Genomic DNA, 40,598 nt, shown 5'->3' with positions numbered 1-40,598 from the left:
GGGGGGGGGGGGGGGGCGCGCCGGGGGGCCCGGGTGGGGGGGGGGGGCGGGGGCGGCCCGGGTGCCCGGGGGGGGGGGGGGGGGGGGGGGGGGGTTTCCTCGCCCCCTCCGCCCCTTCCCGTCCCGTCCCCGGGGGCTGCGCCCCCGGACCCCCCTGTCGCGCTCCGCGCTCGTCCTCAAACGCCGGACGGGCTGGATATGCCCCGGGCCCTGTCGCGCTCCGCGCTCGTCCTCAAAACGCCGGACGGGCTGATTTGGCCCCTCCCGCGTCCCGAGCTGATGGACTCCGGACGGGCTGAACGTGCTCCAGCCCGTCCCGGGCTGGTGGGCCCCGGACGGGCTGGAACTGCCGCTGTCGCCTCAGTTCGCCTTGCGGAGGTGGAAGGTCAGGGTCAGAGGGGCGTCCGTGAAGGCGGGGCCGTAGGTGTCGTCGGGCTCGCCCTGGTTGAAGTCCGTGGCGAGGACCTCGTCGGCGATGAGGCCGGAGTGCTCGGACAGGGCCGCGATCACGGCCGGGTCCGTCGCCGTCCAGCGCAGGGCGATGCGGTCGGCCACGTCGAGGCCGCTGTTCTTGCGGGCCTCCTGGATCAGGCGGATCGCGTCACGGGCCAGGCCCGCCCGGCGCAGCTCCTCGGTGATCTCCAGGTCGAGGGCGACCGTCGCGCCCGAGTCGGAGGCGACCGACCAGCCCTCGCGGGGGGTCTCCGTGATGATCACCTCGTCCGGGGCGAGGGTGACCGTCTCGCCGTCGACCTCGACGGAGGCCGTGCCCTCGCGCAGGGCGAGGGACAGGGCGGCCGCGTCGGCGTTCGCGACGGCCTTGGCGACCGCCTGGACGCCCTTGCCGAAACGCTTGCCGAGGGCGCGGAAGTTCGCCTTGGCCGTGGTGTCGACCAGGGAGCCGCCGACCTCGGAGAGCGTGGCGAGGGAGGTGACGTTCAGCTCGTCCGTGATCTGGGTGTGCAGCTCCGGGTCGAGGGACTCGAAGCCGGTCGCGGCGATCAGCGCGCGGGACAGCGGCTGGCGCGTCTTGACGCCCGACTCCGCGCGCGTGGCACGGCCCAGCTCCACCAGGCGGCGGACCAGGACCATCTGCCGGGACAGCTCCGGGTCGACGGCGGACAGGTCCGCCTCCGGCCAGGACGACAGGTGCACCGACTCCGGGGCGCCCGGGGTGACCGGGACGACCAGGTCCTGCCAGACCCGCTCGGTGATGAACGGGGTCAGCGGGGCCATCAGGCGCGTGACGGTCTCGACGACCTCGTGCAGGGTCCGCAGGGCCGCCTTGTCGCCCTGCCAGAAGCGGCGGCGCGAGCGGCGCACGTACCAGTTGGACAGGTCGTCGACGAACGCCGACAGCAGCTTTCCGGCGCGCTGGGTGTCGTACGACTCCAGGGCCTGGGTCATCTGGTCGGTGAGCGCGTGCAGTTCGGACAGCAGCCAGCGGTCCAGGACCGGGCGGTCGGCCGGTGCCGGGTCGGCCTCGCTCGGGGCCCAGCCCGAGGTGCGGGCGTACAGGGCCTGGAAGGCCACCGTGTTCCAGTAGGTGAGGAGCGTCTTGCGGACGACCTCCTGGATCGTGCCGTGGCCCACCCGGCGGGCGGCCCAGGGCGAGCCGCCCGCGGCCATGAACCAGCGGACCGCGTCGGCGCCGTGCTGGTCCATCAGCGGGATCGGCTGAAGGATGTTGCCCAGGTGCTTGGACATCTTGCGGCCGTCCTCGGCGAGGATGTGGCCGAGGCAGACGACGTTCTCGTAGCTGGACTTGTCGAAGACGAGTGTGCCGACCGCCATCAGCGTGTAGAACCAGCCGCGCGTCTGGTCGATGGCCTCGCTGATGAACTGCGCCGGGTAGCGGCTCTCGAACAGTTCCTTGTTCTTGTACGGGTAGCCCCACTGCGCGAACGGCATGGAACCCGAGTCGTACCAGGCGTCGATGACCTCCGGGACGCGGGTCGCGGTGCGCCCGCAGCCGTCCTCGGGGCACGCGAACGTGACCGCGTCGATGTACGGGCGGTGCGGGTCCAGGCCCGACTGGTCGGTGCCCGTCAGCTCGGTCAGCTCGGCGCGGGAGCCCACGCAGGTGAGGTGGCCCTCCTCGCACGTCCACAGCGGCAGCGGGGTGCCCCAGTAGCGGCTGCGGGACAGCGCCCAGTCGATGTTGTTGTTCAGCCAGTCGCCGAAGCGGCCGTGCTTGACCGAGTCGGGGAACCAGTTGGTCTTCTCGTTCTCCTGGAGGAGACGGTCCTTGATGGCCGTGGTGCGGATGTACCAGGACGGCTGCGCGTAGTACAGCAGGGCCGTGTGGCAGCGCCAGCAGTGCGGGTAGCTGTGCTCGTACGGGACGTGCTTGAAGAGCAGACCGCGGGCGAGGAGGTCCTCGGTGAGCTTCTCGTCGGCCTTCTTGAAGAAGATCCCGCCCACGAGCGGCACTTCCTCCTCGAAGGTGCCGTCCCGGCGGATCGGGTTGACGACGGGGAGCCCGTACGCCCGGCAGACCTTGAGGTCGTCCTCACCGAAGGCGGGGGACTGGTGGACCAGACCCGTACCGTCCTCGGTCGTCACGTACTCGGCGTTGACCACGTAGTGGGCCGGCTCCGGGAACTCGACGAGTTCGAACGGACGTTGATAGGTCCAGCGCTCCATCTCGGCGCCGGTGAAGGTCTGTCCCGTGGTCTCCCAGCCCTCACCGAGCGCCTTCTCGACGAGCGGCTCGGCGACGACGAGCTTCTCCTCGCCGTTCGTCGCGACGACGTACGTGACGCCGGGGTGCGCGGCGACCGCCGTGTTGGAGACCAGCGTCCAGGGGGTCGTCGTCCACACCAGGAGCGCGGCCTCGCCGGCGAGCGGACCGGAGGTGAGCGGGAAACGGACGTACACGGACGGGTCGACGATCGTCTCGTAGCCCTGCGCCAGCTCGTGGTCCGACAGACCCGTCTCGTCGCGCGGGCACCACGGGGCGACGCGGTAGTCCTGGACCAGCAGGCCCTTGTTGAAGATCTCCTTCAGCGACCACCAGACGGACTCCACGTACTCGGGGTCCATCGTGCGGTAGGCGTCGTCGAGGTCGACCCAGTAGCCCATGCGGTTCGTGAGCTCGGTGAAGGCGTCCGTGTGGCGGGTCACCGACTCGCGGCACTTGGCGTTGAACTCGGCGATGCCGTACGCCTCGATGTCCTTCTTGCCGTCGAAGCCGAGTTCCTTCTCCACCGCGATCTCGACGGGGAGGCCGTGGCAGTCCCAGCCGGCCTTGCGGGCCACGTGGTAGCCGCGCATGGTGCGGAAGCGGGGGAACACGTCCTTGAAGACGCGCGCCTCGATGTGGTGGGCGCCCGGCATGCCGTTGGCGGTGGGCGGGCCCTCGTAGAACACCCACTCGGGGCGGCCCTCGGACTGCTCCAGGCTCTTGGCGAAGATCTTCTGCTCGCGCCAGAAGTCGAGCACGGCGTGCTCGAGGGCGGGCAGGTCGACCTGGGCGGGCACCTGGCGGTACGTCGGCGCTGTCATCGGCGAGCTTCCTCCAACGGACTTTCTGCCTTCCGTCGGAGGGACGAGAGCTCTGCTGCCGTAGCAACCCACGCCGTGTGCGGCGCGCTCCCGCGGTACCACCCTCCTTGGCCCTCCGGCGCGCGGTGTGCACCGGTGAGCCCCCTCATTGGGGTCGCGATGCCGGGTCTACTGGCCCCACGCGGGGTGTTCTTCCGGCGGCTCCGGGGTGATCTTCACGTCGCGCTGGCCCCCGGGCTTCCACCGCCCCCGGGTCGCTCCTGGCCGCCTACGCCGCTACTCGTCCCCATCCACGCTTCTCGCTCCGCCCAGTGTACGGCGCCCCGGGGACCGCGGCCGACCGGTTTCCCGGGGTCCCCGGCGGGCGCCCGCCGGCACCGCGCCGGCCTGCGGGCTGACCCGAATGGCGCGGTCCCCGGGTCCGGATCGCGGGACGCCGTACTCGGCGGATTACCCGGCGGGGAGCTGGGCACAACGCTTGCAGGCTCGCCGCGCGACACGCGTGGGGCGGGCGAATCGTTGGCGTGCCCCGTTGCCGCGGGCCTGAAGTCGATTTATCGTCCCAGCACGATTCGCGAGCAAGATCACAATATGTGAAGGGGCCGCGGCCATGGTGGCGAAAAAGACCGCCGTACAGCAGTCGGCGTCCGGCAGATCCACGGGTCCGGCGGCCAAGGACATGGAGGGCGGGAAGCAGACCGGGGGGCGGGCCCGGGGGACCACGGCGTCGGCCGCGCGACCGGCTTCCGCGAAGATCTCCGCCGAGGACGCCCCCGCCGGGGAGGCGCCCGGCGCGAAGACGGCGGCCGGGAGGAAGCGGGCCGCCGGGACGGCGGGCGGGAAGACGTCGGCCGCGCGGAAGGGTGCCGGGAAGGCGTCCGCCGCGAAGACGGCCGGCGGGAAGTCCGCCGCCGGGAAGGACGCGGGCGCGGCACGGACCGCCGGGCCCGAGGCGGCTCCGGCGGAGGTGGCGGAAGGCGGCAGGACGGCGCGGGCGAAGACGCCGGCGAAGAAGGCCCCGGCCAGGAAGGCGCGGGCGGCCGGGGGCGGGAGCGGCGCGGAGCACGAGGCGGACGGGCGGGGCCCGGCGAAGGACGCCGCGACGCCGGGCGCCGGGAACAACGGCACCACCAGGAGGGCCGGCGCGAGGAGCGCGGCCGGCAGGAGCAGCACAACCGACAAGGCGGCCGCCTCCGCGGCCGAGGGCGCGGCCGAGGCCGCGAAGAAGACGGGAGCCACGACGGTGGTTGCGAAGAAGACCCCTGGCACGGCCACGGCGGCGAAGAATCCCAGCGCGGTTCCCAAGGCGCGGCTCGCGGCGGCGGAACCCGGCGAGCTCGCGGTGCGCCCGGGCGAGGACCCCTGGACTCCCGAGGAGGTCGAGGAGGCCCGCGCGGAGCTGGCGTCCGAGGCGGTCCGGCTGGGCGCCGAGATCACCGCCTCCGAGGAGGCACTGGCCGGCCTGATGCGGGACTCCGGTGACGGCGCCGGCGACGACGAGGCCGACACCGGCACCAAGAACATCACCCGCGAGCACGAGATGTCCCTCGCGGCCAACGCGCGCGAGATGCTCGACCAGACCGAGCGTGCCCTGCTCCGCCTCGAAGCGGGCACGTACGGCCTGTGCGAGAACTGCGGCGAGCCCATCGGGAAGGCCCGTATGCAGGCCTTCCCGCGCGCCACCCTGTGCGTGGAGTGCAAGCAGAAGCAGGAGCGCCGTTACTGACCGGCCGGTGACGGGTTCCCGGCGCCGCGTCCGGCGCGCGCCGCCGGGTCGCTCGGTGCCGGCCACGGACCGGGCCCCGGGCCGGTCCCGGATCGGCCGCCGCCGGGGCCTCAGGGGCCTCCTGAGCACGTGGCCGCCGGGGCCCGTGCCGTACTCTCGTCCTCAGTCAGGCACCTAGGTTGAGGGACTCACGTGGCAGAGGCGGAGCGCATCATCGGTACGCCGGAAACCCCAGACGCGTCGGGGGCCGAGCCGGACCAGCCCGACGGGGACACGGCGCCGGCCGAGCGCCCGGGCTCCGAGGGGCCGTCGGACGCGCCCGCGCGACCCAGGGGCGGGCGGCGCATCGCCGTGCTGTTCACGGTCGCCGCGCTGGCCTACGCCCTCGACCTCGTGAGCAAGATGCTCGTGGTCGCGAAGCTGGAGCACCACGCGCCGATCGAGATCGTCGGGGACTGGCTCAGGTTCGAGGCGATCCGCAACGCGGGCGCGGCCTTCGGTTTCGGTGAGGCCTTCACCATCATCTTCACCGTGATCGCGGCCGCCGTGATCGTGGTCATCGCCCGGCTCGCGCGCAAGCTCTACAGCCTGCCGTGGGCGATCGCGCTCGGCCTGCTGCTGGGCGGCGCGCTGGGCAACCTGACCGACCGGATCTTCCGGGCGCCCGGCGTCTTCGAGGGCGCGGTCGTCGACTTCATCGCCCCCAAGCACTTCGCCGTCTTCAACCTCGCGGACTCGGCGATCGTCTGCGGCGGCATCCTGATCGTGCTGCTGTCCTTCCGCGGGCTGGACCCGGACGGCACCGTCCACAAGGACTGACGGCCCCGTTCACGGGCACTGGCGTTCGGGTTCTGGTCAGGGGGTGCCGGGCCCGTCCGGCATACTCGACGGGTGAGCACGATTCCCGAGATCCGTACCCTGCCCGTGCCGGACGGCCTGGAGGGCGAGCGTGTCGACGCCGCCATCTCCCGCATGTTCGGCTTCTCCCGTACGAAGGCGGCCGAGCTGGCCGCGGCAGGCAAGGTGCTGGTCGACGGCACGGTGGTCGGCAAGTCCGAACGGGTGCACGGCGGCGCCTGGCTCGAGGTGGAGATGCCGCAGGCGCCCGCACCCGTGCAGGTCGTCGCCGAGCCCGTCGAGGGCATGGAGATCGTGCATGACGACGACGACGTGCTCGTGATCGTCAAGCCCGTCGGTGTGGCCGCCCACCCCAGCCCCGGCTGGTCCGGGCCGACCGTGATCGGCGGCCTGGCCGCCGCCGGGTACCGGATCTCGACCTCGGGCGCCGCCGAGCGCCAGGGCATCGTGCACCGGCTCGACGTGGGCACCTCGGGCCTGATGGTGGTCGCCAAGTCGGAGTACGCGTACACCTCGCTCAAGCGCCAGTTCAAGGAGCGCACGGTCGACAAGCGCTACCACACGCTGGTCCAGGGCCACCCGGACCCGACGAGCGGCACCATCGACGCCCCCATCGGACGGCACCCGAACCACGACTACAAGTGGGCGGTGACCGCCGAGGGCAAGCCCTCCGTCACGCACTACGACCTGGTGGAGGCGTTCCGCGCGGCGTCGCTCCTCGACGTCAAGCTGGAGACCGGCCGCACCCACCAGATCCGCGTCCACATGGCCGCCCACCGCCACCCCTGCGTCGGCGACCTGACCTACGGCGCGGACCCGACCCTCGCCAAGCGCCTCGGGCTCACCCGGCAGTGGCTGCACGCCGTGCGCCTCGGCTTCGAGCACCCCGGCGACGGCCAGTGGGTGGAGTTCGGGAGCGAGTACCCGCAGGACCTCCAGCAGGCGTTGGACAAGGTGCGTGAGGAAAGCAACGCATGAGCGAGGGCTACGTGCTGCGCGTCGCCGAGGACACCGCCGACCGTGAGGCGTGCTTCGCGGTCCGCAAGGAGGTCTTCGTCGTCGAGCAGGGAGTCCCCCAGGACGTGGAGTACGACGCGTACGACGCGGGCGGCGCCCTGCACGTGCTCGCGGTGCGCGACGACGGTGTGCCGCTGGGCACCGGGCGGCTCCTGTACGGCGAGGAGGCCGCGGCCAGGACCGGCGGCGACCCGGCCGTCGGATCCCTCGGCCGCCTCGCGGTGAAGCGGGAGGCGCGCGGACTCGGTGTCGGTGCCGCGCTGGTGCGCGCCATCGAGGACGCGGCACGCGGGCGTGGACTGGCCGCGGTGGACCTGCACGCGCAGACCCATGCCCTCGGGTTCTACGAGCGGCTCGGCTACGTGGCGTACGGCCCGGAGTTCCCCGACGCGGGAATTCCGCACCGGTCGATGCGGCGGTCCCTGTAGCGCGGGGCGCTCGTCCGGTCCTGCCGGTGGCGTGCGGCGCTCCCGGGGGCCCGCCGTCGCGGCGTTCGGATTCGGCGCGTGGCACGCTGGACGTCTGGCAGTTCTTGATCGTCTAGACCGTCGGAGCGCTGAGACCGTGGATCAGTTGGCCCTGCTGTTCGTGCTGCTGCTCGGGGCCGTCGTGAGTGTCCCGGTCGGTGACCGGTTCAGGCTGCCCGCCCCGGTCCTGATGACACTCCTCGGGATCGTGCTGGCCCTGCTGGACTTCGTCCCGAACGTGGACATCCCGCCGGACCTGATCCTGCCCGCCCTGCTGCCGCCCCTGCTGTACGCGGCCGTGCGGCGGACCTCGTGGAGACAGTTCGCGGCCAACAAGCGGCCGATCTTCCTGCTCGCCGTCGCGCTCGTCTTCGTCACGACGGCGGTGGTGGCGGCCGTCGCCGGCGCGATCGTGCCGGGTCTGCCGGTCGCCGCCGCCGTCGCGCTCGGCGCCCTGGTCGCGCCGCCCGACCCGGTGGCGGCGACCGCCGTCGCGGGACAGCTCGGGCTGCCCCGCCGGCTGGTGTCGATCCTGGAGGGCGAGGGCCTGTTCAACGACGTGACGGCCATCGTGCTCTACCACGTCGCCATCGCCGCCGCCGTCAGCGGGACGTTCTCCCTGCCGGGCGCCGCCCTCGACTTCCTGCTGTCCGCCGTCGTCGCCCTCGTCATCGGCGTCGCGCTGGGCTGGGGCGCCAACAAACTCATGGACCTGCTCGGCGACCCCACCCTGCAGATCGGCCTGACCCTGCTGGTGCCGTACGCCTCCTACGTCCTCGCGGAGGAACTCCACGGCTCCGGGGTGCTGGCCGTGCTGACCACGGCGCTCTTCCTGGCCGAGTACTCCACCGACGCCGACGACGTGATGACGAGGCTCGCCGGGCACACCTTCTGGGACGTGGTGGACACCCTGGTCACCGGCGTCGCCTTCGGGCTCATCGGGCTGGAGCTGCACAACGCCATCAGGACCGCCGAGGGGCACTGGGGCGAGATGCTCGGCTGGGCCGGGGCCGTCGTCCTCGTGGTCGTCCTCGTCCGGCTGGCCTGGCTGCTGCCGGCGACCTGGCTGACCCAGCGCCTGCACGCGAAGCGGGACTACGACGAGGACATCCCGACCTCCTGGCGCGAGACCGTGGTGATGTGGTGGGCGGGGATGCGGGGCGTGGCCTCGGTGGCCCTGGCGCTGGCGATCCCGCTGAAGATGGACGACGGCTCGCCGTTCCCGAACCGGGACGAGATCATCTTCATCGCCTTCGGGGTGATCATGGCGACGCTCGTCCTCCAGGGCCTCACCCTCCCGTTCCTGGTCAGGAAGCTCGGCGTGCGCCCCGACGTCGACAGTGAGAAGGAGTTCGAGAAGGGCCTGGCGATCCGCGCGGCCAAGGCCGCCAAGCGCAGGCTGAAGGAGATCGAGGAGGTGGAGGAACTGCCGGAGGAGCTGTCCGAGCAGTTGCTGCGCCGGGCCTTCGACATCGGGCTGCGGATCAGCCCCGAGCTGGGTGACGACGAGCGGCGCGAGGCGCACGAGCAGCGGGCCCGGCGGATCAGGCGGGTCCGGCGCATCCAGGCGGAGATGATGAGCGCCGCCCGGCACGAGGTGCTGTCCGCGCGCAGCGAACCGGGGGCCGACCCGGAGATCGTGGACCGGGTGCTGCGCCATCTGGACGTGCGCAGTCTGCGCTGAGGCTGTTCCGGCGCGCGGCCGGCGGCCGCGGGACCGGCGCGGGCCCCAACGGCCTTTGTACGATCGGCGCATGGCACGCAACGTGGTGATCAGCGGCGGCGGTACGGGGATCGGGCTGGCGGCGGCGCAGGCGTTCGCGGCGGACGGGGACCGGGTCCTGCTGCTCGGCCGCCGGGGCGACGTGCTGGAGCGGGCGGCCGTACCCGGGGCGCTGGCCTTCGCGGCGGACCTCAGCGACCCCGAGGACGTACGCGAGGCCGCCGCCTTCGTCGCGTCCGAACTCGGCACCGTGGACGTGCTGGTGCACAGCGCCGGCGGCAACGGCAGCCGCGAGACGGCGCCCGACGAGGACCCGCTGGAGGCGCTCGCGCGCACCTGGAGCGTCAACTTCCGGCTCAACACCCTGACCGCCGCGCTGCTGACCGAGGCGCTGCGGGACCGGCTCGCCTCGCCCGGCGGGAGGGTGCTCTTCCTGAGCTCCATCGCCGCCTACCGGGGGTCGGGCGCCGCGGCGTACGCGGCGTCCAAGGCGGCGCTGCATCCGTACGCGTTCGCCCTGGCCCGGGAGCTGGGACCGCGCGGCGTCACGGTCAACGTGGTGGCGCCCGGCTACGTGGAGGACACCGAGTTCTTCGGCACCGGTCTCGACGCGGAGCGGCGGGCGCGGCTCGTGGCGGAGACCTCGACGGGCCGCGTGGGTACGCCCGGTGACGTCGCGTCGACCCTGCACTGGCTGGCGTCGCCGGCCGCCGGGCACGTGACCGCCCAGGTGATCCAGGTCAACGGCGGGGCGGAACGCGGCCACTGAGCGGCACCCGGCGGATGTGCGGCGGGGCCCGGCGGCCACCTCACGTGGTCGCCGGGCCCCGCCGTTTCGCATTCCCGCGGGCGTCCGCCTCGCGGCGTGGGTTCAGCCGCGTCCGGTGCGCGGTGTCTCGTGGACGCGCCGGGGCGCGCCGTCGAAGGGCGAGCGGCCGTTGCGGCGGCTCGGCAGCAGCACGGCGTCGGCGGTGTTGACCCGGGGCAGCGCGTACGGGTGCTCCTGCGTCAGCCAGCGGATCATCTGCTCGCGCACCGTGACCCGTACGGTCCAGATGTCGTCCGCGTCCTTCGCGGTCGCCAGGGCGCGGACCTGCAGGGTGCTGGGCGTGGTGTCGGTCACCGCGAGGCCCCAGTCACGGCCGTCCCAGGCGGGGCACTCCCGCAGGATGTCGCGCAGCTTCTCGCGCATCAGCGGCACGGGAGCGGTGTGGTCGAGGTGGAAGAAGACGATGCCGGTCATCTGGGAGCTGCCGCGCGACCAGTTCTCGAACGGCTTCGACGTGAAGTACGACACGGGCATCGTGATCCGGCGCTCGTCCCAGGTCCGTACCGTCAGGAACGTGAGCGTGATCTCGTCGACCACGCCCCACTCGCCGTCCACCACGACCGTGTCACCGAGGCGGACCATGTCGCCGAAGGCGATCTGCAGACCGGCGAAGAGGTTGCTGAGGGTGGACTGGGCGGCGACACCGGCGACGATGCCGAGGATGCCCGCAGAGGCCAGCAGCGAGGCGCCGGCCGCCCGCATCGCCGGGAACGTGAGCAGCATCGCGCTGACCGCCATCACCCCGACGATCGCGGTGACCACCCGCTGGATCAGCGACACCTGCGTGCGCACCCGGCGGACCCGGGCGGGGTCGCGGTGGGCGTTGGCGTAGCGCGAGTACGAGGTCTGGACGATCGCCGCGGCGATGCGCACCACCAGCCAGGCGGTCGCACCGATGAGGACCAGGGTCAGGGCGCGGCCTATGCCGACGAGGTGGTCCCGGAACAGCGACACCTCGTCGTAGGCCCCTCTGAGCAGGGCGGAGCACAGGACGAGCTGGAAGGGGACACGGCCGCGGCGCAGCAGGCCCCACATCGGGGTCTCGTGGTGGCGGGCGTCGGTTCGTCGCAACAACTGGTCGACGGCCCAGCCGACGACCAGAGTGAGGACGACCGAGCCGCCGACGACGATCAGCGGGCGCAGTACGTTCTCCATGCCTGCGCGCCTAACCGGGACGGGCCCACCTCAACCTGTGATCTATGTCCGGTTCCGGGTACGGGCCGGTCCGTCACTGTGGGTGCGGGCTGGCACCATGGCCTCATGAACATCATGCTCTTTCACTCGGCCTACGGGCTGCGCCCCGCGGTGCGAGCGGCGGCGGAGCGGCTGCGCGCGGCGGGACACGAGGTGTGGACCCCCGATCTCTTCGAGGGCCGGACCTTCGAGACCGTCGAGGAGGGCATGGCCTTCAAGGACGGGATCGGCAAGGACGAGCTGCTCAAGCGCGCGATCCTGGCCGCCGCGCCCTACTCGGAGCGGGGACTGGTGTACGCGGGCTTCTCCTTCGGCGCCTCGGTCGCGCAGACCCTGGCCCTCGGCGACGACAAGGCCCGCGGGCTGCTGCTCCTGCACGGCACCTCGGACATCGCGGAGAGCGCCTCGGTCGACGAACTGCCGGTCCAGCTGCACGTCGCCGAGCCCGACGCCTTCGAGACGGACGACTGGCTCAGCGCCTGGTACCTCCAGATGCAGCGCACCGGCGCCGACGTCGAGATCTACCGCTACGCCGGCGCCGGGCACCTCTACACCGACCCGGACCTGCCGGACTTCGACGCGGAGGCGGCCGAGGCCACCTGGCGGGTGGCGCTCGGCTTCCTCGACTCGCTCTAGGGTCGTGTCCGGTTCAGGGGGCTACGCGGCTCAGCCGGCGGCCCGGTACGCGGCCCAGCTCTGCTGCATGCGCGTCACCTGGCCGGCGGTGAACTGGTACATGCACGCGTCGTACGTGTAGTCCATGAAGTTGTGGATCGGGTCGACGCCCGTCTTGTTGGTGCAGGTGTCGCGTCCGGTCGGGCACTCGAACGCGGCGCTCTTCTCGGCCGGCGTGTCGGTGACGTAGTCGCCGTTGCCGTTGCAGCCGCCCTGGAAGGTGTGGTAGAGCCCCATCCAGTGGCCGACCTCGTGCGTGGCGGTGTCGCCCTCGTCGTAGTTGGTGGCCGAGCCGCCGGGCAGCGACGCGTCGAGGACGACGACACCGTCCATGGAGGGGCTGGTCTTGTAGGAGCTGGGGAAGGTGGCCCAGCCGAGCAGCCCGCCGCCGAGGTTGGCGGTGTAGATGTTGAGGGCGTTGGCGCCGCCCTTGCGGAGGGCGGACTTCATCGCCTTCTCCGCGGTCGAACCCGAACTCAGGTTGTACCAGGACGCGTTGTCCGTGTAGTCGGTTCCGGCCAGCGTGAACTGGTAGCCCGAGTCGGTGTTGCCGGTGCCCTGGCCCGCGTACGCGGCGTTCAGGACGCTGAGCTGGCTGCTGATCTGGGCCGAGCTGAGCTGCCCGGTGGCGCCGTCGTGGATGACGTGGAAGTACACCGGGATGGTGGTCGACGCGGCCGCCGCGGACAGGCTCTGGCCGCTCGCGCGCAGCTTGTCGAGCTTCTTGTGCAGATCGGCGTCCATGGCCTGGGCCTTGGCCTGGGTGAGCTCGTTCGGCTCGGCCCGGTGCTCGCCGGCCTTGGGGCGGGCCTCGCGGGCGAGGGAGCTCACGTCGTCGGCGCAGTCGGCGGCCGGAGTCTTGGCCGCCGCGAGGCCGGTGGGGGCGGAGAGCGGAGCGAGCATGAGGGTTCCGGCCACGACGGCCGTGCCGAGAAGGCGTCTGCGCAGATGGGGGGATATTCGGGCAAGCGCACGCATGCTGACTCCTAGCGGATGCGGTGGGGAGGGCCTTTCTGGCCGCCGCCGGGAGATTACGTGGACATGATGAATCTTGAAGAGAATCGTTTAGGCCCAATCAAACGTCAGGCAAACAAGGGCAATTGGGGGAAGAAATTCGGTCCCCGTCCGAAGTTTGAGATGTAGACGTAATGGGCGCGGTAACCACGGCGGGTGGTGTGTCCGGATTCGGACCGTGCTCGGCACCACCCGCCGTAGTGGCGTGATCTTCCGTTAACAGGGCTCAGTCGATGCGCAGGTGGCCGAAAGTCGCCCCTCGTACACCTCGCCGTCGCGCTAGCGCACCGGCGCGTACACCCGCTCGATCTTCTGCGTACCGCTGCGCGTGCGGTACGAACGCGCCCAGGACGAGGTCGCGTCCGGGTCCCGGCGGTCGGAGAGCACGTAGTAGTCCATCTGCGCGCGGTCCGCGGTGAGGTCCAGGACGCCGTAGCCGTGGCGGTCCGTGTCGACCCAGTGGACGTGCCGGTTGGCGGCCCGGATCAGCGGCGAGGCCACCGTGGAGACGGTCCCCTCGGGCACCTTCACGATGTCGTCGAGATTGTCCGAGGTGACAGAGGTGACGACGAACTCCGTGGCCGCCGAGGGCGACAGTGGATACGTGCCCGCGTCGACCGGCACGTCGTTGGCCCAGGCCATGTGGATGTCGCCGGTCAGGAAGACGGTGTTGCGGATCGCGTGGGAGCGCAGGTGGGCGAGGATCTCCCGGCGGTCGTCCGTGTACCCGTCCCACTGGTCGGTGTTGAGGGCGATGCCCTCCTGCGGCAGCCCGAGCAGCTTGGCGAGCGGCTTGAGCAGATCGGCGGGCAGGGCGCCCACCGCGAACGGCGAGATCATCACCGAGTTGCCGACCAGCCGCCAGGTGGTGTCCGAGCTCTGCAGACCCGCCTTGAGCCAGTCGAGCTGCGCCCGGCCCGTGAGCGTACGGTCCGGGTCGTCCACCGAACCGCTGCCCGTGGACGCCTGCTGGGAGCGGAAGGAGCGCAGGTCCAGCAGCGAGAGATCGGCCAGCTTGCCGAAGCGCAGCCGGCGGTAGGTGGTGCCCTCGATCGCCGGGCGGACCGGCATCCACTCGAAGTACGCCTGCTTCGCGGCCCGTTGGCGCGCGGACCAGGCACCCTCGGCGCCCTCGGTGTGGTTCACCGCGCCGCCCGACCACGCGTTGTCGGCGAACTCGTGGTCGTCCCAGATCGCGACGACCGGCGCCGTGTGGTGCAAGGCCTGGAGGTCCGGGTCGGTCTTGTAACGCCCGTGCCGGACGCGGTAGTCGGCCAGGGTGACGATCTCGTGCGCCGGGGCGTGCGGCCGGACGACCGTGCCCCGCGTCGCGTACTCGCCGGACTTGTACTCGTAGATGTAGTCGCCCAGGTGCAGCCAGGCGTCCAGGTCGCCGCGCGCGGCGAGGTGGCGGTACGGCGAGAAGAAACCGGCCTCCCAGTTGGCGCAGGAGACCACGCCGAAGCGCATCCCGGACACGGCGGCGTCGTGGGCCGGGGCGGTGCGGGTGCGGGCGGCGGGCGAGTCGGTGCCGCCGCAGGAGAAGCGGAACCAGTAGTCGGTGGCCGGCGCCAGGCCGCGGATGTCGGCCTTGACCGTGTGGTCGGAGGCGGCCGACGCGGTGGTGGAGCCCTTGGCGACGACGGTGCCGAACGACCGGTCCTCGGCGACGGTCCAGGACACCTCGACGTCGGGGCCGAGCCCTGAACCGGGTATCGCCTCGGACGTGGGCGTCACCCGGGTCCACAGCAGGATCCCGTCGGGCAGCGGATCGCCGGAGGCGACGCCGTGCAGGAAGGCCGGGGTCTCGGCGGCGGCGCGGGCCGGGACTGCGGCGGCGAGCGGAGCGCCGAGGACGGCGGTGGCGGCCGCGGCCTTGACGACCGTACGGCGGCGGGGGGCGCGCAACTCGGCGGCGCCCACGGGGTGTTGCGGCTCGGTGGATCTGTATCGACTGGTCACGGACGATCAGATTACTGACCGGTACGGCGTCTGAGCGGGCGAACCGCGGAAAGTTCGCCCGCTCTTCGGCTGCCGGACCGTCAGGTTTCCGGCCGGCGGCCCCCGGGACCCGTCGGCCGGCGCCCGTCAGCCCTTGAGCGCCTTGTCGATCGCCGTCCGGTACTCGGCCACGGTCATCGGCGCGGTCTTGCCGTCCGAGCCGACCACTGCCTTGCCGTCCATCTTCAGCGTCGGGGTCGCGGAGACCCCGCTCTTGTCGAACGTCTCGGACATGTCGAGCGCCCAGCGGTCGTAGGTGCCGTCCTCGACCGCCTTCCGGAACTCCTTGTTGCCCTTCAGGGCGTCGACCGTGTCCGCGACCTTGATCAGGTAGGCGTCGTCCTTGAACTTGTCGTCCGACTCCTCGGGGTGGTACTTCGCCGAGTAGAGGGCGGTCTTGTACTCCAGGAACGCGTCCGTGCTGACGTTCAGGGCGGCGCCCATGGCGCTCAGGGCGTTCTTCGACCCCTCGCCCTGGGCGTTGTTGTCGATGAACGTGGCCCCGATGTACCGGATCTTGTACTTGCCGTCCGCGACGTCCTTGTCGACGGTCGAGCCGACCGTCTGCTCGAAGCTCGCGCAGATCGGGCAGCGCGGGTCCTCGTACATCTCCAGCGTCTTCGCGGCGTCGCTCTTGCCGATGACGACGGTCGTGCCCTTGGCGCCGGTCGTGTGGGCGGGCTTGACCAGCCTGTCGTCCTTGGCCGCCTCCCAGTAGCCGGGCTTGTTGTTCTGCACGACGGTGTACCCGATGCCGCCGGCTATCGCGAGGACGCCGACGACCGAACAGGCCACGACGACCTGCCGCTTGACCTTGGTGCGCCGGGCCTCGCGCTCGCGCTCCTGGCGCAGCCGCTCACGGGCCGCCATCTTCGACGCCTGGCTGTTCCGCTTGCTCATAGTGGTGATCTCCATGGGGGACGCGCACACGTCGTGCGCGCGACAGGTAGGGGGGACTGCTGGTGCTCGGGATGTTCGCCGGTTCCCGCTCAGGCGGGAAGGGCCGAGCGGGGCGGTCCACGCCGTCCCAGGGAGTGCACGAAGAGCAGGGTCCGGGCGGCGCCGGTCCGGCGGACGGGGCGCGCCAGCCGGCGGGCCGGGGCGAGCGGCACGCCGACGGAGGCGACGGCGAGCGACAGCGGCCGGAAGGTGGCGGCGCCGACCGCGCGCAGCAGCTGGGCCAGGGCCCGCTCGCCGCGCCGCAGCCAGGCGGCCGCGAGCAGCCCGACGCCGACGTGGGCGCCGAGGAGCAGCCAGGCGGCGCCCGGGTCGGCGTGCGCCAGCAGGGCCGCCGCGCCGTCGCCGTGCCCGGCGGTCACGCGGGCCAGCGGGGTGCCGACCTCACCGCCGCCGCACAGCACGTCGAGGCCGACGGAGCGCAGCGGGCCGGCGACCGGTCCGCCGGCCCGGCCGTAGCAGACGTGCTGGCCGGTGGTGAACACCGTGTCGGCGGCCAGTTCCAGGGGGATCAGCAGGACCGCGATCCGGCCGAAGCCGCGCTCGCGGCCCGCCAGCGCGTACGCGACGGCGAAGACGGCGCCGGTGATCGCCGCCACGGTGCTCAGGGGCAGCGGAGCCCGGGACAGCAGCACGTGCGACGCGGTCGAGAGCGTCACGACGACTGCCGTGAACAGAGCCGCCCGAAGGGCTCTGAGCTGGGTCCCGGATATGTCCATAGCGCTGGAGAGTGTCCCACGGGCCGCCGTAAGGGCCCCCTAAAGGGTTCCTGTGCGTTACGGGAGCGTTGTACGGCGTCCCGCGCGGCGGCGGCCCGGACCGGCCGCGGGTCCCGCGGCCGGGGCGGAGGGCTACAGGCCGGGGATCCGGCCGTTGCGGAAGAGGTCCACGAAGATCTGGTGGTCGGCACGCGCGCGTGCGCCGTAGTCGTGCGCGAAGTCCACCAGGAGGTCCGCGAAACCGTCCTCGTCGGCGGCGATCGCCGCGTCGATGGCGCGCTCCGTGGAGAACGGCACCAGGTCCGAGTGGCCGCTCTCGTCGTCCGCCGCCGCGTGCATCGTCGCCGTGGCACGCCCGAGGTCCGCGACGACCGCCGCGATCTCCTCCGGGTCGTCGATGTCGCCCCAGTCGAGGTCGACCGCGTACGGCGAGACCTCGGCGACCAGCTGGCCCGCCCCGTCCAGCTCGGTCCAGCCCAGCCACGGGTCGGCGTGCGCCTGAAGGGCGCGCTGCGAGATGACCGTGCGGTGGCCCTCGTGCTGGAAGTAGTCACGGATCGAGGCGTCCGTGATGTGCCGGGACACGGCCGGGGTCTGCGCCTGCTTGATGTAGATCACGACGTCGTTCTCCAGGGCGTCGCTGTTGCCCTCCAGGAGGATGTTGTACGACGGCAGGCCGGCCGAGCCGATGCCGATGCCGCGCCGGCCCACGACGTCCTTCACCCGGTAGGAGTCGGGGCGGGACAGGGAGGACTCCGGGAGCGTCTCCAGGTAGCCGTCGAAGGCGGCGAGCACCTTGTAGCGGGTGGCCGCGTCCAGCTCGACCGAGCCGCCACCCTCGGCGAAGCGGCGCTCGAAGTCGCGGATCTCCGTCATCGAGTCCAGCAGCCCGAAGCGGGTCAGCGAACGCGCCAGGCGCAGGGCGCCCAGCAGCGGGCCCTCGGCGGTGTCCAGCGTGAAGGGGGGCACCTCGTCGCTCTTCGCGCCCGTGGACAGGGCGCGGACGCGCTCGCGGTAGGCGGTGGCGTAGACCCTGACCAGCTCGGTGATCTGCTCGTCGCTCAGCGCCTTCGCGTAGCCGATCAGCGCCACGGAGGCGGCGAAGCGCTTGAGGTCCCAGGTGAAGGGTCCGACGTAGGCCTCGTCGAAGTCGTTCACGTTGAAGATCAGGCGGCCCTGGGCGTCCATGTACGTGCCGAAGTTCTCGGCGTGCAGGTCGCCGTGGATCCACACCCGCGAGGTGCGGTCGTCCAGGTACGGGCCGCCCCGCTTCTCCGCGTCCAGGTCGTGGTAGAAGAGGCAGGCCGTGCCCCGGTAGAACGCGAAGGCGCTGGCCGCCATCTTGCGGAACTTCACGCGGAACGCGGCCGGGTCGGCGGCCAGGAGCTCGCCGAAGGCGGTGTCGAAGACGGCGAGGATCTGCTCGCCGCGTTGCTCGGCGCTGAGCTGCGGGACCGACATCGCTGGGTGCCTCCTGGTGCAGGTGATGCGTGACATGGGGGACGGTCGCGCCGCCCTCTCTGGGACGGACGGCCCCGTCCACTTCCAACGGACGAAGGTACGCGGGAGTGCCCGCGTCCCCCGCACGAAGGTACGGGGGAGAGCCCCCGGAGTGTCAGTGCCGAGGCATAGACTTCGACGCTGTCCCCCCAGACTGTCCGCAGCCTGTCGACGAGTGTTCTTCTGTTCTTCCTGGAGGCCGAAGCCGTGTCAAAGCCGCCGTTCACGCACCTGCACGTCCACACCCAGTACTCGCTGCTGGACGGTGCCGCGCGGCTCAAGGACATGTTCGCCGCCTGCAACGAGATGGGCATGACGCACATCGCGATGAGCGACCACGGCAACCTCCACGGGGCCTACGACTTCTTCCACACGGCGCAGAAGGCGGGCGTCACCCCGATCATCGGCATCGAGGCGTACGTCGCCCCGGAGTCCCGGCGCAACAAGCGCAAGATCCAGTGGGGCCAGCCCCACCAGAAGCGCGACGACGTGTCCGGTTCGGGTGGTTACACGCACAAGACGATCTGGGCGGCGAACAAGACGGGCCTGCACAACCTCTTCAGGCTCTCCTCGGACGCGTACGCCGAGGGCTGGCTGCAGAAGTGGCCGCGCATGGACAAGGAGACCATCTCCCAGTGGTCCGAGGGGCTCATCGCGTCAACCGGCTGCCCGTCCGGCGAGCTGCAGACCCGGCTGCGCCTCGGCCAGTTCGACGAGGCCCTGAAGTCGGCCGCCGAGTACCAGGAGATCTTCGGCAAGGACCGCTACTTCCTGGAGCTGATGGACCACGGCATCGAGATCGAGCGCCGGGTCCGTGACGGCCTGCTGGAGATCGGCCGCAAGCTCGGCATCCCGCCCCTGGTCACCAACGACTCGCACTACACGTACGCGCACGAGGCGACCGCCCACGACGCGCTGCTGTGCATCCAGACCGGCAAGAACCTCTCGGACCCCGACCGCTTCCGCTTCGACGGCACCGGCTACTACCTGAAGTCCACGGACGAGATGTACGCCATCGACTCCTCGGACGCCTGGCAGGAGGGCTGCGCCAACACCCTCCTGGTCGCCGAGCAGATCGACACCAGCGGCATGTTCGAGGCCAAGAACCTCATGCCGAAGTTCGACATCCCGGAGGGCTACACCGAGGTCACCTGGTTCCAGGAGGAGGTCCGGGTCGGCATGAACCGCCGCTACCCGGGCGGGGTGCCCGAGGACCGCCAGAAGCAGGCGGAGTACGAGATGGACGTCATCATCCAGATGGGGTTCCCGGGGTACTTCCTCGTCGTCGCCGACTTCATCATGTGGGCCAAGAAGAACGGCATCGCGGTCGGCCCCGGCCGAGGCTCCGCGGCCGGCTCGATCGTCGCCTACGCCATGGGCATCACCGACCTCGACCCGATCGAGCACGGGCTGATCTTCGAGCGGTTCCTCAACCCCGAGCGCGTCTCCATGCCCGACGTCGACATCGACTTCGACGAGCGCAGGCGCGTCGAGGTGATCAGGTACGTGACCGAGAAGTACGGCGCCGACAAGGTCGCCATGATCGGCACGTACGGCAAGATCAAGGCGAAGAACGCCATCAAGGACTCCGCGCGCGTGCTGGGCTACCCGTACGCGATGGGCGACCGGCTCACCAAGGCCATGCCCGCCGACGTCCTCGGCAAGGGCATCGACCTGAACGGCATCACCGACCCCTCGCACCCGCGGTACAACGAGGCCGGCGAGATCCGCGCGATGTACGAGAACGAGCCGGACGTCAAGAAGGTCATCGACACCGCCAAGGGCGTCGAGGGACTGGTCCGGCAGATGGGCGTGCACGCGGCCGGCGTGATCATGTCCAGCGAGCCCATCGTGGACCACGCCCCGATCTGGGTGCGGCACACCGACGGCGTCACCATCACGCAGTGGGACTACCCCCAGTGCGAGTCGCTCGGCCTGCTCAAGATGGACTTCCTGGGCCTGCGCAACCTGACCATCATGGACGACGCCGTCAAGATGGTGGAGGCCAACAAGGGCGTCAAGCTGGAGCTCCTCGAGGTCCCGCTGGACGACCCCAAGACCTACGAGATGCTCTGCCGCGGCGACACCCTCGGCGTGTTCCAGTTCGACGGCGGCCCGATGCGCTCGCTGCTGCGCCAGATGCAGCCCGACAACTTCGAGGACATCTCCGCCGTCTCGGCCCTGTACCGGCCCGGTCCGATGGGCATGAACTCGCACATCAACTACGCCGAGCGCAAGAACGGGCGCCAGGAGATCACCCCGATCCACCCGGAGCTCGAAGAGCCCCTGAAGGAGACGCTGGGCCTGACCTACGGCCTCATCGTCTACCAGGAGCAGGTGCAGAAGGCCGCCCAGATCATCGCCGGGTACTCGCTCGGCGAGGCCGACATCCTGCGCCGCGTGATGGGCAAGAAGAAGCCCGAGGAGCTGGCGAAGAACTTCACGATCTTCCAGGCCGGCGCCAAGAAGAACGGCTTCTCGGACGAGGCGATCCAGGCCCTGTGGGACGTCCTGGTGCCCTTCGCCGGCTACGCGTTCAACAAGGCGCACTCCTCCGCGTACGGCCTGGTCACCTACTGGACCGCCTTCCTCAAGGCCAACTACCCGGCCGAGTACATGGCGGCCCTGCTGACCTCGGTCAAGGACGACAAGGACAAGTCGGCCGTCTACCTGAACGAGTGCCGGCGCATGGGCATCAAGGTCCTGCCGCCCAACGTGAACGAGTCCGAGCACAACTTCGCCGCCCAGGGCGACGACGTGATCCTCTTCGGCCTCTCCGCCGTCCGCAACGTCGGCACGAACGTGGTCGAGGCGATCATCCGCGGCCGCAAGGCCAAGGGGAAGTACACGTCGTTCCCCGACTACCTCGACAAGGTGGAGGCGGTCGCCTGCAACAAGCGCACCACCGAGTCGCTGATCAAGGCGGGCGCGTTCGACACGATGGGGCACACCCGCAAGGGCCTCACCGCGCAGTACGAACCGATGATCGACAACGTGGTGCAGGTCAAGCGCAAGGAGGCCGAGGGGCAGTTCGACCTCTTCGGCGGGATGGGCGACGACGCCGCGGACGAGCCGGGCTTCGGACTCGACGTCGAGTTCACGACCGACGAGTGGGACAAGACCTATCTCCTCGCCCAGGAGCGGGAGATGCTCGGCCTGTACGTCTCCGACCACCCGCTCTTCGGACTGGAGCACGTCCTGTCCGACAAGGCGGACGCGGGCATCTCCCAGCTCACCGGCGGCGAGCACGCGGACGGCGCCGTGGTGACCATCGGCGGCATCATCTCCGGTCTCCAGCGCAAGATGACCAAGCAGGGCAACGCCTGGGCCATCGCGACGGTGGAGGACCTCGCGGGTTCCATCGAGTGCATGTTCTTCCCGGCGACGTACCAGCTGGTGTCGACCCAACTGGTCGAGGACGCCGTGGTGTTCGTCAAGGGACGCCTCGACAAGCGCGAGGACGTGCCGCGGCTCGTCGCGATGGAGCTGATGGTCCCCGACCTGTCGAACGCGGGCACCAACGCGCCCGTCATCCTGACCATCCCGGCCGTGAAGGTCACCCCGCCCATGGTCAGCCGGCTCGGCGAGATCCTCAGTCACCACAAGGGCGACAGCGAGGTCCGCATCAAGCTCCAGGGCCCCCGCAAGACGACCGTACTGCGGCTCGACCGGCACCGGGTGAAGCCCGATCCCGCGCTGTTCGGCGACCTGAAGGTGCTGCTCGGACCGTCCTGCCTGGCCGGCTGACCCACCGGGGGGCGGCGCCGCGAGAGGCGGCGGGACGGACGCGGCGAGGGGCGCACCCACAGGCGGGTGCGCCCCTCGATGTGTGCTCGGGCTTCAACAGCCCCGGCGCCCGCCTCAGTTGTGGCCGAAGCGCTTCTGGTGCTTGCGGGCGACGTCGGCGGGGCTGCCCTGCACCTGAGCCAGCTGCGCTGCCTCGGTGGCGGTGGAACGCGTGTGCTCCGGAGCCTGGTCGGGCTGCGTGGAGCGGTCCTGGGCGGCGCCCTGCTTGCGGTTCTTGTTCTTGGCCATGGGGATCTGCCTCCTGAAGGGGGTCTAGGGGCCAGGGCCGGAACCAGATTCACACGGGCCGACAACCCGCGCATGTCGGACAATCACCGTGCGTGACAAGCGCAGTGGAGGACCGATACACCGCTGCGCCACGCCGAAGATCGAGTTCGGGCCGTTAACCTTCGCGCCGTCGGGCAGACTCGAAGCAGGCCCGAAGCAAACCTCCCGGAAACCGGAAAGAGGGTGGACCCGTGGACCGCTGCATCGTCCTGGTGGACGCCGGGTACCTGCTCGGGGCTGCCGCCAGTCTTCTCGCCGGGGAACCCTCTCGCTCCCGGATCACCGTCGACCACGCCGCCCTCATCCAGGGGCTGCGCGAGCGCGCCGAGTCCGACACGGAACGGCCCCTGCTGCGCATCTACTGGTTCGACGGCGCCCCCGACCGCGTACCGCAGCCCGAGCACCGCAGACTCCGGGTGATGCCCCGCGTCACGGTGCGCCTGGGCGCGCTGACCCGCAGCGACGGGCGGTGGGCGCAGAAGGGCGTCGACGCCGCCATGCACGCCGAACTGACCGAACTGGCCCGCAACCGCGCCTGCTCCGACGTGGTCCTGGTCACCGGCGACGGGGACCTGCTGCCCGGCATGATGGCCGCGAAGGAGCACGGGGTCGCCGTCCACCTGTGGGCCGTGCAGGCCGCGGACGGCGACTACAACCAGTCGGAGGACCTGGTTGCCGAGGCGGACGAGCGCCGCGTGCTGGACCGGGTCTGGATCACAAAGGCCGTCCGCGCCAAGGAGGTCGGCGGGATCTGCGCGCCGCCGCCCGTGCCGCGGCCCGAGATCGCCGCCATTCTCTCCGCGCCGCTGCCCGAGTCCGCGCTCGCCGCCGCGGCCGAACGCTCCCAGGAGCGGGCCGAGCACGTCACGGCCGAGGAGCCGCGCGACACCGTGCAGGAGCGGGTCCCCGCCCCCAAGGGCGTCCCGACCCCCAAGGACCTGGCCGCCCTGCGCGGGCCCGGCACCCAGCCCGCCCAGCACCCGACGACCGCGACCCTGCGCTGGTCCTCCGACAAGGGCTGGGTCGAGCGCCCGGGCGGCGGCGGGGAGTCCGCCGAGGCCGCCGCGCTGCCCACCCTCGCCCAGCTCACCTCCGCCGAGCAGCGCTGGGCGGACCGCGAGGAGGACATCACCACCGTCGGTGGCGACCCGTACGAGGTCGGGCAGGTGTTCGCGCGCCGGTGGATGGCGCGGCTCACCGACCAGTCCCACCTGCAGAAGCTCTCGGCGATGTACCCCCGCGTCCCGCACCGGGTGGACGGGGAACTGCTGCGGTACGCGGCCCGCTTCGGCCTCCTCGCCCACAAGGACGACCAGATCGACGAGCACGACCGGTACGCGATCCGGGCCGGCTTCTGGCGCGAGATCGACGTGCGTACGGCGGCCGAGCACGCGCCCGCGGGGGAGTGAGCCACGGCCCCGGGCGCATAACGGGGCATCGGACCCCGTAGGCTCGTCCCTCGTGAGTACGCGCACGGCACAGTCAGTCCGCAGGGGACACGGTGGTGCCGTCGTGTGTGCCGTGCGGGGCCTGACGAAGACCTACCCGGCGGTGCGCGGACGGCGCGGCAGCCCCGCGACACCCGAGGTGCGGGCCAACGACGAGGTGCGCCTCGACATCCGGCGCGGGGAGATCTTCGGACTCCTCGGGCCCAACGGCGCCGGCAAGTCCACCCTCGTACGCCAGCTGACCGGGCTGATGCGGCCCGACAGCGGCAGCGTCGAGATCCTCGGGCACGACATCGTGCGCCACCCGGAGCGGGCGGCGCGCATCCTCGCGTACCTCGGGCAGGAGTCCACCGCCCTCGACGACCTGACCGTGTCCCTCGCCGCGGAGACGACCGGGCGGCTGCGCGGCCTCGAACTGCGGCAGGCGCGCGCCGAACGGGACGCCGTCCTGGACGAGCTCGGCCTCGCCCCCCTCGCCTCCCGCCCGCTGCGCAAGCTCTCCGGCGGACAGCGGCGGCTGGCCTGCTTCGCCGCCGCCCTGGTGGGCCGGCGGCCGCTGCTCGTCCTGGACGAGCCCACCACCGGCATGGACCCCGTCGCCCGCCGCGCCGTGTGGGCCGCCGTCGACCGGCGCCGCGCCGAGCACGGCACGACCGTCCTGCTGGTCACCCACAACGTCATCGAGGCCGAGACGGTGCTCGACCGGGTCGCCGTCCTCGACCGGGGCCGGGTCATCGCCTGCGACACCCCGGCCGGGCTGAAGGAGCAGGTCGCCGGGGAGGTGCGGGTCGATCTCGTCTGGCGGCAGAGCGCCCCGCTCGAGGTCCCCGAGGTCGCCGCGCTGCGCGACCGCGCCGTCGAGTCCGGCCGCCGCTGGACGCTGCGGCTCGCGCCCGAGGAGGCCCGCGCGGCCGTCGCCACGGTCACCGGGGGCGCCGCCTTCGCCGCCCTGGACGACTTCACGCTGGCCACGCCGAGCCTGGAGGACGTGTACCTCGCGCTCGGCGGGAACGGGCAGGGGCTGGTGAGATCGTGAGCGCACGGACCGCGGCATCCGTACGTGAGGCCGAGGACGCCCCCGGGCACCGCCCGGGCGGGGCCACGGACACCGGTGGCCAGGACGGCTGCCGGAGCGAAGAGGAGCAGCCCGACGTGAGTGTCGTACCCGCCGGCGTCCTGCCGGGCAGCGCGCCGCCCCTGGCCGAGGACGCCGGCGACGCCGCGGAGCTGGGGCCGCGGGCCCGCCTGTGGCCGTCGCTGGCCGCCGTGTACCGGGCGCAGCTCTCCCGGGCCCGGGTCGCGCGCATCCCGCTGCTGTTCGTCGCCACCTTCCAGTCCGTCGGCATCATGATCCTGATGCGCGGCGTGGTGGACGGCGGCGGCGAGGCACGGTCCGTGGTGGCCGGGGCCTCGGTCCTGGTCGTCGCCTTCGTCGCCCTGAACCTGCTCGCCCAGTACTTCGGGCAGCTCCGCGCCGGCGGCGGACTCGACCACTACGCCACGCTCCCGGTGCCGCCCGCTGCGGTGGTGCTCGGCGCGGCGGGCGCGTACGCCTCCTTCACCGTCCCCGGGACCTTCGCCACCGCCCTCTTCGGCTGTGTCCTCTTCGGGCTGCCGATGACCCACCTGTGGGTGCTCGTCGCGGTGATCCCGCTCGCCGGTGCCGCCCTCGCCGGGCTCGGCGCCGCACTCGGGCTGCTCGCGCCCCGGCCCGAACTCGCCACGCTCCTCGGCCAGCTGGGGATGTCGGCGGCGCTGCTGCTCGGGGTGCTCCCGCCGGAGCGGCTGCCGACGGTGGTCCAGTACGCCCGCGACCTGCTGCCGTCGACGTACGGCGTCGAGGCCTTCGCGCGGACCTTCGACGCCCACCCCGACTGGGCCTTCGTCCTGGGCGACCTCGCGGTGTGCGCCGGGGTCGGCGTCGCCTCGCTGGCCGTCGCGACCTGGGCCTACCGCCGGGCGGCCGTCCGGTGACGCGGCCGACGGCGGGGCCTGGCACGATGTCAGGGTGACCGCACCGCTGACTCCGCCTCCGCCGCCGCACCAGGGTCCCCCGCACGATGCCTGGCAGGCGCCCCCCGCCGCCGGGACGTCCGCGTACGAGCAGGACGGCCCCGGGATGAAGACCGAAGTGCTGGAGGCCGCCGCGGTCACCGTCGCGGTGGCGCTCGCCGGGGTGCTGCTCGGTCTGCTGTGGTGGTGGCTGGCCCCGCACGTCCCGCTCGTCGGCGGCCTCGTCGACAAGAAGTGGGTCGTCTACTTCAAGGACACCGAGGGCGAGCAGGCGATCGGTGTCGACGGAACGTTTACCCTCCTCGCGGTCGCGTTCGGCGCGGTCAGCGCGCTGGGCGTGTTCCTGATGCGGCGGCGCGGGGGCGTGCCGCTCGTGGTCGGGCTCGCCGTGGGCGGGCTGCTCGGGTCGCTGCTGGCCTGGCGGATCGGGGTGTGGCTCGGGCCCACCCAGAACGTGATCGCCCACGCCCAGGCCGTGGGCAAGGGGGTCACCTTCTCCGCCCCGCTGAAGCTGAACGCCAAGGGGGCGCTGCTGGCGTGGTCCCTGGCGGGGCTGGTGGTGCATCTGGGGCTCACCGCGTTGTTCGGGCCCCGGGATCCGGAGCCGTACCCCTCGCCGTACGGGACGGCCACGCCTCCGGCGGGGTCGTAGGGGGCCGGCGGGCGCCGATGCGGGGCCGAGGTGAGGGCGTTTCGCCCCCTCGGCCCCTTCCCGTCCCGTTCCCGGGGGCCGCGCCCCGGACCCTGCGCGCTCGTCCTCGGACGCCGGACGGGCCGACGTGCCCAGCGACCTTATGCCGGGCGCCTGCCGTGGTTCGGGCGGCCCTTGCGCGTGCGCCATTTCCGCTTGCGGGTTCGTTTCGACATGTTCCTCGTACTTAACCGAGGAACGGGCCCGCGTCGAGGGGTCAGGCGCGGGCGACGGGGGCCGAGACCGCTCCGGTGAGGGTCGCGAGGTCGGCGGGCGCGAGTTCGACCTCCAGGCCGCGGCGGCCCGCCGAGACGCAGATCGTGGCGTGCCGGCCGGCGGAGGCGTCCAGGACCGTGCGGAGCTTCTTGCGCTGGCCCAGCGGGGAGATGCCGCCGCGTACGTACCCCGTCGTGCGCTCGGCGGCCGCCGGGTCCGCCATCGCCGCCCGCTTGCCGCCCACCGCCGTGGCCAGGGCCTTGAGGTCGAGGGAGCCCGCGACGGGGACGACGGCGACCACGAGGGCGCCGTCGACGTCCGCCACCAGCGTCTTGAAGACCCGGTCGGGGGAGACGCCCATGGCCTCGGCGGCCTCCTCGCCGTACGAGGGGTGGGCGGGGTCGTGTTCGTAGGCGTGCACCGTGTACGGGACGCCCGCGGCGGTCAGGGCCACCGTCGCCGGGGTGCCGCCCGACTGCTGCTTCTTCTGCTTCTTCGCCATCGCCTTCTCGGATCCGGGAGACGTGTCGGGGGAGATGTCAGTTCAGACTCGTCGGGCCGCGCGTCAGCTCCGACGCCGGCAACGACGGCAGATTACGGATGATCGCCGTCTCCGCGCGCAGGAGTCTCAGCTCGTCGCGCAGGCGCGAGGCGGTGTCCGGTGCCTGGAGCAGCCGCTGCTTCACCGGGATGTCGTGCATCATGGCCGCCGCGACGAGGTACGACACGACGGACGGCTCGTCCGGCAGGTCCGCGCCGGTCGCCAGCGAGCGCTCCCGGGCGCCGGCCAGCCGCTTCTGGTACTGGCGGAAGGCCCGCAGGACGCCCTCGGCGAGCGCCCCGGCCTCGTCCCCGGGGTCCTCCTCCAGTTCCTCCAGCTCGGCCGTGAGGTAGGCGCCGGACGCGTCCACGGACAGCACCCGGACCCGGGTGGTGCCGGTGGCCAGCACCTCGAAGCTGCCGTCGGCCCGCTCGCGGATGGTCGCCGCGTCCGCGACGCAGCCCACCTCGTGGAAGGCGGCGGCCGGCTCGTCCCCGAAGCCGGCGGCGGGACCGCGCTCCAGTACGGCCGTCGGATCCGGCATGCCGGGCGCGGTGGGCGCGACCTCGTGGCCGTCGCGGATGGCGACGACGGCGAACCGGCGCGGTTCGTCCTCGGGGGTCTTCAGGAGATCGCGCATCATGGCGCGATAGCGCTCCTCGAAAATGTTCAGGGGCAGCACGAGACCCGGGAACAGAACCGAGTTCAGCGGGAAGAGCGGGAGCCGGACGGTGGTCACGACGGCAAAGCCTAATGGTCGCCGGAGGCGCGGCGTCCGCCCCGCCCACCCTGTGGATGGCCCGACGGTCCGCGCGTGCCCAGCGGGAGCCCGGAGGCCACCTCCAGACGGATCCCGTCCCGCAGCTCCAAGAACTGCCCCAGCGGGTCGTCGGAGATCCGGTCCCAGGGGAACGAGGTGGCGTACGGGCCGATCTCCCGCAGCTGGTCCAGGGCGTCCTGCCAGCGGTCGAGCGTGATCAGCACGAAGGTCAGGAGGTTGCGGACCTCGGCCGGCCAGGGGTCGCCGGACGGGTAGGCGGCGGAGACCTCGATGGCGAGGTCGGCGGCCGTGTCGAGGCGTCGGCGCGGCACCGCGGGCCCGCCGCCCTCGGTCAGGTAGGCGAAGGCTGCCCGGACGGGCAGGGCCCGCACCAGCGAGCCGGGCAGGGCGTCCTGCGCCGCCCGCTCGGCGAAGTCGAAGCACTCGCGGTGGGAGCCGTACCAGGCGGCCGAGAGGTACTGGAGCGCCGCCACATGACAGCCGTAGTGGTGCGGGGAGCGGCGTACGGCCTCGCCCCACACCTGCTCGAACTCGGTGTGCCCGGCGTTCGTGCCGCGGGCGTGGTCGAGCGCGATCCGCCAGGGCACCGGATCGCGCGGGTCGGCCTCGGAGGCGGCGGTGACGAGCGGGGCGACCTGGCGCAGCAGCTCGGCGCGGGCGGGCGACTCCCAGCCCCGCCGGACCGCCAGTTCGGCGCGGACGAGCAGGGCGTCCGGGTCGTGCGGCGCGGCGGCCTGCCAGGCGCGCAGCCAGCCGTCGCGCGAGCGGGCGAAGGCGGCCAGGCGGATCGCGTAGCGGTCGCGGCTCTCCCATTCGGCGGCGTCGCGCGTGGTGGCCAGGAGCTTGGCCGCGGGCCCGTACTCGCCGCCGCCCGCGGCGACGAGCGCGGGACCCAGCCGCTCGTCGGGCGCGTCGAGGAGCACCTCGTCGTCGGTGGGGAGTCCGGCCGCGAGGCGCGACGTGTGCGTCGCCATCCGGGCGGTGCGAAGGAGCGCGCGCAGCAGTGCCATGGTGGCCCCATTGAAAACCGCAGGTGGGGACAGGGCCAGGGGGTATGCGGTGACGCTTTCGTAACCCTCGGCCGGTTGCCTGGCCGAGGGTCAAGGACAGGCAAAAGATGACCGATGTTCAACTCCTGCCCGGGCGGGGAGCCTCAGTTCCTGCGCAGGGTGCGCGTCGCGCCCGCCGCCACGGTCGTCGCCAGGACCCAGCCCAGCAGGATCACGACCGCCGCCAGCCACTGCCAGCCGCCCCGCAGCTGCCAGTAGCCCACCTGGCCCAGGTCGATGACGGGCAGCAGCAGGTCCAGCGCGAACAGGGAGGGGTTCCAGGAGGGGTGCTCGCCGCCCTTGATCGGCGGATGGCTCGCGTGGGCGAAGGCGAACGAGCCGGCCGCCCACAGCACCGCCATCCACACGGCCGCACGGCCCGGCCGGTACCCGTAGGCGACCGTCCAGTCCTGGGCGTACCCCCAGAGCTTGCCCGCGAGCGGCAGCGTCTCGCGGCGCCGGCGCTGCTTCTCCAGGAGCACCTCGCGCGCGTCCTCGTCCTCACCGGAGCCGCGCAGCACGGCCGCGAGGCGTTCGTAGGGCTCCGGGTTGTACTCGGCGGTCGCCGCGGCCACCCACTCCAGGCGCCGGGTCAGCGGGAAGGCGCCCTGCGGCACCAGGTTCTCGTAGGCGAAGCCGCCCATGTGCAGGCTGCCCGGGCCCGGCCAGCTGGCGGCCCTGTCGACCAGGTTCACCACCCGCGCGCCGGACAGCACGACCTTGCCCCGCTCCGGTCTCTCCCCGAGGAACCGCAGCTCCGGTGTCTGGACCCGGCGCAGGGACAGCTCCTGGTCGTCCTCGAAGACGAACCGGGCCTGGTCCAGGTCCAGGGCGTCCCCGAACCGCCCGTCGTCCAGCCGGACGCCGCCCTGGCACACGAAGCGCTGGATGCGGGTGCCGCGCGCCGGTGTGCCGCCGCCGGTCAGCAGCGGGTTGCCGACGGCCGCCGGGGTCAGGTACAGCGTGCGTTCGACCGTCAGCTGGGGCGCGTTCAGGGCGAGGCGGCCGTAGGGGTTGGTGAGGCGGCTGCCGCGCAGGCTGAGCGAGACGCCGACCTGGGCGCCGCGCAGGCTCAGCTCGCCGTGCGACTCCAGCATCTCCGCCTGGAGGTCCTGGCCCACGCTCATGCCGTCGCCGGTGATCGAGCGCATGCGCCGGTCCCGGTAGACGACGGCCTGGTTCAGCATCAGGTCCGTGCCGATCCGGGCGTCGGTGAGCCGGACGCCGTTGTGGAAGCGGCAGCGCGGCAGATGGAGGTCGCCCTCGGTGTGCACCCGGGCCGCCTCCAGCCGCGGCACCGAGCAGTCGACCAGCCGCACGGTGGTGAACCGGGCCTCCGGCAGCAGGACCTCCTTCTCGAACCGGCACCCCTTCAGCTCCAGGTACGGCTGGATCGTGCCGCCCGCCAGGTCGAGGGTGTCCATGATCTGTACGCCCGTCAGCTTCAGGGAGGAGACGCGGCCGTCCAGCGCGGGCGGTCCGTCCAGCAGCAGCCACGCCACGATCCTGGCCCGCACGCTGCGCTCGGGTCCCCAGGGGTGGCCCCCGTGCGGATCGTCCACGACGGTGTCGCCGCTCCGCAGGTCGTACACGCTGCCGTTGCGGAAGGCCTGCCACATCCCGGCCTCGGCGGCGGTCAGCTCGTCCGGCAGGTCCCCGTTCCTGACGCCGGCACCCTCGGTCACGTGTCTTCCTTCCTCCCCAGCTACTCGCCGGTTTCGTACACCCGTTCAATGCCCGTTCGGTGACGGGCGGAACGCTAGCGGTGACGGGGATCTCCCGGGGCGACTGTCGGCCACCGGTTCAGGCCACGTCCGGGCCGTCTGTCCAGGTCTTGTATCAGCCATTGATACGGGCGTCCGGTGCCCGATGGCGGTCTGAGAGAATTGGCCATGTGATCTCCCGAATCGATCTGCGCGGCGACGCCCTCCCCGAGGGCTCCGCCCTGCGCGACCTGCTGCCCCGAGCCGACTTCGACGTTGCGGCCGCCCTGGAGAAGGTGCGTCCGATCTGCGAGGCCGTGCATCATCGGGGCGACGCGGCGCTGATCGACTACGCGGAGAAGTTCGACGGCGTCCGCCTGGAGTCCGTCCGGGTCCCCGTCCAGGCCCTCACCGACGCCCTGGAGAAGCTCGACCCCGCCGTGCGCGCCGCCCTGGAGGAGTCCGTCCGGCGCGCCCGGATGGTCCACCGCGCCCAGCGCCGCACCGCGCACACCACCCAGGTCGTGCCCGGCGGCTCGGTCACCGAGAAGTGGGTCCCCGTCGGCCGGGTCGGGCTGTACGCGCCCGGCGGCCGCTCGGTGTACCCCTCGTCCGTGGTCATGAACGTGGTCCCGGCGCAGGAGGCCGGCGTCGGGTCCATCGCGCTCGCCTCCCCGGCCCAGGCCGAGTTCGGCGGCCTGCCGCACCCGACGATCCTCGCGGCCTGCGCCCTCCTCGGCGTCGACGAGGTGTACGCGGCCGGCGGCGCCACGGCCGTCGCGATGTTCGCGCACGGCACCGAGTCCTGCCCCTCCGTGAACATGGTCACCGGCCCCGGCAACATCTGGGTCGCCGCCGCCAAGCGCTACTTCACCGGCCGCATCGGCATCGACGCGGAGGCCGGACCCACCGAGATCGCCATCCTCGCCGACGACACCGCCGACCCGGCGCACGTCGCCTCCGACCTGATCAGCCAGGCCGAGCACGACCCTCTCGCGGCCGCCGTCCTCGTCACCGACTCCGTCGCGCTGGCCGACGCGGTCGAGAGGGAACTGGCCCGGCAGGTCGCCGCCACCAAGCACGTCGAGGACCGGATCGCCCCCGCGCTGGCGGGCCGCCAGTCCGCGATCGTGCTGGTCGACGGCGTGGAGGAGGGCCTGCGGGTGGTCGACGCGTACGGCGCCGAGCACCTGGAGATCCAGACCGCCGACGCCGCCGCCGTGGCCGAGCGGGTCACGAACGCCGGCGCGATCTTCGTCGGCCCCTGGGCGCCCGTCTCCCTCGGCGACTACTGCGCCGGCTCCAACCACGTCCTGCCCACCGGCGGCTGCGCCTGCCACTCCTCGGGCCTGAGCGTGCAGTCGTTCCTGCGCGGCATCCACATCGTCGACTACTCGCGCGACGCCCTCGCCGAGGTCGCGCACCACGTCGTGACGCTCGCCGAGGCCGAGGACCTGCCCGCCCACGGCGCCGCCGTCAAGGCCCGGTTCGGCTGGAAGGTGCCCAGCGCGTGACCGGCATCGACGACCTCCCCGTCCGCGACGAACTGCGCGGCAAGACCCCGTACGGCGCACCCCAGCTCGACGTGCCCGTCCGGCTCAACACGAACGAGAACCCGTACCCGCTGCCCGAACCGCTCGTCGAGCGGATCGCCGAGCGGGTGCGCGAGGCCGCCCGCGGCCTCAACCGCTACCCCGACCGGGACGCGGTGGAGCTGCGCACGGCGCTGGCCCGGTATCTGACGGACACCGGCAAGTACGCGGTCGGCCCGGAGAACGTCTGGGCGGCCAACGGCTCCAACGAGGTCATCCAGCAGCTGCTGCAGACCTTCGGCGGCCCCGGCCGGACCGCGATCGGCTTCGAGCCCTCGTACTCGATGCACGCCCTCATCGCGCGCGGCACGGGCACGGGCTGGATCCCCGGCCCGCGCAACGAGGACTTCACCCTCGACCTCGCGGCGGCGGAGGCGGCCGTCGCCGAGCACCGGCCGGACGTCGTCTTCATCACGACGCCGAACAACCCCACCGGCAACTCCGTCCCGCCGGAGACCGTCCTCGCGCTCTACGAGGCCGCGCAGGCGGCGAAGCCGTCCATGGTGATCGTCGACGAGGCGTACGTCGAGTTCAGCCACGGAGCCTCGCTGCTGCCGCTCCTCGAAGATCGGCCGAATCTCGTCGTCTCCCGCACGATGTCCAAGGCCTTCGGCGCCGCCGGACTGCGCCTCGGCTACCTCGCCGCGCACCCCGCGGTCGTGGACGCCGTCCAACTCGTCCGGCTGCCCTACCACCTGTCGGCCGTCACCCAGGCGACCGCGCTGGCCGCCCTGGAGCACACCGAGACGCTGCTCGGCTACGTCGAGCAGCTCAAGGCCGAGCGGGACCGGCTGGTCACCGAGCTGAGCGCGCTCGGCTTCGAGGTCACCGCCTCCGACGCCAACTTCGTCCAGTTCGGGCGGTTCGAGGACCCGCACAAGGCCTGGCAGGAGATCCTCGACCGGGGTGTCCTGGTCCGGGACAACGGCGTACCGGGCCGGCTGAGGGTCTCCGCGGGCACCCCCGCCGAGAACGACGCGTTCCTGGACGCGGTCCGTGAACTACCGAGTCTCGTGGGGGACACCCCCACACCCCCGAAGGAGCAGAGCGCATGAGCCGCGTAGGCCGCGTGGAACGTACGACGAAGGAGACGTCGGTCGTCGTCGAGATCAACCTCGACGGCACCGGCAAGGTCGATGTGGCGACCGGCGTCGGCTTCTACGACCACATGCTCGACCAGCTCGGCCGGCACGGTCTGTTCGACCTGACCGTGAAGACCGAGGGCGATCTGCACATCGACTCGCACCACACCATCGAGGACACCGCCCTCGCGCTCGGCGCCGCCTTCCGGCAGGCCCTCGGCGACAAGGTCGGCATCTACCGCTTCGGCAACTGCACGGTCCCGCTGGACGAGTCGCTCGCCCAGGTGACCGTCGACCTCTCCGGCCGCCCGTACCTGGTGCACACCGAGCCCGAGAACATGGCGCCGATGATCGGCGAGTACGACACGACGATGACCCGGCACATCCTGGAGTCCTTCGTCGCCCAGGCGCAGATCGCCCTGCACGTGCACGTGCCGTACGGGCGCAACGCGCACCACATCGTGGAGTGCCAGTTCAAGGCGCTGGCCCGTGCCCTGCGGTACGCCTCCGAACACGACCCGCGCGCCGCGGGCATCCTCCCCTCCACGAAGGGCGCGCTGTGACCGGCCTGTCGAGCATCCTGATCGTCGTCGGACTCTTCCTGCTCGGCGGTGTCTACTCCTTCGTCAAGCAGCAGATGCCCAAGGGCCTGATCGTGCTGCTCTCCATCGGCGCCGCGATGTGCCTCCTCGCCGGTGTCGTGCGGCTGGAGGTGTGGAATTGAGCGCCGCCAAGAAGGTCGTCGTCTTCGACTACGGCTTCGGCAACGTGCGGTCGGCCGAGCGGGCCCTCGCCCGCACCGGGGCCGAGGTCGAGATCACGCGTGACTTCGACCGCGCCATGAACGCGGACGGGCTGCTGGTACCGGGCGTCGGCGCCTTCGCCTCCTGCATGCAGGGGCTGAAGGAGGCGCGCGGCGACTGGATCGTGGGCCGACGGCTCGCGGGCGGCCGCCCGGTCATGGGCATCTGCGTCGGGATGCAGATCCTCTTCGCCCGCGGCATCGAGCACGGGGTGGAGACCGAGGGCCTGGACGAGTGGCCCGGCGCGGTCGAGCCGCTCCAGGCCGACATCGTGCCGCACATGGGCTGGAACACCGTCGAGGCCCCGGCCGGCTCCCAGCTCTTCGCGGGACTCGACGCCGACGCGCGCTTCTACTTCGTGCACTCCTACGCCGTCCACGACTGGTCCCTGGAGATCACGAACCCGACGCTGCGGGCGCCCCTGGTGACCTGGTCGACGCACGGCAAGCCGTTCGTCGCCGCCGTCGAGAACGGCGCCCTGTGGGCCACCCAGTTCCACCCCGAGAAGTCCGGCGACGCCGGAGCGCAGCTGCTGAACAACTGGATCGGAACCCTCTGATGCCTTCGAAGCTCGAACTCCTCCCCGCCGTCGACGTCCGCGACGGCCAGGCCGTCCGCCTGGTGCACGGCGAGTCCGGGACGGAGACGTCGTACGGCTCCCCGCTGGAGGCCGCCCTCGCCTGGCAGAACGCGGGCGCGGAGTGGCTGCACCTGGTCGACCTGGACGCAGCCTTCGGCACCGGCGACAACCGCGCGCTGATCGCCGAGGTCGCCGGCGCCATGGACATCAAGGTGGAGCTGTCCGGCGGCATCCGCGACGACGACACCCTGGCCGCCGCCCTCGCCACCGGCTGCACCCGGGTCAACCTCGGCACCGCCGCCCTGGAGACCCCCGAGTGGGTCGCCAAGGTCATCGCCGAGCACGGCGACAAGATCGCGGTCGGCCTCGACGTACGCGGCACGACCCTGCGCGGCCGCGGCTGGACCCGCGACGGCGGCGACCTCTACGAGACGCTGGCCCGCCTCGACTCCGAGGGCTGCGCGCGCTACGTCGTCACCGACATCGCCAAGGACGGCACCCTCCAGGGTCCCAACCTGGAGCTGCTGCGCAACGTGTGCGCGGTGACGGACCGCCCCGTGGTGGCCTCCGGCGGGGTCTCCTCCCTGGACGACCTGCGCGCCATCGCCGAACTCGTGCCGCTCGGTGTCGAAGGCTCGATCGTCGGGAAGGCGCTGTACGCGAAGGCGTTCACCCTGGAAGAGGCCCTGGAGGCGGTTGCCCAGTGACCGACGTACGACGTGTGACGACAGGCGCGCCCTGGGAGGACACCTTCGGGTACTCCCGCGCGGTGCAGCTGCCCAACGGCCTGGTGCTGGTCTCCGGCTGCACCTCCATCGTGGACGGCGAGATCGCCGGGGGCGGTCCCTACGAGCAGACGGTGAACGCCTTCAACGTCGCCTTCGCGGCGCTGAAGGAGCTGGGTCTCGAACGCGAGGACGTCGTCCGTACCCGGCTGTACCTCACGCACGCCCGGGACGTGGAGGACGTGGGGCGCGCGCACAAGGAGCTGTTCGACTCGGTGCGGCCCGCCGCGTCGATGCTCATCGTCTCCGGGTTCGTCGACCCCAGCCTGGTCGTCGAGGTCGAGGTCGAGGCGTACCGGGGAGTGTCCGCTCCATGACCCTCGCCGTACGTGTCATCCCCTGCCTGGACGTGGACGACGGCCGGGTCGTCAAGGGCGTCAACTTCCAGAACCTGCGCGACGCGGGCGACCCCGTCGAGATGGCCAAGGTGTACGACGCCGAGGGCGCCGACGAGCTGACGTTCCTGGACATCACCGCGTCCTCGGGCAACCGCGAGACCACCTACGACGTGGTGCGCCGCACCGCCGAGCAGGTCTTCATCCCGCTCACGGTCGGCGGCGGTGTGCGCACCGCCGAGGACGTGGACAAGCTGCTGCGGGCCGGCGCGGACAAGGTGGGCGTGAACACGGCCGCCATCGCCCGCCCCGACCTGATCAGGGAGATCGCCGAGCGCTTCGGCCGGCAGGTGCTGGTCCTGTCGGTGGACGCGCGCCGCACCGAGACCGGCTCCTTCGAGGTCACCACGCACGGCGGCCGCAAGGGCACGGGCATCGACGCCGTCGAGTGGGCGCACCGGGCCGCCGAGCTGGGCGCGGGCGAGATCCTGCTCAACTCGATGGACGCGGACGGCACGAAGAACGGCTACGACATCGAGATGATCGAGGCCGTTCGCAAGCACGTCGGCGTGCCGCTGATCGCCAGCGGGGGAGCGGGGCGGCTGGGCGACTTCCCGCCCGCCGTCGCGGCGGGGGCCGACGCGGTGCTGGCCGCGTCCGTCTTCCACTTCGGTGACCTGCGCATCGGCCAGGTGAAGGAGACCCTGCGGGAGGCCGGACACCCCGTCCGCTGACCCCTCCCGCCCCGACCGTCCGACGGCCCGTACCGGGCAGCTTCCGTGGCTGCCGGGTACGGGCCGTCCGCGTGTGCCGGGCACCGGGGCGGGCGGGATACCGGACGCGGGTCGACGGTGAGACCGGTGATTCTGCCGATGTGCGGGGGCGGGCGGGCCGGGACAGTTGCCGCTGCAACCACCCGAGACGGACCCCGCCGTTCCGGACGCGTTCCCCCACCGGCGCCCCACGCCATGGGAACGCCGTCCGGCGGCCGGGTCCGTCGACCCTCCCGAGAGGATGCACACCGTCGTGCAGCAGCCGAGCAGCGAACTCCCCACCGCCGCACCCGCCCTGGCCCCTTCCCGGCCGGGCCGCCTCAAGTCCCGCCTCGTACGGTCCGGTCTCGCGGCCCTCCTGGCCGTCGGCGGACTCGTCGCGGGCCAGGCCACCGGAGCACAGGCCGCCGGGACGGAGGCCGCCGCGAACCCCTACGAGCGGGGTCCGGCGCCGACCGAGTCGAGCATCGAGGCCCTGCGCGGCCCGTACGCCGTCTCCGAGACCTCGGTCTCGTCCCTCTCCGTCACCGGCTTCGGCGGCGGCACCATCTACTACCCGACCTCGACCAGCGACGGCACGTTCGGCGCCATCGCCATCTCGCCCGGGTACACCGCCTACCAGTCGTCCATCGCCTGGCTCGGACCGCGGCTCGCCTCCCAGGGCTTCGTGGTGTTCACCATCGACACCAACACGACGCTGGACCAGCCCGCCAGCCGCGGCGACCAGCTGCTGGCCGCGCTGGACTACCTGACCTCGCGCAGCACCGTCCGCTCGCGGATCGACAGCAGCCGGCTGGGCGTCATGGGCCACTCCATGGGCGGCGGAGGCACCCTGGAGGCGGCCAAGGACCGTCCCTCGCTCCAGGCGGCGATCCCGCTCACCGGCTGGAACCTCGACAAGACCTGGCCGGAGATCAAGACGCCGACCCTGATCTTCGGGGCCGACGGGGACACGATCGCGCCGGTGGCCACGCACTCCGAGCCCTTCTACACGAGCCTGCCCAGCTCGCTCGACAAGGCGTACCTGGAGCTGAACGGCGCCACGCACTTCACGCCCAACAGCTCCAACACGACGATCGCGAAGTACAGCATTTCGTGGCTGAAGCGGTTCATCGACAACGACACCCGCTACGAGCAGTTCCTCTGCCCGCTGCCGCGTCCGTCCCTCACGATCGACGAGTACCGCGGCAACTGCCCGCACACCTCCTGACCCCGCGGGCGCCGGCCGGTCCCGGCGGCTCCGCCTGACCCCGGCGGGACCGCCCGCCCCCGGTGAACCGATGACGGCCGTGTGACACGCGGCCGTCATCGGCGTGTCCGGAGGTCCTCGGCCCGACTCGCCCGTCGCGCAGGGGCGTTGAAGGGCCGGGCGGGCCTCCGGGCACTGTGCGGCTGCACAAGCTTGCCTCCCCGGGGCTGGGACGGTGCCCATCGCGCACCGTCCCGTCGGGCACCTTTGGGCTGGTCACGCGGGGTGTCCGGGCGAGCGGGACAAGTGAAGGCGGGACTTCCGCGTTCGGTTACGCGGAAGTAACGTAACGGACGTGACCGGAATGACGACTGCGCGAAGTCCTCTCCGGATATACGACCGGAGTGCTGAACCGCCGCCCGCTCGGGGGGCGTTGGAGGAGCCAGGGCGAAGCGGTGGCCCCGTGCCGCCGCCCGCCCCCGGGCACGCTCCCGGACCGGGGGCCGGGCAGGCCCCCGCCTGGGCGCCGGCCTGCGCTCCGGTGGCCGGGCCGCCCGACGGCCCGCCACCCGGCACCGGACAGCCCCCGTCGCGCGGAGGGGACGCGACGGGGGCCCCGGCCCGAAAGCCGCGCGGGCGCCCACCCGTTGCTGAACGGACGCCCGCCGTATACGCCGACGCGCCCTCTGAAGCGGTCGCCGACGCGCGGGCCACCGCGGTCTCCGACGCGGGGCAGGGCCCGGCAACTGGTGAAGGGCCGCTCGGAAGTTGGGCCGATGCGGATGCCGGCGGGTCCGGCGGGGGCCGGGGTGGCGCGTCGCGTGAGGGGGCCGGGAGTGGGTCGCCGTCCGGTGCCGGTCCCGGGGTCGCAGCCGGGGGTGCCGTCGCGGACCCGGCCGGGGACTTCTCCGGGCTCGGCCGCCCGTCGCCTGCCGGGTACGCACACACCCATCAACTCTCCTCAGCCGTAGAGGAGTTGTTGCTGCTGGCGGCGGCCGAGCAGGAGCGGGACGCGGGGGCCGCGGGAGTGGACGCCGGGGTCGTGCTGAGGGCCGCGGAGGCGGCCGGGCTGGACCCTGGTGTCGTCGAGGCGGCGGAGGCCGCGGGAGTCGTCCGGTCGGCCGGGGGCCGCCTGCGCTTCACGGATCCGGCCCTGCCCCGCTCGGCCTACGCCGCCGCCCCACGCGCCCACCGCCGCGCCGCCCACCGCCTGCTGGCGGACGCCTTCGGCCCGGACCGGTGTACCGGGCACTCCCCGCCCGCGCACTCCGGCCCGGCGGGGGAGGGGGCGGTGTCCGGCGCGGGCGCCACGTCCGATGGTGAAGTGCCGCTCGGTCGCCGGGAGTTGTCGGGGGCGGGCTCGGCCGAGGCGGAGGTCTCGTCCGGGGCGGGCGTGTCCGGTGCCGGGGACGTGCCGGTGATGTCGTCGCCGGGCGGACCTGGTCCGGTGGGAGAGGGGGCGCCCCGGGGTTCCCTCGGCGCGGAGGCCGGGGACGGGCTCGGCGGGGAGCGGTGGGCGCTGGCGGTGCTGTATCACCGGGCGTCCGCCGCCGAGGGCCCGGCGCCGGAGCTGGGCGACGAACTGGCCGCCGCGGCCGGTGCCGAACCCGGCCCGAACCGGCGCCCCACGCACCCGGAGCGGGCCGCGGCCTACGCGCGGGCCGCCGAACTCGCTGCTGACGCGGGCCCGCGGGCCGTCCGGCTGACGGCCGCCGCGGAGCACGCCCGGCTCGGCGGACTCCCGGACCGAGCGCGGGAGTTGCTGGACGCGGCCGGCTGCGAGGACCTCCCCGAGGCGCTGCGTGGCGCCGCCGAACTCGTCCGCGGCCTGCTCTCCCTGGGGGACGGCCCGGTGGCCGACGCCCGCGAGACCCTGCTCCTGGCCGCCGAGCTGCTCGCCCCGCACGACTCCGCCCGCTCCCGCGCCGCCCGGCTCGCGGCCATGGAGGCGGCCTGGGCGGCGGGCGACGCGGCGGCGTACGTGGAGGCGCTGGAGCACCCGTCCGCCCGCACCGACCCCGACCGGCGCCTGGCCGGGTACCGCGCCGGGATGGCCGCGGTGATGCGCGGACGCCTGCACGCCGGACGGGAGCGGCTGCGGGGATACCTGGCGAGCGGCGCGACCGACGCCGCCGACGACCCGGAACGCCTGCTGCGCACCGGGGTGGCCGCCCTCGTCGTCGGCGACCTCGCGGCGGCCGGGCGGATCAACTCCCGTGCCCTGGCCGTCGCCCGGGCCCGGGGCCCGTACATCCTCGTACCGCAGGCCCTGGAGCACCTCGCCTACGGTGAGCTGCGCGCCGGCCGACACGCCCGTGCCCGCGCCCACGCCGAGGAGGGTCTGCGCAGCGCCCTCGCCACCGGCCAGCACAACATCGCGGCGCACCACCACGCGATCCTCGCCCTCGCGGCCTCCGTCGAGGGCGACCCCGGTGCCGTGGCCGAACACGCCACCGCCGCCGAACGCGTGGCCGCCCCGCACGGCCTGGTCCAGGCGGCCACCCTGGCCCAGTGGGCGCGGGCCCGCGCCGACCTCGGCCGGGGCAGGGTCCCGGAGGCCGCCGCACGCCTCGGCCCGCTGGTCGGTCCGGGCCCTCGGCACGGTCACTTCGCCGTGCGCATGCTGGCCATCCCCTGCTTCGTGGAGGCGTCGGCGCGCGCCGGTGAGCCGGAGGCCGCCCGTTCCGCGGTGGCCGAGTTCGCCCGCTGGGCCGCGCAGGGCGCCGACCCGCAGGCCCCGGCCCAGCTGGCGCGCT

General features: G+C 72.6%; 34 protein-coding genes (1 of these 34 cut by a window edge). 22 read left to right on the top strand and 12 right to left on the bottom strand.

Going from position 1 to position 40,598, the window contains the following annotated elements:
* Positions 1 to 360 precede the first annotated feature (360 nt).
* Complete coding sequence (gene ileS / locus ACFYQQ_RS28110) at positions 361 to 3,507, bottom strand: isoleucine--tRNA ligase (RefSeq protein WP_355786815.1); 3,147 nt, start codon at positions 3,505 to 3,507, stop codon at positions 361 to 363.
* A gap of 610 nt (positions 3,508 to 4,117) precedes the next feature.
* Here ileS and ACFYQQ_RS28105 point away from each other — a divergent pair.
* The 6 genes from ACFYQQ_RS28105 to ACFYQQ_RS28080 all read left to right on the top strand — a co-directional run bounded on the left by ACFYQQ_RS28105 (position 4,118) and on the right by ACFYQQ_RS28080 (position 10,067).
* Positions 4,118 to 5,233, top strand: a complete 1,116-nt coding sequence (locus tag ACFYQQ_RS28105) for a TraR/DksA C4-type zinc finger protein (RefSeq protein WP_355786818.1) — start codon at positions 4,118 to 4,120, stop codon at positions 5,231 to 5,233.
* Positions 5,234 to 5,425: 192 nt separating this feature from the next.
* Positions 5,426 to 6,052 carry a signal peptidase II gene (gene lspA / locus ACFYQQ_RS28100; protein ID WP_356238881.1) on the top strand — a complete coding sequence of 209 codons (627 nt, stop codon included), beginning with the start codon at positions 5,426 to 5,428 and terminating at the stop codon, positions 6,050 to 6,052.
* 72 nt (positions 6,053 to 6,124) lie between these two features.
* Positions 6,125 to 7,069 carry an RluA family pseudouridine synthase gene (locus tag ACFYQQ_RS28095; RefSeq protein ID WP_355794106.1) on the top strand — a complete coding sequence of 315 codons (945 nt, stop codon included), beginning with the start codon at positions 6,125 to 6,127 and terminating at the stop codon, positions 7,067 to 7,069.
* Entirely contained in the window at positions 7,066 to 7,536 is a 471-nt protein-coding gene (locus ACFYQQ_RS28090) for a GNAT family N-acetyltransferase (RefSeq protein ID WP_355794107.1), read from the top strand. Before ACFYQQ_RS28095 ends, ACFYQQ_RS28090 begins: the two co-directional genes overlap by 4 nt.
* A gap of 136 nt (positions 7,537 to 7,672) precedes the next feature.
* Positions 7,673 to 9,259: a Na+/H+ antiporter gene (locus ACFYQQ_RS28085; protein ID WP_356170232.1), complete on the top strand. Its 1,587-nt coding sequence runs from the start codon at positions 7,673 to 7,675 to the stop codon at positions 9,257 to 9,259.
* Between the two features lie 70 nt (positions 9,260 to 9,329).
* Positions 9,330 to 10,067 (top strand): SDR family oxidoreductase, encoded by a 738-nt coding sequence (locus ACFYQQ_RS28080; protein WP_355794405.1) that lies wholly within the window; start codon positions 9,330 to 9,332, stop codon positions 10,065 to 10,067.
* 102 nt (positions 10,068 to 10,169) lie between these two features.
* On the opposite strand, the gene ACFYQQ_RS28075 is transcribed toward ACFYQQ_RS28080, so the two are convergent.
* Positions 10,170 to 11,282 (bottom strand): mechanosensitive ion channel domain-containing protein, encoded by a 1,113-nt coding sequence (locus ACFYQQ_RS28075; protein WP_355790112.1) that lies wholly within the window; start codon positions 11,280 to 11,282, stop codon positions 10,170 to 10,172.
* Positions 11,283 to 11,387: 105 nt separating this feature from the next.
* On the opposite strand from ACFYQQ_RS28075, the gene ACFYQQ_RS28070 reads away from it, so the two are divergent.
* On the top strand, positions 11,388 to 11,957 hold the full coding sequence (locus ACFYQQ_RS28070; protein WP_355790115.1) for a dienelactone hydrolase family protein: 570 nt from the start codon (positions 11,388 to 11,390) through the stop codon (positions 11,955 to 11,957).
* 30 nt (positions 11,958 to 11,987) lie between these two features.
* Here the strand turns inward: ACFYQQ_RS28070 and ACFYQQ_RS28065 are convergent, their stop codons facing one another.
* The 5 genes from ACFYQQ_RS28065 to ACFYQQ_RS28045 form a co-directional block, all read right to left on the bottom strand.
* Positions 11,988 to 12,974: a zinc metalloprotease gene (locus ACFYQQ_RS28065; protein ID WP_355790118.1), complete on the bottom strand. Its 987-nt coding sequence runs from the start codon at positions 12,972 to 12,974 to the stop codon at positions 11,988 to 11,990.
* 315 nt (positions 12,975 to 13,289) lie between these two features.
* The gene (locus tag ACFYQQ_RS28060) at positions 13,290 to 14,972 is read right to left on the bottom strand and encodes an alkaline phosphatase D family protein (RefSeq protein ID WP_356170242.1); all 1,683 of its coding nucleotides are present in this window, start codon (positions 14,970 to 14,972) and stop codon (positions 13,290 to 13,292) included.
* Positions 14,973 to 15,098: 126 nt separating this feature from the next.
* The gene (locus tag ACFYQQ_RS28055; protein ID WP_388905459.1) at positions 15,099 to 15,911 is read right to left on the bottom strand and encodes a thioredoxin domain-containing protein; all 813 of its coding nucleotides are present in this window, start codon (positions 15,909 to 15,911) and stop codon (positions 15,099 to 15,101) included.
* A gap of 89 nt (positions 15,912 to 16,000) precedes the next feature.
* Complete coding sequence (locus ACFYQQ_RS28050) at positions 16,001 to 16,687, bottom strand: hypothetical protein (protein ID WP_388905457.1); 687 nt, start codon at positions 16,685 to 16,687, stop codon at positions 16,001 to 16,003.
* A gap of 132 nt (positions 16,688 to 16,819) precedes the next feature.
* Positions 16,820 to 18,148, bottom strand: a complete 1,329-nt coding sequence (locus ACFYQQ_RS28045; RefSeq protein ID WP_355785878.1) for a DUF2252 domain-containing protein — start codon at positions 18,146 to 18,148, stop codon at positions 16,820 to 16,822.
* Positions 18,149 to 18,394: 246 nt separating this feature from the next.
* Between ACFYQQ_RS28045 and dnaE the strand changes: the two genes are divergently transcribed.
* Positions 18,395 to 21,934, top strand: a complete 3,540-nt coding sequence (gene dnaE / locus ACFYQQ_RS28040; RefSeq protein ID WP_355785881.1) for a DNA polymerase III subunit alpha — start codon at positions 18,395 to 18,397, stop codon at positions 21,932 to 21,934.
* A gap of 114 nt (positions 21,935 to 22,048) precedes the next feature.
* Here the strand turns inward: dnaE and ACFYQQ_RS28035 are convergent, their stop codons facing one another.
* Positions 22,049 to 22,222, bottom strand: a complete 174-nt coding sequence (locus tag ACFYQQ_RS28035; RefSeq protein WP_355785884.1) for a hypothetical protein — start codon at positions 22,220 to 22,222, stop codon at positions 22,049 to 22,051.
* A gap of 230 nt (positions 22,223 to 22,452) precedes the next feature.
* Between ACFYQQ_RS28035 and ACFYQQ_RS28030 the strand changes: the two genes are divergently transcribed.
* From ACFYQQ_RS28030 to ACFYQQ_RS28015, 4 genes are all read left to right on the top strand, one after another.
* Entirely contained in the window at positions 22,453 to 23,670 is a 1,218-nt protein-coding gene (locus ACFYQQ_RS28030) for an NYN domain-containing protein (RefSeq protein ID WP_356170255.1), read from the top strand.
* A gap of 103 nt (positions 23,671 to 23,773) precedes the next feature.
* Entirely contained in the window at positions 23,774 to 24,745 is a 972-nt protein-coding gene (locus ACFYQQ_RS28025; protein ID WP_356170257.1) for an ABC transporter ATP-binding protein, read from the top strand.
* A gap of 116 nt (positions 24,746 to 24,861) precedes the next feature.
* The gene (locus ACFYQQ_RS28020; RefSeq protein WP_355793894.1) at positions 24,862 to 25,683 is read left to right on the top strand and encodes an ABC transporter permease; all 822 of its coding nucleotides are present in this window, start codon (positions 24,862 to 24,864) and stop codon (positions 25,681 to 25,683) included.
* 34 nt (positions 25,684 to 25,717) lie between these two features.
* Positions 25,718 to 26,374, top strand: a complete 657-nt coding sequence (locus ACFYQQ_RS28015) for an AAA family ATPase (protein WP_356170260.1) — start codon at positions 25,718 to 25,720, stop codon at positions 26,372 to 26,374.
* 256 nt (positions 26,375 to 26,630) lie between these two features.
* Here ACFYQQ_RS28015 and ybaK read toward each other — a convergent pair whose 3' ends face one another.
* The 4 genes from ybaK to ACFYQQ_RS27995 form a co-directional block, all read right to left on the bottom strand.
* Complete coding sequence (gene ybaK, locus ACFYQQ_RS28010; protein WP_355788818.1) at positions 26,631 to 27,131, bottom strand: Cys-tRNA(Pro) deacylase; 501 nt, start codon at positions 27,129 to 27,131, stop codon at positions 26,631 to 26,633.
* Between the two features lie 37 nt (positions 27,132 to 27,168).
* Positions 27,169 to 27,909 carry an LON peptidase substrate-binding domain-containing protein gene (locus ACFYQQ_RS28005; protein ID WP_356170264.1) on the bottom strand — a complete coding sequence of 247 codons (741 nt, stop codon included), beginning with the start codon at positions 27,907 to 27,909 and terminating at the stop codon, positions 27,169 to 27,171.
* A gap of 11 nt (positions 27,910 to 27,920) precedes the next feature.
* Positions 27,921 to 28,961, bottom strand: a complete 1,041-nt coding sequence (locus ACFYQQ_RS28000; RefSeq protein WP_356170267.1) for a hypothetical protein — start codon at positions 28,959 to 28,961, stop codon at positions 27,921 to 27,923.
* A gap of 143 nt (positions 28,962 to 29,104) precedes the next feature.
* Positions 29,105 to 30,685: an oxidoreductase gene (locus ACFYQQ_RS27995; protein ID WP_355783639.1), complete on the bottom strand. Its 1,581-nt coding sequence runs from the start codon at positions 30,683 to 30,685 to the stop codon at positions 29,105 to 29,107.
* 209 nt (positions 30,686 to 30,894) lie between these two features.
* On the opposite strand from ACFYQQ_RS27995, the gene hisD reads away from it, so the two are divergent.
* The 10 genes from hisD to ACFYQQ_RS27945 all read left to right on the top strand — a co-directional run.
* Positions 30,895 to 32,217 (top strand): histidinol dehydrogenase, encoded by a 1,323-nt coding sequence (hisD, locus tag ACFYQQ_RS27990; protein WP_355783637.1) that lies wholly within the window; start codon positions 30,895 to 30,897, stop codon positions 32,215 to 32,217.
* A complete protein-coding gene (locus tag ACFYQQ_RS27985) occupies positions 32,214 to 33,350 on the top strand; it encodes a histidinol-phosphate transaminase (protein ID WP_355783634.1) in 1,137 nt (378 codons plus the stop codon). Before hisD ends, ACFYQQ_RS27985 begins: the two co-directional genes overlap by 4 nt.
* Positions 33,347 to 33,940 carry an imidazoleglycerol-phosphate dehydratase HisB gene (gene hisB / locus ACFYQQ_RS27980; RefSeq protein ID WP_355783631.1) on the top strand — a complete coding sequence of 198 codons (594 nt, stop codon included), beginning with the start codon at positions 33,347 to 33,349 and terminating at the stop codon, positions 33,938 to 33,940. The genes ACFYQQ_RS27985 and hisB overlap by 4 nt, the downstream gene beginning before the upstream one ends.
* On the top strand, positions 33,937 to 34,101 hold the full coding sequence (locus tag ACFYQQ_RS27975; RefSeq protein ID WP_355783629.1) for a hypothetical protein: 165 nt from the start codon (positions 33,937 to 33,939) through the stop codon (positions 34,099 to 34,101). Before hisB ends, ACFYQQ_RS27975 begins: the two co-directional genes overlap by 4 nt.
* Positions 34,092 to 34,739, top strand: a complete 648-nt coding sequence (gene hisH / locus ACFYQQ_RS27970) for an imidazole glycerol phosphate synthase subunit HisH (protein WP_355783626.1) — start codon at positions 34,092 to 34,094, stop codon at positions 34,737 to 34,739. The genes ACFYQQ_RS27975 and hisH overlap by 10 nt, the downstream gene beginning before the upstream one ends.
* Complete coding sequence (gene priA / locus ACFYQQ_RS27965) at positions 34,739 to 35,467, top strand: bifunctional 1-(5-phosphoribosyl)-5-((5-phosphoribosylamino)methylideneamino)imidazole-4-carboxamide isomerase/phosphoribosylanthranilate isomerase PriA (protein WP_355783624.1); 729 nt, start codon at positions 34,739 to 34,741, stop codon at positions 35,465 to 35,467. Before hisH ends, priA begins: the two co-directional genes overlap by 1 nt.
* Positions 35,464 to 35,862 carry a RidA family protein gene (locus ACFYQQ_RS27960; protein ID WP_355783621.1) on the top strand — a complete coding sequence of 133 codons (399 nt, stop codon included), beginning with the start codon at positions 35,464 to 35,466 and terminating at the stop codon, positions 35,860 to 35,862. The genes priA and ACFYQQ_RS27960 overlap by 4 nt, the downstream gene beginning before the upstream one ends.
* A complete protein-coding gene (hisF, locus tag ACFYQQ_RS27955; RefSeq protein WP_355783618.1) occupies positions 35,859 to 36,614 on the top strand; it encodes an imidazole glycerol phosphate synthase subunit HisF in 756 nt (251 codons plus the stop codon). The genes ACFYQQ_RS27960 and hisF overlap by 4 nt, the downstream gene beginning before the upstream one ends.
* A 280-nt stretch (positions 36,615 to 36,894) precedes the next feature.
* Positions 36,895 to 37,863, top strand: a complete 969-nt coding sequence (locus tag ACFYQQ_RS27950) for a dienelactone hydrolase family protein (protein ID WP_355783615.1) — start codon at positions 36,895 to 36,897, stop codon at positions 37,861 to 37,863.
* A 958-nt stretch (positions 37,864 to 38,821) separates the two neighbouring features.
* Positions 38,822 to 40,598, top strand: partial view of a LuxR C-terminal-related transcriptional regulator gene (locus ACFYQQ_RS27945; protein WP_356238899.1) — the 5' portion only. The gene runs 482 nt beyond the window's last position; 1,777 of the gene's 2,259 nt are visible here — the first part of the coding sequence; its start codon is at positions 38,822 to 38,824; its stop codon lies beyond the right edge, outside the window.

The organism is Streptomyces sp. NPDC005496 (assembly GCF_042872045.1).
In the GTDB taxonomy this organism is placed as follows: Bacteria; Actinomycetota; Actinomycetes; order Streptomycetales; family Streptomycetaceae; genus Streptomyces.
This window is presented reverse-complemented; position numbering and strand designations above follow the sequence as displayed.

What these genes read in the sequence shown, in the direction of transcription:
- ACFYQQ_RS28045 (WP_355785878.1), bottom strand. Translation starts at nt 18,148, where the DNA reads ATGTCGGTCCCGCAGCTCAGCGCCGAGCAACGCGGCGAGCAGATCCTC.
- ACFYQQ_RS28105 (WP_355786818.1), top strand. Translation starts at nt 4,118, where the DNA reads ATGGTGGCGAAAAAGACCGCCGTACAGCAGTCGGCGTCCGGCAGATCC.
- ACFYQQ_RS28075 (WP_355790112.1), bottom strand. Translation starts at nt 11,282, where the DNA reads ATGGAGAACGTACTGCGCCCGCTGATCGTCGTCGGCGGCTCGGTCGTC.
- priA (WP_355783624.1), top strand. Translation starts at nt 34,739, where the DNA reads ATGCCTTCGAAGCTCGAACTCCTCCCCGCCGTCGACGTCCGCGACGGC.
- hisF (WP_355783618.1), top strand. Translation starts at nt 35,859, where the DNA reads ATGACCCTCGCCGTACGTGTCATCCCCTGCCTGGACGTGGACGACGGC.
- ybaK (WP_355788818.1), bottom strand. Translation starts at nt 27,131, where the DNA reads ATGGCGAAGAAGCAGAAGAAGCAGCAGTCGGGCGGCACCCCGGCGACG.
- ACFYQQ_RS28090 (WP_355794107.1), top strand. Translation starts at nt 7,066, where the DNA reads ATGAGCGAGGGCTACGTGCTGCGCGTCGCCGAGGACACCGCCGACCGT.
- ACFYQQ_RS28070 (WP_355790115.1), top strand. Translation starts at nt 11,388, where the DNA reads ATGAACATCATGCTCTTTCACTCGGCCTACGGGCTGCGCCCCGCGGTG.
- ACFYQQ_RS27950 (WP_355783615.1), top strand. Translation starts at nt 36,895, where the DNA reads ATGCACACCGTCGTGCAGCAGCCGAGCAGCGAACTCCCCACCGCCGCA.
- ileS (WP_355786815.1), bottom strand. Translation starts at nt 3,507, where the DNA reads ATGACAGCGCCGACGTACCGCCAGGTGCCCGCCCAGGTCGACCTGCCC.
- ACFYQQ_RS28065 (WP_355790118.1), bottom strand. Translation starts at nt 12,974, where the DNA reads ATGCGTGCGCTTGCCCGAATATCCCCCCATCTGCGCAGACGCCTTCTC.
- ACFYQQ_RS28080 (WP_355794405.1), top strand. Translation starts at nt 9,330, where the DNA reads ATGGCACGCAACGTGGTGATCAGCGGCGGCGGTACGGGGATCGGGCTG.
- ACFYQQ_RS28055 (WP_388905459.1), bottom strand. Translation starts at nt 15,911, where the DNA reads ATGAGCAAGCGGAACAGCCAGGCGTCGAAGATGGCGGCCCGTGAGCGG.
- ACFYQQ_RS28035 (WP_355785884.1), bottom strand. Translation starts at nt 22,222, where the DNA reads ATGGCCAAGAACAAGAACCGCAAGCAGGGCGCCGCCCAGGACCGCTCC.
- hisB (WP_355783631.1), top strand. Translation starts at nt 33,347, where the DNA reads ATGAGCCGCGTAGGCCGCGTGGAACGTACGACGAAGGAGACGTCGGTC.
- ACFYQQ_RS28000 (WP_356170267.1), bottom strand. Translation starts at nt 28,961, where the DNA reads ATGGCACTGCTGCGCGCGCTCCTTCGCACCGCCCGGATGGCGACGCAC.
- ACFYQQ_RS28050 (WP_388905457.1), bottom strand. Translation starts at nt 16,687, where the DNA reads ATGGACATATCCGGGACCCAGCTCAGAGCCCTTCGGGCGGCTCTGTTC.